We start from the raw sequence: 56736 nt of genomic DNA, 5'->3' as shown, positions 1-56736 counted from the left end.
CGTGGTGACGCGTGCGACGAAGTCGGTCATCGCCTTCTTCGCCGCACCGTCGTTCCAGGATGGCAAGGGATCGGCCGGCTGCGCCATCGCAACGGAGATGGCCGCAAGACACGCAATCAGCATGGCGCCGAACCGGCTCATCATGACCCCTGTCCTTCCCTGCTCGTTGCTTCCTCTCCGAACTATTGCGGCGTCATCCGCTCGAGCTCGTTGAGCCGTTTCAAGGCGGCTTGTTGCCGGAGCAGGCCGTAGTTGATGCCGGAGGCATTGAGCGAACTGCCTTCCTGGTAAGGGTACTGATCGAAGTCGGAGAAGAACTCCTTGATCTTGCCCTGCACGGGCACGATCAGCCACATGTTGCGGGCGAGGAATTCGACGGCTCCACCGCCTTCCTCCAGACCGCGCTCATACGGATCCATGCGCAGGTTTGCGATCAGCGACCATGCCGGCACTTCGCGGGTCGCCGTTGCGATATTGCCCTTGGACGCCGTCGCGAAACTCAGCTTCCAGTCGTTCCACCTGATGGCGTTGAGATTGCCGCCCTGGTCGAAGTAGTAGATCGCATCGCGTGGCGGCGTGGTGGCTTCTCCCTTGAAGAAGGGCATGAAGTTGTAGCCGTCGAGATGGACCTTGAAGTTCTTGCCGCCCGCGCCGGCAAACCCCGTCTTCATCTTCTCCTTGACGTCGGGCACGCCGGCTGCCGCGCAGAGCGTCGGAAACCAGTCGATCAGCGAGATGATCTCGTTGTACTGCGTGCCCGGCTTCACGACGCCCGGCCACCGCACCATCATCGGGATGCGCATGCCGCCTTCCCAGGTGGTGCCCTTCTCGCCGTGGAACGGCGTCTGCGCGCCATCGGGCCACAGGGCGAGTTCGGCGCCGTTGTCCGTGGTGTAGAGGACGATCGTGTTGTCGGCGATGCCGAGATCGTCGAGTTGCTTCAGCAACTCGCCGACCATGCCGTCGTGTTCGACCATGCCGTCGGCATGGATGCCTTTGCCGGTCTTGCCGAGCGAATCCTTCTTCAGATGCGTGAAGACGTGCATCCGCGTCGAGTTGAACCAGACGAAGAAGGGACGGTTCGCCTTGGCTTGCCGGTCGATGAAATCCTTGGCGCCGCCGAGGAACTCCTCATCGACGGTGGGCATGCGGGCGGTGTTCAGCGGCCCCGTATCCTCGATCTTTCCGTCCGCGGTCGACTTGATGACGCCCCGCGGTCCGTACTGTTTCCGGAAGTTCGGGTCCTTCGGATAGAAATAGCCCTCGGGCTCTTCCTCCGCGTTGAGATGATAGAGATTGCCGAAGAACTCGTCGAAGCCATGCTTGGTCGGCAGATGCTCGTCACGATCGCCGAGATGGTTCTTGCCGAACTGGCCGGTGGCGTAGCCCTGGGTCTTCAGGACATCAGCGATCGTCGGCATCCAATCCTGGATGCCATGGGGATCACCGGGCATGCCGATGGTGAGAAGACCGGTCCGGAACGGCTCCTGGCCCAGGATGAAGGAGGCGCGGCCGGCGGTGCAGCTCTGCTGACCGTAGGAATCGGTGAAGATCGCGCCTTCCCGCGCGATGCGGTCGATGTTGGGCGTGCGATATCCCATCATCCCCATCGTGTAGGCGCTGATCTGGGGAATGCCGATGTCGTCACCGAAGATGACGAGAATATTGGGCTTGCGGCCATCGGCCGGCGCTGTGGCAGGCGCGGCCTTCTGGGCTTGCGCGATCGCCTGCGAGGTCAGAGTGGCCGTCGCGACGAGCGCTGACGTCCCGAGCAGCACGGCTCGCCGACCGATAGCCGAATTGTCACCGCATGTGGAATCGGCGACGATGTCATCTCGCTTCTTCATCTCACTGCTCATTTGACACTCCTTGCTGAGGTTGGCCGCTCGCGACTACGACTGCTAATCCTGCGTTCTGCCTGATTGGTCTCCGCCCTGGTTCACTCATCTGGCGGGTGTTCTTCCCGCGTATTCCCGAGTCCTCGAAACGCCGTTCGGATTGAGGTCCCGGCGCGCCGCGTCGCCTCGCCCGCTGCGCCTTCGCAAGTCGCGCCGCGCGGCAGCCGCGTGATGCAACAGCAGACGCGGCGACCAGCGGCTGTGCGGGTCACGCTGCCTTGCGAACAGCTCTGCCTCGATCACGTCGATCTCGCGATCCAGCGCGGGATCGCGGGCGGCGCCCTTGAATGCGCTGAGGGTGTCCAGAGGTTCGGCTGCGTCGAGATGCGGCAGCCAATCGAGCAGCGCGAAATAGGTGCTCCTGGCATCGCGGCGGCGCGCCGCCCGGCGCAGCCGGCTGAATGCGAATGCCTCGGATCGACGATAGGCTTCGCGCCGCCGGCGTCGTGCATCCGTGATGCGTCGCGCGATGCCGGGCGTGAGCCAACCGAGCCCCGCAATGCCGACGGCACCGAGCAGTATCAGCCGCCAATGGTCGGCGGCGAGATCGGTGAGAACGGCCCAATTCCAGCGCTGGTCCGCTCGGTCGGCGGGCGCGGTGCTTCCGGCCGCCGGATTCGCCGCGGCATCGAAAGGCACGGCATCGAGATGAGCCTGCTCAATCCGTCCGCTGCCGATGTTCCACCAGCCGATGTCGATGGCAGGCAGGGCGTATCCGCCGGCACTCTCGATCATGTAGACCGCGCTGTCGACGCGCGCCGATGACAGCATACCGGTGCGCCCCTCGTCCTTGTCCTGCAACGAGGGTTGCGACGGATAGAGCTTGAGCCCATGGATCGCCGGGAATGTCAGCGGCGGCAGCAGCATCGCCGGGGTGCCCTCGGCCCTCACGGTCACTGTCCGCGTGACGGCGTCTCCGACCTTCAACTGGTCCGACGAGCGAACGACGGTCTGCTCGATCGTCAGCTTGTGCGCGGCCAGGAATGGTTGCAGGGCGGATGCCGCATCGGGAATGAAGGCCTGGAATGCGATCGGCGGCAACGCAAGCGTGGCACGGCGCGTCGCCGGCGGTTCGGCGGCGTATTTGACCGTGACCGCTTGAGTCGCGATCGCGTAACTGCCGGGCTCCTGGGGATGGATCGCATATTCGAACCGTACGCCGGCATAGGTCACGCCGTCGTGCTCCTCGGTCTCATTGACGCTCTGAAGCTGCCGAGTCACGGCATTGCGAACCTGGAAGTCCGGCAGTTCCGGCGGCGCCGTCATGTAGTTCGGCGCCAGCACCTCGATCCGCAACGTCGCGGCCTGCCCGACTACGACACGCGATGGATCGATCGTCATCCGCAGGATCGGCTCCGCGCCATTCTGCTGGGCCACCGCCGCCGAAGGCAGAAGCAGGCCGAACATCAAGGCCGCGATGGCGAGCGCATGCTTCATGGCTTCGCCCCTGCCGGTTGCGTTGCGGCCTGGATCGCGAATTTCATCTTGAGGAAGGCCGCCGGTGTGGTCTGGATCTGGCGCATCCAGGCTTCGGCGGCGCCCGCCGTGGTCAGGTCTTCGGGCGTCACCTTGATGGTCTTGCCGCCCTTCTGGGTTGGATCGACGCGCATCTCGTCGGCCTTCTCGTCCGGCGGCGCGCTGTCGTCCTGCTCCTGCTTCTTGCGCTTTTCCTCCTTCGCCCGCAGCGCTGCCATCACGATGGCCCGGTTCGTCGTCGCGGCGGCGTTGCCGGGAGAGATCTTGAGCACCTCGTCATAGGCGGCGATCGCCTTCTCATAGGCATGGTTCTGGGCCTGGGCGTTGCCCAGCGCGAAGCGCCCCTCGGGCGTATCGACGTGCGCGAACGCCTCGGCCGCCGCCAGGAAGTCGAAGGCACGATAGGCGGCGATGCCGCGCCACATCGGATCGGAGAAGCGCTTGGCAGCTGTCGCATAATCGCCGCGCTCGAAGGCGATGCGCCCCTGCTGGTCCGGCGTCAGCCACAGATCGGCAAAGCGGCGTGTCTCCTCCGCCTTTGCGGACGAGATTTGCGCAAGACAGATGAAGGCAACGACCCAGGTCACCGTGGTGCCGCGCCGGAACCAGAGCAGGCTGAGCAGCGCAATCGGCAACAGCAGCCAAAAGCCTTCATCGCGCCATTGCGTGCCGAAGGCATCACCCTGCGCGGCCCGATAGCGTGTCTCGATCCGGCGCTCGAGCGCCCCGATATCGGTGTCGTCGACGCTGACCGGAACGACGTCGGAACGGAGTGCGAGCCCCCCGCCAGCATGCTGCGGCGTGACGCTGAGCTTCACCAGACCATTCCGCCCGGCAGCCTGGCGGACCGCTCCGTCCTCGCCGGCAACGTCGTCGGCAACGACGAGGATCGTCCCCGGCACCGTCTCGGGCGCAAGCGCCTCCGCGGCGAGCGCGACCGCCGCCGTCGTGTTCCTTCCCGCCGCCGGCATCAGTCCGGGTGCGAGCGCCGCGAGGAAAGGTTCGATCACGGCGCGATCCTCGGTCAGCGGCATGACCAGATGTGCAGTGCCCGCGTAAGCGATCAGCCCGGTTCGCGCGCCGCTGCGCGCGGCGAGCAAGTCCCTGATCTTCTGCTTGGCGCGTTCGAGGCGTGTCGGCGCGACATCGCTCTCGCCCATCGATGCGGCGAGCGCCAGCGCGATCATCAACGGCGCCTTGTCCTCGACGAAGGGAGGCAGTTCGCGCCGCCAGGTCGGGCCTGACAACGCGACGATACCGAGCGCGAGCCCCGCGGCGACGAGATAGAGCGGGCTGACGCCCCGCGCGGTGCCCGGCTGCACCACGAGATGGCTGAGCAGATGCGGCGCGATCACCCCGCCCCATTGCGCCTGTGGGCTCTGCCGCCAGCGGATCCATACAAAGACGACGGCCACCGGGATCAGGGCGAGCAGCCAGAGCGGCCGCAACAGATGGAACTGGAGGGCGTCAGGCATGGCCAACTGCCCTCCTCCGGCCAAGCCCGCTTTCCAGCGACAGGCCGAGCCACAGCAGCAGCGCCAGCAACACCGCCGCGCCGAGCGGCCACTGGAACAGCGGCAGCTTCGGCCGCCACGACAAGGTATCGAGCTTCGTTGGCGCGAGACGATCGATATCCGAGTACACCTCCTGCAACTGCCCGCCATCCTCGGCCCGGAAAAAGCGGCCGCCCGTCGTCTCGGCGACGGATCGCAGGACGCCGAGATCGACGCGGTTCTCGCCGCTCGCGGTGGGATCGCCGACCCCGATCGTGTCGACGACCACGCCGTTCTGGCGCGCGATATCGGCAGCGTGCTCTGGCGGCACACGGCTCGCCGTGTCGTTGCCGTCGGTGAGCAGGACCAGGAGCTTCTGCCGCGCCTTGCTTGCCTCGAAGGTCTTGATCGCCAGTCCGATCGTGTCGCCGATCGCAGTCTGCTGGCCGGCCATGCCGACGTCGGTCTGCGCGAGCAACGCGGTCGCGGTCTGCAGATCCTGCGTGAACGGCACCTGCACGTAGGGTCTGGTGCCGAACAGAACCAGCGCGACCCGATCGCCATGCCGCCGCGCGATGAAATCCGTCACCACGCGCTTGACGCCGTCGAGCCGGGTCAGCATCGCGCCGTCCGCGCCGCGGAAATCGCGCTGGTCCATCGATCCGGAGATGTCGATCGCGAGCATCAGGTCTCGTGCGGAGACTTCGCGCGTCACGGGATCGCCGACCCATTGCGGCCGCGCCAGCGCGGCGACGACCAGCATCCAGATCAGGGCCGCCGTCACCATCTGGACTCGCCGCCGCTGCAGGACGACGGCGCCGCGCTGCGGCGTCTGGCCGGTCGCAGCGGCAAGACGGTCGAAGAACGGAACCATCACCGAGGCTTGCCGCGCGCGATAAGGCGGCAACAGCCACCACACGAGCAGCGGCAGCGGCAGGATCACCAGCATCCATGGCCAGGCGAGCTCAAGCATGGTGCCCCCTGATCCAGCGCCGTACGAGATGCTGCAGCGATTGCAGGTCGCCTGCATGCACAACGGTCCGCCCATAGGGCGCGCTTGCCAGCAGGCGTCCCGGACCGTCCGAAAATTCGTGTCCCCCATAGCTACGGTCGAGGAATGCAAGCCAGGACGCGCCCATGAGCGGCGCGACGGTTTCCCGGGGAAAGGCATCCAGTGCCGTCCGCCGCACCAGCAGTGCAAGACTTGCCGCAACGCGATCCGGAACGGCGGAGGGTGTCCGCATCAGCCGATCGAGCTCGGTGAGCGCCGCACGCCGATAGCGATTGGCACGAAAGCGGGCGAGCAGCGACCAAGCCGCGACAGCAAGACCGATGACGGCGAACGCGATCACGATCCGCAAGCTCCATGTCGCGGGCAACAGGCTCACAGGGTGCGGCAGCGGGATATCGACCAGGCCCGCGACGGGATCGGTGATCACTGGTTGAGCCTCAGCCAAGGGCGGCCTCCGGCTTTGCATGAGCACCACCACGACCGTGCCGGGCCGGCAGGCCGCCGAGCATGCGCCGGAGCTGCGGCACGGTCTCCTCCGCCGCGCTCAGGGGCAGCACCGGAATGCCGAGTTCGTGCGTCCACGCGAACACGCCCTGCAGGCGGTCGTGCGAGGCCTGCGCAATGCTTTTGCGGACGTTCTCGCGGCCGACCTCGAGCTGGATCTGCAGCTCGCCATCGGTGATGGTCATCCGGCTCGAGACCGGCAGGTCGCTTTGCAGGGGATCGTGAACCAGGACCGCGATGACATCGTTGTGCCGGGCCATCGCCCCGATCATCTTGCGTGTCGCGTCGTCGGCGCCGTCGAAATCGCTGATGATGACCACCACGGCGTCATGCATCGCGCGCCGCGTGGCGTGGTCGAGCGCATTGTTGAGCATGCCGGAGGCCGTGGTGATGCCGCGCCCGACGCCGAGCGCCTGGTTCTGTGCGACGATGGTCGACAGGATCTGCAGCACGGTCGCGCGGCTGCGCCGGGCTGCCAGTTCGACGACATCGCTGTCGTTGAACACGATCGCACCGACGCGGTCGCCGACACCAAGGATCCGCCATGCGCCGATCGCGGCGGCTTCCGCGGCAGTGACCGATTTCAAGGCGCGCCGGCTGCCGAAGAACATCGACAGGCGCTGGTCCACCACCAGCAAGGCCTGACGATCTCGCTCCTCGTTGAAAACCCTGACATGCGGCTTCTGCAGCCGCGCCGTGACCTTCCAGTCGATCTCCCGGACATCGTCGCCGGGGCGATAGTCCCTGATCTCCTCGAAGTTCAGCCCGCGACCGCGCATGCGCGAGGCAAACCGTCCGGACAGAAGACTATGCGCCGGCTGGCGCGGCAGGAACGACACCCTGCGATCCCTGTATTCGAGCGCTATCAGATCGTCGAGATCGACATAGACACCCGGCGTTTTCGCTGATGTCCCGGTCATCCCGATCCTCACGCTGCGGCAACGAGTTCGGCGATCTTGTCGATCACCTGGTCGGGGCTGACGCCCTGCGAAACGGCCTCGTAGCTCAGGATCAGCCGATGCCGCAGGCAGTCGTGCATCACGGCGCGGACATGGTCGGGCGTCACGAAGTCCTGCCCGTCGAGCCATGCCCGCGTTCGCGCGCAACGGTCGATGGCGAGGCTGCCGCGCGGGCTGGCCCCGATCTGAATCCATTTGCTCAAGGGCTCGCCGTAGCGGCCCGGAAATCGCGTCGCATAAATCACGTCGACGATGTACTTCTCGGCGAGATCGGAGACGAAGATGCCGTCGATCTCGCCGCGCGCGTCGAGAATCGCCTGTTGCGGCACCGGCGGCGGGGTGGCGGCACCCGCTTCCGCCTTCTGCGCATTCTCGGCACGATTGAGCTTGATGATCTCGCCTTCGGTGGCCTCGTCGGGATAGGTGATCACGACGTGCATCAGGAACCGGTCGAGTTGCGCCTCCGGGAGCGGATAGGTGCCTTCCTGCTCGATCGGGTTCTCGGTCGCGAGCACCATGAAGAGATCGGGCATCCGGTAGGTCTTGCCGGCGACGGTAACCTGACGTTCCTCCATCGCCTCCAGCAGCGCGGACTGCACCTTGGCCGGGGCTCGATTGATCTCGTCGGCGAGGACGAGGTTGGCGAAGATCGGCCCCTTCTGAAACTGGAATTGGCCGCCCTTCTCGGTCTGCAGGTAGATCTCGGCGCCGGTCACATCGGACGGCAACAGGTCTGGGGTGAACTGTACGCGCGACAGATCCGCAGCAAGATTCTTCGCCAGCGTCTTCACCGCGCGCGTCTTCGCCAATCCCGGCAGGCTCTCGATCAGGAGATTGCCGTTGGCGAGCAGGCCCATCAGCATGCCGTCGACGAGGTGATCCTGTCCGAGCACGGACTTGCCGATGCGCGCCTTGAGCTCGAGGATGGCCCCGCGCGCAGGCGACGGCACGCCCGCCGTCGGCGACTTTTCGGTGGTCATCGCGCTCGCCTCGGCCATGCCCTCATCGCCTCGGTTCATTGCCGCCGATTCCGCCACGCCGGTTCGGTCCGGCGTGGCGCGGCGGAACGCTACTTCGCGCCCGGTTTGGCGAAATTCGCCTTGATCTTCGCTTCGACGTCGCGCGCGACCTGGTCGATCGAGAAGCTCGCGGGCTCCTGGCTCGGCGGATATTCGACGAAGGATTGCAGGAACACCGCCGCATGGGTGGTGACCTGCGCGATGATGAAATCGTTGCGCGCCAGCCAGTCGAAATACTGATCGGATACGATATCGGCCCGCTCGAACGGATCCATGCGGAGATGGAACAGTTTCGGGACGCGCAACGAGGTGAATGGCTCCATCCAGACCTGAAATCCGCCCGGGTGCTTCATCTCGACGAAGACGGCCTTCCAGTCGCCCAGACGATAACTCACCAGAACGCCATCGTCGTTGAAGTAGGCGAATTCGTTGCGCGCACTCTTCGGCTGCTGTCCCGTGAAGAAGGGGAGCTGATTGTAACCGTCCAGATGCACCTTGAAGGTCTTGCCGCCAATGTCGGTCCCCTTCAGCAACCGATCCTTGATGTCAGCGTCGCCGGCAGCCGCGAGAAGCGTCGGGAACCAGTCGAGGCCGGAGACCATCTCCGTAGAGACTTCGCCGGGCTTGATGCGTCCCGGCCAGCGGATGATCGCCGGCACGCGGAAAGCGCCTTCGAAGTTCGAGTCCTTTTCGTTGCGGAAGGGAGAGGTCGCCGCGTCCGGCCACGTCCACCGGTTCGGGCCGTTGTCGGTCGTATAGATGACGATCGTGTTCTCGGTGATCCCGAGGTCGTCCAGCGTCTTCAGCAGCCTGCCGACGTCGCCGTCATGCTCGATCATGCCGTCCGCGTAATAATTGCCGGGCATGCCGCTCTGACCGATCATCGAGGGGCGCACATGCGTGAAAAGATGCATGCGCGTGAAGTTCATCCAGCAGAAGAACGGGCGGCTGGCCTTGACCTGCCGCTGGATGAAGTCGATGCAGGCGTCGGACGTCTCGTCATCGATCGTCTCCATCCGCTTCTTCGTCAGCGGACCCGTATCCTCGATCTTGCCGTCGGCGCTGCATTTCAAGACGCCCCGCGGGATCTGTTTGAACAACGGGTCGTTCTTGGGGAATGTCGGATTCTCCGGCTCTTCCTCCGCGTTGAGGTGATAGAGATTTCCGAAGAACTCGTCGAAGCCATGCTTGGTCGGCAGATATTCGTCACGGTCGCCGAGATGGTTCTTGCCGAACTGCCCGGTGGCATAGCCGAGCGGCTTGAGCGCCTGCGCGATGGTCACGTCGCGGTCCTGCAGTCCGACCGTCGCTCCGGGAACGCCGACCTTGGAGAGGCCGGTGCGCTTGCAGGACTGGCCGGTGATGAAGGTCGACCGCCCCGCCGTGCAACTGTTCTCCCCGTAATAGTCGGTGAACATCATGCCTTCCTTGGCGATGCGGTCGATGTTGGGCGTCTTGAATCCCATTACGCCGAACGAATAGCAGCTCAAATTCGTCTGCCCGATGTCGTCGCCGAAGATGACGAGGATGTTCGGCTTCCGCTCGGATGATGTCCCTGAAGGGGCAGCCGCCGGCGCCGCCTTCTGCGCCTGCGCCAGGGCTTCCGATGTCAGCGCTGCTGCGGCGACGATGGACGTCGTTCCGAGCAGAACCTTCCGGCGGTCGATGGTCTGGTCCGTGTCGACGTCGGTCTTCTCGCTACTCATGCGGCGCTCCCTGTTCTTCTTCAGACGCTTTTCATGGTGGTCGGGGACGAGGCGGGCCGCGCTGGCCGGATGACGCAGCGGAAGCCGACATGGCTGGTCGAGGTGTCGACCGGTTCGGCGTGGCGCGCGGCGGGGCGATAGCGGCGGCAATAATTCGGGGCGCACAGATGCGAGCCGCCCTTCAGGACCTTGCGCGGGATCCTGATCGCGGGCTGGCACGGATCGTAGCTCGCCTCCTCGCCGCCGCCGCGCGGGTTCTGCGGAATGCAGCAGGGCTTTGCGGCATCGGCTTCATGCCGGGCGGACCACCAGTCCGCGGTCCACTCCCAGACGTTTCCGATCATGTCGTGAACGCCATAGCCGTTCGGCGGGAATGCGGTGACCGGCGACGTGCGATCGAAGCCGTCTGCGCAGATGTTCTGCGTCGGGAAATCGCCTTGCCAAATGTTGGCCATGTGCTTGCCGCCCGGCATCAGCGCATCGCCCCACGCAAACTCCTGATCCTCGAGGCCGCCGCGCGCGGCGAACTCCCACTCCGCTTCCGTCGGCAGGTCCTTACCGGCCCAATTCGCATAGGCCAAGGCGTCGGCGTAGGCGACGTGCACGACCGGATGGCTGCCGAGGACGTTGATGTTGCTTCGCGGTCCGTAGGGATGACGCCAGTTCGCTCCCTTCAGGAAGGTCCACCACTGACTCCAGTCGCGAAGCGAATGGACTCGCCGAGGCGGCTGGAACACCAGCGAGCCGGCATAGAGCATATGCGGCAGCGCGCCGGGATAGTCCGCGGGATTGGGCGGCCTTTCCGCGACGGTGATATGACCTGTCTCCCGCACGAAGGCCCGAAATTGCGCATTGGTGATCGGCGTGCGATCGATCCAGAAGCCGTCCACCGTCGCGCGGTGGGACGGCGCCTCCTCCGGATAGTGATGGTCGGAGCCCATGCGAAACGTGCCACCGGGAATCCAGACCATATCCGCGGTCGGAATGTCCGGAGAAGCGTCATTGGCCGCGATGTTGGCGTGAGACATGGCGAGGCACCCGTCCGTGCACTACCGAGGACAATCGCTCCGGAAATCCTGCGTCCTTGATGGATCGGTGTCGCCGCACGGTCCGACCGCGACCTCGCCGCGTCGCACAACAGCGCGCTCGTCGATGACGTCACTTTCTCGTGCGTCGCGCTTCACTGGCGACCTTGGCGCCAGGGAGTCGAAGTGCAGCACGGACGCAGGACTCATCGCCCGTGCGCCTGGTCCAATGGGTGTCGTTCGAAAAAATCGGTCGAAGGTTAATGTCTGATGTTCTTGGCGATCGAACGTTGTTGTCTTCAACTGCATTGCTACGCCTCCCATTTCCTCCGCCAGCAGCCCCTGACGGGTCTCGATACGTCAGCCCTTCTTCCCTTCCTTCGATTCCTTCATGCGCACGCCAGCGTGCACAGCCGCCATTGAGGGCAACTCCACCTGACGTTGTTACAGGCAAAATTCCCTTTGAGCTTCAAACGATACCTCAACTCGCCTTGCATGTGATGTGCAGTTTGTGCCAATCATTCGAGCACCACTGCCAAGCTTAACGGAGAATGTTCCGAATTCATCAACCTGCCGATGCGCGCGCCGATTTCTCTGAAAAATAAAGACAAATGCGCGCGCTCGCCATTTCAGGACATGATGCTGCCATTTGAATCAGCGCTGTCATGACAGGTTGTTAAATAAAGTGGTTCATTGCTGATTGCGATCTCTTGGCTTCGACATCTTAGTCGCGTTGCAGTTGCAGGTGAGGAGATGGGCGAACATCTCTCGGTGAGCACGGGCGTTCTCGACAGTTTTGAAGGGCTTCATCAGGCCGTGAAAGGCTCGCATGTCGACGTCATGCAGCTTGAGCGCGGCAGGCTTCACGGCACCCTGTCCCATGTCGGGATCGGCGGCTTCTCGCTCAGCATCGGTACCTTCAATGTCGGTGTGCGCACGCAGCGCATCGCCACCGACGAGAAGCTCATCATCGGCATGCTGCTCAGTGCGAGGGGCCGCGTCACGCACTGGTCTTTCGACATGCAGCCTGCGGATGTTCTCGTCATTCCTCCCGCGACGGAGCATGACGGGATTTTCCAGAGCGCCTCCTCTTATGCGGCGATCCGCTTCGACCCCGCAGAGCTCCCCGACGTGTTCGCCGGCGAGCCGCGGCTCTGCGATGCCGCCGCCTGGCGCGAGAAGAACCATTATCGCGCGCGTGACACGATCGGCATGGTCGCGGCGGACAGGCTGTCGCAGATCGTCGCGCATCTCACGCGATATGGGGACGCGCTGTCGGACTCGTCGGCTGAATTCTGGAAACGGGCGATCATCGAATGCGTGACCGCGACCGTGGTCACAGCGCTTCCGCCTGACGATTTCGGCCACCTGCCGTCGGCGATGAAGCTGGTTCGAGATACCGAGGATTATCTGCAGGAAGCGGGAACGCGGCCGGTTCACATCTCGGAAATCTGCTCGGTCCTTCGCCTGTCCCGGCGCAGCCTGCATCGCGCCTTCCATGAGGTGTTCGGCATCGGTCCGGTGACGTTTCTGCGTCACAAGCGGCTCTGCACGATTCACTCCGTCCTGCGCGAAAGCAGCCCCCGGGATACCACGGTCACGGAGGTCGCCCTCCAGCAGGGCTTCGTCGAGCTCGGCCGCTTCTCGCAATATTACCGCGCCATGTTCGGCGAGTATCCGTCGCAGACGCTCGGCGCGTCCGGGCTGACGGTGTGCTGACATCCGACCTTGCGGGAGGTCGGGCGCCACGACGGTCCGCCGGCGCGCGGATGACCTTGCGCATCGGCCGCACCTCTGCCACATCGGCCTGTCTCACGGGCGGATGATCGCCCCGCGACCGGGACTCGCGGCGGCTGGCAGGCGGAAAGCACGATCGATGGATTGGGAGAAGGTTCGTGTCTTCCTGGAGGTGGCGCGGGCGGGCAAGATATCCAAGGCCGCGACGAATTTGCGGCTCAATCATACGACGGTCGCACGGCAGCTGACGGCGCTGGAATCGAGCCTGAACACGAGGCTGGTCGAGCGGCACACCACCGGGTGCACGCTCACCGCGGCGGGCGAGGCGCTGGTGGCGGCGGCCGAACGCGCGGAAAGTGAATTTCTTCGCGTGGGATCAAGTCTCGGCAATGTCGCCGAGGAGCTCGTTGGCACAGTTCGCGTCGGCGCGCCGGACGGGCTCGGCAACTATTATCTGGCCAACCAACTCGGCCTGCTGGCGGAACGACATCCCGGGCTCGTCATCCAGCTCGTGCCGCTGCCTCGGACTTTTTCCCTGTCCCGGCGGGAGGCCGACATTGCAATCACACTGGATCGGCCGAAGCAGGGGCGGCTGATCGTGTCGAAGCTGACCGACTACACGCTCAGTGTCTACGCATCCAGGCGTTATCTCGAACGAGAAGGTCCGATCGACGACCAGACCGATCTGGCCAATCGCCTGTTCGTCACCCAGGTTGAAGACTTGATCTATAGTCGCGCCCTCGAGTACACGGCCGTCCTTGGACGCCTGATGTCCCGCCGCTACGAATGCGGCAGCGTCGTCGCGCAATTCGAGGCCGTCAGGAATGGGCACGGCATCGGAATCCTGCACGATTATGCCGCCCAGCGTTGTCCGGAACTCCAGCGTCTGCTGCCCAGCATTCGCTTTGTCCGAAGCTACTGGCTGGTCTCGCACCCCGATACGCATGAGACCGGGCGCGTGCAGGAAGTCTATCGCTTCATCACCTCATCGATCAGGGCCGCGCGCTTCTCGTTCGATGAAAGCTGACCGACCGGGGACGGAGGAATGACGGCGACGCAGACCGGCGCCCATGGCCACGACGTCATGCCCCGGACGGATTTTCCGGTGACGCCGAACAGGCTAACATCCAGCTCGGGCGCCACGGACGCAGGAATGTGCCATAGGTCACGCCCGCCCCTACAACATCATCGGTGACTTTATGATCAAGCGTGTCTTGCCGTACGAAGGATTGCTCCACGAGGTGGTCGAGCACAATGGCGTGCTCTACATCGGCGGCATCGTTCCGGAGGACAGGAGCCTCGACATGGCCGGTCAGGCAAACGACGTGCTCGGCCAATTGTCGCGTTTGCTGGAGCCTCTCGGATCCGACCTTTCCTGCGTCCTGCAAGTTACCATATTCGCAACGGACCTTGGCGAGAAGCCCGCCTTCAACACGGTGTGGAAAGCACACTTTTCCGAGGCTCATCTGCCGGCACGCGCCATGATCGGCGTCGCGGACCTCGGTCAGGGCGTCAAACTCGAGCTGACGGCGATCGCGGCGCGCCGAAGCCCGGGCTGAGAGCAAGCGGCACCGGTGAGACCGGCACACCTCGCAGTGTGTTGTAACGCGGTTGCCGCCTTTGACGTTGGAACGGGGGAGACGCTGTCCAACAGTCCGGTGGCGACCCGCTAGCTCATCCAGCGCGGTATCGGCAGGTTCTTCCCGCGCAGGAAATCCGGGTTGAACAGCTTCGATTGATACCGCTGCCCACCGTCCGCAAGAACGGTCACGATGGTTTTTCCCGGACCCAGGTCGCGCGCCAGTCGCATGGCTCCGACGATGTTGATGGCGCTCGAGCCACCGAGCACCAGTCCTTCATGCTCGATGAGGTCGAAAAGGACGGGCAAGGCTTCCTCGTCCCTGATCTGGTACGCCGTATCGATCGGCGTGCCCTCCAGATTCCTGGTGATGCGGACCTGCCCGATGCCTTCGGTGATCGAATCTCCTTCCGCCGTCAGCTCGCCTTTGGTGAACCAGTTGAAGAGCGCGGCCCCCATGGGATCGCTCAGCGCGATCTTGATGTCGGGATTTCGCTCCTTGAGAGCTCGCGCGACGCCGCCCAAGGTGCCGCCGCTTCCGACGGCGCAAGTGAAGCCGTCGATGCGTCCGCCCGTTTGCTGCCAGATCTCCGGACCGGTCGTCCGATAGTGGCCCTCCCGATTGGCCACGTTGTCGAATTGATTGGCCCAGAAAGCGCCGATCTCTTCGGCGAGTTGACCGGAATAGCGCGCATAATGACCGGGGTTGGAATACGGCACGGCGGGCACGAGGCGCAGGTCCGCGCCACACAACCGCAGCATGTCCTTCTTCTCCTGACTTTGCGTGTCAGGCATCACGATCACGCTCCGATAGCCGCGTGCATTCGCCACAAGCGCGATGCCGATCCCGACATTGCCGGCGGTCCCCTCGACGATCACACCGCCGGGCTTGAGCTTGCCCGTTCGCTCGGCATCATCGATCATGGCGAGTGCCGCGCGATCCTTGATCGAACCGCCGGGATTGAGAAACTCGGCCTTGCCGTAGATCTCGCACCCTGTAGCCTCCGACGGCATTCTCAGCCTGATCAGCGGCGTGTTGCCGATGGAGTCCAGAAAACCCGTTCGGATACCGTTCATCGCCTGCCCACCTTCGCGCACCCCGAACTTTAGGCTGCCAAGCGAGCAATTCGGTTCTCTAGTTCAGGCGAAGCGCGCGAGGTTTTGCACGCCAAACCGATAGAATCAGAAATTCCGTTTCCCAGGGGCCTTTCATCTCCGCCTTTGACATGCCCTGGAATGCGCTGACCCTCAGCCGGCCGGGCGAGGCAGGCCGAGCGAATCCCGCAGGGTCGAACCATCGTACTCGGTGCGGAACAGGCCGCGGCGCTGCAGCTCCGGCACGAGGCCGTGGACCAGCTCCTCCAAGCCGCCCGGAAGATAGGGGACCTGCAACATGAAGCCATCGCAGGCGCCGGCCTCGAACCACTCCTGCATGCGATCGGCCACCGTGCCCGGCGTGCCGCTGAATCCGCTGGTGGTTCTCCCCGCACCATAGCGTCGTCCCAGGTCGGCGAGGCTCAAGCCGGAGCGCCGCGTCAGCTCGGAGACCTCGCGATAGTGGCCTTCGACTCCGGGGACATCGAGATTCTCCGGCAGGACCTGATCCTGCGGGAAGCGCGAGAGGTCGACGCCGAGATGATAGGACAGGGTCGAGAGACCGGATTCGGGATGCGAGAGTTCGTGGAGCTCGTCGTGCAGCGCTTTCGCCTGCTTGTCGGTGTCGGCGATGACCGGAACGATGCCGGGCAGGACCTTGAGCGTGTCCGGATCGCGGCCGAACCGCACGGCGCGGGCGCGCAGATCGTTGCGGAATTCGACCGCAACGTCGATCAGGCCCGGCGTCACGAAGATGACTTCCGCCCATCGCGCCGCGAAATCGCGGCCACGATCGGAGGCGCCGGCCTGGATGAAGACAGGGCGGCCTTGCGGGGGCCGGCTGACATTGAGCGGGCCGCGCACGTTGAACCATTTGCCGGAGTGATCGATCCGGTGCACCTTTGCGGGGTCGGCGAACAGCGGCGCCTGGCGATCCCGGACCAGCGCCCCGTCCTCCCACGAATTCCACAGCTTGGTCACGACTTCGAGGAACTCGTCGGCGCGCTCGTAACGCTGGTCGCGCGAGAGCTGCTCGGTGAGGCCGAAATTGCGCGCCTCCCCCTCCTGGAACGAGGTGACGATGTTCCAGGCAGCACGGCCGCCGCTGAGATGATCGAGTGTCGCGAGTGCGCGCGCCAGCGTATAGGGCTGGGCATAGGTCGTCGAGATGGTCGCGCCGAGGCCGAGATGCTTCGTCGCTCCCGCGATGATCGAGAGCACGACCAGCGGATCGAGCCGCAGCGCGCCCAGCGCACCGTAGCGGAGCTGGCTGTCGAGGCTGCCGCCCAGCGTATCCGGGATCGCCAGGATGTCCGCAATGAAGAGCAGATCGAAACGTCCCTGCTCCAGTAGCCGGCCGATATTCTGGTAGTAGGCGGCGGACAGGAGATCGCCGTCCGCTTTCGGATGCCGCCATCCGGCGTGGCTGCCGGAGACCGGCCCCGCGGAGACGAAGGCGGCGAGATGAAGCTTCTTGTCAGGCATGGGTCAGCTCACTGTCCACGATATCTCGACGGGGCCGCCACGCTTCAGCGTGTTGTAGATCGGGCAATTGGCGGTGAAGCCGGCGACGAGTGTCTCGGCTTCCTGCGCCGTCACGCCGGACAGGCGCAACGTGATGCGTATCCACTCGTACTGCGTCGGATCGGTGGCGTGGCGGCGGAACGAGACCTCGGATCCGGCCTCGCGCAGACCGATCTCCTGCTCCTTCGCCGTCTTCTGGATCAGACCGAGCGAGCAACTGCCGAGAGACGACAACAGCAATTCGCCGGCGGTGATCGCCTCCCCGGGGCCGCCAACAGCCACGCGTTGATCGGAGATGAAATGGTTCTTTCCTGCACTGAGCAGGTAGCGGCCGAACTGGCCGATGGTGGCAGACGTAATCGAAACCGTCTCGCCGGCTTGCGCGTTCATGATGCTTCTCTGTTTTGTTGGCGGGTCGGCGCTGCTTATGCGCCGAGCTCCAGCGCGACCGCCTTCTTGGCAGCGTCGAATTGCGCACCGAGCAGGAACGATCGAACGTCGACCTTGCTCGGCAGCACGCCGAGGGCCTGGAAATTGTCGGCGAGATCCTGGGTCGACGCCGCGGCGGCTTCGTCGATCGGCTTCAGAGACACGGCGGTCGATTCGGACAACCTGGCATCGCGGACGAGCTTCTCGTAGACGGCCTGTTCGGTCCCGTTCGGCGGGAAGCCGCCCTGCGACGCCCACAGCGCGACGGATTCGGCCGGATGCGCGAAGATGTAGGCCTGCGTCTCCCGGATGATCTTCACGAACTTGGCGAAGACCTGCGGATACTTCGTCGCGACGTCGCTGCGCGCCACGTAGAAGGCGTAGTCGTAGGTCTTCACGTCCGGCAGCAGGCGCGCCTTGCCGCCGAGCTTCGTCAGCGCGAGCGCCGTCGCCGGCTGCCAGTGGATCCAGCCATCGATGCTGCCTTGCGCGAAGGCTGTGAACGCGTCCGCCCCGCTCAGGCTGACGGCCGTGACATCGGACAATCTCAGCCCCGCAGTCTCCAGATATTTGATCAGGCTGTAGGTGCCGGTCGTTCCGTTCTGATGCGCGATCTTCTTGCCTTTGAGATCGGCCGCGGTCTTGATCGGGGAATTGGCCTGCACCAGGAAATCGACTTCGTGGACCGGCAACGGATAGGCCGCGAGCGGCACGATCGGAACACGCGCCGGAACCGCGTTCACGACCGCGGTCGCGGTGGCGAATGTGAAATCGACGGACCCTGCCTTGATCGCCTCCATCACCGGAAGCGACGCCGTGAAGCCGGGCTGCCAGACGATCTTGGTGCCGAGCTCCTGCTCGATATTGCGGCCGCCCACGCCGGCGCGCAGCGAAGCCCAGACGCCGGTGCGGCCGTCTCCGATCACCGCGACGGTCAGCTGCGGCGGCGCCGGCTCGGCCGCCTTCGCGCGCGGCATTCCACCCAGACCTGCCGATGCTGCGGCAAGTCCCGCGCCGACCGACAACACCGTTCGCCGCGAGACGCGACCGTTCGTCGAGCCACTGGAAGTCATATCGTCATCCTTTCGTTTCTTATGCAACGGCAGCCAGGTCGCGCTCGGCCGTCAGCAAGCCGTCGAGCAGCTCTTCCTTCAGGGTCGCCAGCGCCGGATCGCCGCGATGCCGGGGACGCGGCTGATCAAAAACAAGGTCGCGCGCGATGCCGCCGTCCTTCACCAGGAGCACGCGATTGGAAAGCAGCAACGCTTCCTCGACGTCGTGCGTCACAAGTACGACCGTACGAGGCCGCGCGATCAGCAACTGCCCCAGCAGCAACTGCATCGCGGCGCGGGTGATGGCGTCGAGCGCACCGAACGGCTCGTCGAGCAGCAACAGGTCCGGCTCGTGGATCAGCGCCCGCGCCAGCGCCACACGCTGGCGCTGGCCGCCGGACAGTCCGATTGGAAACTCGTTCTCGCGTCCCTGCAGCCCGACCGCCGCCAGAATGCGCATCGCCTCGTCCCGCCGCCCCTTGAGGCCCAACAGGACATTGCCGAGAACCGTCCGCCACGGCAGCAGGCGATCCTCCTGGAACATCAGGCGGACGTCCGCCTTGTGCCCCGTCGTGCGCAATTCGATGCGGCCGCGCGAGGGCAGGTCCAGCCCCGCGACGAGGCGCAGCAGCGTCGACTTGCCGGCTCCGCTTGGCCCGATGATCGAGACGAACTGACCGGCGGCGATATCGAGATCGACCCCGTCCAGAACCGTGCGACCGGCGAACGATTTGCCGATCGAGCGCAGGGTGACGCTAGCTCCGCTCATGCCTTCACCCGATCCGCATAGTTCGGATGCCAGCGCAGCAACCGACGCTCGATCAGGCGCGTGATGAAGTCCGACAGCCAGCCCGCAATGGCGTAGAGAACGATGGCCAGCACGATGATGTCGATGCGCAGCAGTTCGCGGGCGTTCTGCACGAGGTAGCCGACGCCGTCGCGCGAGGCGATCGTTTCACCCACGACGAGCGTGAGCCAGGCCACGCCGAGCGCATAGCGCATGCCGACCAGGATCGGCTGCAGCGCCGCCGGCAGAATGATGGACCAGACCAGCTCGGCGCGGCCGAGACCGTAGGATTTTCCAAGCTCAACCAGCTTGGGATCGACATTGCGGATACCGCCGACCGTGTTGATGTAGACCGGAAAAAGCGAACCCATCGCGACGAGAATGAGCCGGGGCTCCTCCCCGATCCCGAACCAGAGGATCATCAGCGGCACCAATGCCAGGTGCGGAATGGTCCGGATCATCTGCAGCGACCGGTCGAAGAGATCGTGCACGGGCTCGAACAGCCCCACGGCAAGACCAAACAGCAATCCGCCGATCGCGCCGATGCTGAAGCCGATCGCAACCCGGCGCAAGCTGACGAGGATGTCGTGCTGCAATTCACCGCGCTCGGCAAGCTGCCGGGCGGCTTCCCAGATGTCGGATGGAGCCGGCACGATCGCCGTCGACACGATCCCGGTCGCCGACAGGAATTGCCAGATCAGCAGCAGGCCGAGCGGCAGGAGCCAGGGCAGAAGGAATGAACGCCATGCGAAGCCGCGGCCGCGCGACGACGATTTCTCGGACAGATGGGCAATGTCGGCAACCACCGTCACCACGACTTCGCCGGCGCGCGGAATCGAGCCCGTGCGAGGGTCCGCGAGCGCCGCTGTCGCATCGGCGGACCTGGAAATTAGCGACGCATCCGTCATGAAATCGAACTTGCTCCGTCTCACTTGAGACGGCGCCACCATCGCAAACTACGGCGCGCAATTCGATGGTAGCAAAATTCATTTTTCGCGCGCCCGCACGAATGCCGTTCTACGTTTCTCCGCCCTTCGCAGAATGTCTTTTCAATTTGACGAAGTGCGACGCGAATTAACCGAACCGGCAAGGCACGTTTCGAATCCGGGTCCGAGCCCACGCGCGGCCGCAACGGCAACTGATGGGTATTCAACGAAAATCTTGCAGCGCCTGGGCGAGTTGGTGCCGGTCGGCCGATGAGATTTGGGCGTGCTCGGGGCGCTGCGGCCGAACAACGCATGGCGCCGTGCGGCCGGCGGATGTTGACATCCGCAGGGACGGTCGATTGGATTGCAGAAAACATAAAACCGCGAGCATACACGCCGATGTCCGACGCCAATGCCGATGGGAAGCCCCGCCGATTGATGCACCGGCGTTCGGTCGAGTGCCTCGGTTACCTCAGGGACGACGGTCTCTGGGAGGTCGAGGCGCGACTGGTCGACACCAAGCCCTATCCGCGGCAGGACCGCTATCGTGGCGAACAACAGCCGGGCGACCCCGTGCACGACATCCGATTGCGACTGGCGGTCGACGAGACGTTCCTGATCCACGAGGCCGGCACGACGATGCAGTCGACGCCCTACCCCTCCTGCCTCGACGTCGAAGGGATCCTTCAGCGCCTGGTCGGCGAACGTATCGGCAAGGGCTGGCGCGACACGGTGCGACACAAGATCGGCCGGCTCGAGACCTGCACCCATCTGCAGGAACTTCTGGGCCCCGCGGTGACGACGCTGTTCCAGACCGTGTCGTCCAGCAAGGATCCGGAAAGCCGCGGTGCGCTGGAGCGCTCGCACGAGGCGACCAAGCCGCCATTCTTCGTCGGCGGCTGCTATTCATGGCGGCTGGACGGGCCTGTCGTCGCCGAGATGTTTCCGCAATTCGCGACCGGCCCGAAACCCCAGAGCTGAAGCCGGCATGCGCGCCCGGCCTGTCGATTTCAATCCGCGAGTTCGGCAAAGACCGGCTGGTGGTCGGAGGCATCGGTCCTGCCGTTGACCTCGACCCGCTGGACGCGGCTCATCAGGTCCGCCGTGGCGAAAATGAAATCGCGGCAATCGGGACCGTCCTTCCACTGCGCGTGATCATATAGTCCACAGGTTGGTGCCCGCTCGCGGCCGGGTTGGCCGGCCGGCCAGGCGTCGCGATAGTTGAGGCCCGGCCGGTTCGATCGGTCTATCAGCGCGTGCTGCGGATCTGTCACGTCGAAATTGAAGTCGCCGCACATCAGGCTCGAGCCCACGACCGTCTGGCTTTCATAGGGCTCGTCCGACCGTCTCGTCGGTGCCTTGGGACTGGTGGAAGCATCCTGCTGCAAGTCCAGCAGGCGCGCGATCTGCGCCTCGCGTTGCTCGACCGAGTGATATTCGAGATGCGTGTTGACGATACGCATGGCCCCGAAGGCGGCATGAACCGTCACCTCCAGAGCGTGGCGACGCATGCTGCGTCCCGTCCCCGCACCCGGCCATGGCAGGATGTGATTGTTCACCTGGACGACCGGCAGGCGCGAGAGGGTCATGTTGCCGAAGCGACGCACCTCCCCGGCTTCATCGACGGTTTCGATCGCCGGCCGGAATATCGGCATATAGCCGGGCAGCAGCGCAGCGAGCTCCGCGCTCTGATCGCTACCTCCGTCATGCCTGGTGAAATTGGAGCTCACCTCCTGGAAACAGAAGACGTCCGCGTCGCACGTCTCCCTGGCGACGCGCACGATCCTGGCAAGGTCGGTCACGCCGTCGCAGCCCTTGCCGCATTGAATGTTCCAGGTCAGGAGCCGCATCAGCGAATACCCGCGCGCATGAAGGATTGGACGAACTGCCGCTGGAAGAGGAGGAATGCGATCAGCAGGGGCGCCATGGTCATGACGGTCGCGGCCGTGATGATCGACCAATCCACACCGGTCTCTGGCGCGCCGAAGACTGCAAGGCCGACTGTCAGCGGCCGCGCATCCACCGAATTGGTGACGATCAGCGGCCACAGAAAATTGTTCCAGTGGTAGCTGACGGAGACGAGGCCGAATGCCACATAGGTCGGACGCGCGAGCGGGACATAGACCCGCCAGAGGATTCCCAACGGGCCCGCGCCCTCGACGCGGGCGGCTTCGACCAGCTCCTGCGGAACGCTCTTGAAGGTCTGCCGCAGCAGGAAGATCCCGAAGGCGCTGGCGAGATAGGGCAACGCGATCGCGGGGATGGTGTCCAGCAGGCCGAGCTTTGCGATCGCGCGGTAGTTCTCCACGATCAGCACGTCGGGCATGATCATCAGCTGGAGCAGAACGAGCGCAAAGGCGATGCCGCTCCCCCTGAATTTGAAGCGCGCGAAGGCATAGGCGGCCAGTGTCGACAGGACAAGCTGCCCGACCAGGATCAGCGTCACCAGGACGATCGTATTGAAGTAATAGCGGGCGAACGGCGCCTGCTTCCAGGCACGGGCGAAATTCTCCAGCGTCCACGGCGCGGACAGGCTGAACGACGTCGCATAGGCGGCCGGATGCAGCGCGCTCCAGAACGCATAAGCCAGCGGAGCAAGCCAGATCAGCGCAAGGAGCCACGCGGCGACAGCCTCGACGGGATGTGTCCGGCCCCTCATTGGTAATGAATCCTGCGATCGAGATAGCCGAATTTGACCAGCGCAACCGCACTCAGCAGCACCAGAAGTACGACCGTGAGCGTTGCCGCGTAGGACGAGTCCTGGAAGGTGAAGGCGACTTCATAGATGTAATACAGCAGCAGCGTGCTGGCGTTGTTCGGACCGCCCTTGGTCATGATGACGAGGTGATCCACCAGCTTGAACGAGTTGATCACCGCGTTGATCGCCACGAACAGCGTGGTCGGCATCAACAGCGGGAAGGTGATCCGGCGGAACGTGTACCAGCGGCTCGCCCCTTCGATGGACGCGGCTTCCTCGAGATCCGGCGAAAGCTGCTGAAGGGCCGCGAGGTAGAAGATCATGAAGAAGCCGGCCTCCTTCCAGATCACCATCACGATCAGGCAGCCCATCACCGTCGAGGGATCGCCCAGCCAGTTCCAGCCGCCGAGACCGAACAGCCCGCGCAACTGGTCGAGCAGGCCGTAGTCCGGCGTGTAGAAGAACAGCCAGATGTTGGCGACCGCGATCATCGGCAGCACGGTCGGCGTGAAATAGGCGAGACGCAGAAAGCCCCGGCCCCGCATGTTGCGATTGACCCAGATCGCCATCACCAGGGCCAGCGCGATCGATGCGGGAATGGTGCCGAGCGCGAACCAGAAATTGTTGACCAGCGCCTTCCAGAAGATCGGATCGGCCGCCATGGCCTGATAGCTTTCGAGCCCGACGAAGACTTCGGTGCCGTTCCTCTTGGTGATGAACAGTGAATGCCGGATCGTAGCCAGGATCGGATAATGCGTGAAGGTGATGAGCAACACCGCCGCCGGCAGCAACAGCAGCCACGCGTTCACGGCATTCCACCACGCCTGCGATCCGGCGCGGTGTTCGGCAATCGGCGATGAGGCTGCGGTGTCGGACATCCCTTGAACAGCGGGATGGCGGCAAACCGCCACCCCACCGTTTCCCTTTGCTTGCCTTACTTCGAGGCGCGCAGCACGCGGTCGGATTGCGCCTGCGCGGCGGCCAGCGCTTCCTGCGGCTTCTGCGACCCGGTCACCGCGGCCTGCACCGCATCGTTCACGAACTTGTAGATGCGGCCGTTCTCGTGAACGGAGAGCTCAGGCACCGCATGTTCGAGCTGGTCCCGCGCGACGATCGCCTGCGGGAAACCCTTGGCATATTCTTCCATTGCCGGCGTCTTGTAGGCGGCCGGCGACACGGCGACATAGCCGGTCTTCATGCTCCATTCCGCCGCGCGCTCGGGCGTCGTCATCCACTGGATGAACTTGACGGCCGCCTTCTGCTGCTCGGGGGAAGCGCTCTTGAAGACGTAGAAGCTGCCACCGCCGGTCGGCGATCCCCGCTGTTCCTTGGCGGGAAGCATGGCGACGCCGAACGGGAATTTCGCGGCGTCCTTGACGGCGGTCAGATTGCCCGTGGTGTGCCACATCATCGCCGTCTTGCCTTCGAGGAAGTCGGTGCGCAGCGTGGCCCAGTCGATGCTGCCGGACGGCATCACATTGTGCTTACGGGAGAGGTCGACCCAGTAGTCGAGCGCCGCGACCGTCTTCGGCGCGGTCAGATGGACCTCGGTGCCGGCCTCGTTCATCATCCTCTGGCCGTTCTCGATCGCCAGCGCCTGCAGCATCCAGTAGCCGTAGCCGGTCGTGGGAATCTCGACGCCCCAGCGCGTGGTGTTGCCGGAGCCGTCCTTCTTGACCAGCTTCTTCGACATCTCGACCATTTCGTCCCAGGACGCCGGCGCCTTCTCCGGATCGAGGCCGGCTTCCTTGAAGGCCTCCTTGTTCCAGTACAGCACGATGGTCGAGCGCTGGAACGGAATGCTCCAGGTCTTGCCGTCGATCTGTCCGTTCGCCATGAATGCGGGATAGAATTCCTTGAACCACGCCTTGTCGCCGACGAGACCGTCGAGCGGGACGATCGCGTTCTCGTCCATCAGCGTGAAGACGTCGGTCGACAGCAGCACCGACAGTTGCGGCGGCTGGCCGCCCTTCATCGCCGTCATCGCCTTGGTCATCGTGTCGGTGTAGTTGCCGGCATAGACCGCCGTCACCTTGATGTCCGGATTGTCCTTCTCGAAGCGCGAGACCATGTCGTCGATGATCTTCGTGACGGGGCCGCCCACCGCGACCGGATAGTACATCGTCAGGTCCACCGCGGCCGCCGGACGGGCGGCACCCATGGACAGCGCAGCGAACGCGGCTGCCATCAACATTGTTCGTCGAGCAAACATCTTGGTCTCCTTCGTTGTCTCGTGATCGTTGCGCGGTCGCCGCCCCTATCGGTCGGAAGCAGCCAGCCGCCCTTGTTGGACAATGGTTTCGAGCCGCGTTTCCGATTGCGGATCGAACCGATGTTCGTGGTCCGCATCCCAGGCGATCCGGACATCCTCGCCCGGCTGGACCTTGCTGAAACCGTCGAGCCGCACCGAAATCGGCTGTCCGTCGATCTCACACAGCACAATGCTGTCGGCGCCCAGATGCTCGACGGCCTTGACGCGAACCGCATGATCGCCACCGGAGACGATGCGAATATGCTCCGGCCGCACGCCGATGAGCCGATCACCCTGGCGCACGAGGTTCATCGGCGGCGTGCCGATGAACCTCGCCGTGAACGCGGTCGCGGGGCGGTTGTAGAGCTCTTCCGGAGAACCGTTCTGCTCGATACGGCCGTCGCGCATCAGCACGACGCGGTCGGCCATGGTCATGGCTTCCGTCTGGTCGTGTGTCACGTAGACCATGGTCATACCGAGGCGCTGTTGCAGCGCCCGGATCTCCGTTCGCATCTCGTGCCGCAGCTTGGCATCCAGATTGGAAAGCGGCTCGTCCATCAGACAGACCCGCGCTTCCGCGATGATGGCACGTCCCAGGGCGACGCGCTGGCGCTGGCCGCCGGACAATTGCGAGGGCTTGCGCTCGAGCAGATGGCCGAGGCCGACGATGTCTGCGACACGCTTGAGCCGCTCGTCCCGCTCGGCGCGCGACACGCGCCGCACGCGCAGGCCGAACACGATGTTCTCGGCCACGCTCAGATGCGGGAACAACGCATAGGACTGGAAGACCATCGAGATCTTCCGTTGTGCCGGGGTGAGATGCGTGACGTCCGCGCCGCCGATCGTGATCGTCCCGGCATCGGCCTCTTCGAGGCCGGCGATCAGGCGAAGCGTGGTCGACTTGCCGCATCCGGACGGCCCGAGCAGCACCAGCAGCGAGCCTTCATCCGCCGTCAGGCTGATGTCGTCGACGGCGCGCATCGATCCCCACGACTTGGAGACGTGGCTCAGCGCGATCGCTGACATGGCCGGCCCACTCCCCGTTGCGATGATCTGTGCAAGGCGGAGATGCCGTGGCGCGAACGCGCTGCGGCTGGCTCACGCGGAGCAGCACAAGGTCGGTCACGACGCGCAGACCGATGCATCCGTCCCTCTCCCCATGACCACGCCACACTCATCGGTGTAGCGACTATTATGTTCATATGAACATAGTGTGACAGCATATGAAACAGAAATTTGCGCGACGAATGTTCGAATGATACTTTGATGCGGATGGAGAGCCCATGCTCAGCACCCCCACCGAACGTCAGGCCCACATTCTCGAGATCGTGCGCGAGGAAGGCTTCGCCTCCATCGAGCATCTTGCAACACGCTTCGACGTCACGCAGCAGACCATTCGTCGCCTCGTGAACGCGCTCTGCGACCAGGGATTGCTCCGGCGAATCCATGGCGGCGTCAGCCTGCCGGTGCAGAACCAGAACCTCGCCTATGGAAGCCGGCAGGGCCTCAATGCCAACGCCAAGCAGCGTATCGCGCATGCGACCGCCAGGTTCATTCCCGATGGCGCCTCGATCATGATCGGGCTCGGCACGACGCCCGAATACGTCGCGCAGGCGCTGTCCCGCCGCCAGGATCTGCGCGTGATCACCAACAATCTGAACGTGGCGGCTGCGTTCGCGCAAAATCCCGATGTGGAGATATCGATCGCCGGCGGCACGCTTCGCCCGCTCGACCGCGACATCGTCGGCGAGGCGGCCGCACGCTTCTTCGCCGGCTTCCGGGCCGATTACGGCATCTTCGGCGTCGGCGGCGTCGACCAGGACGGCACGCTGCTCGATTTCCACGCCGGCGAGGTTCAGGCGCGCCAGTCCATCGTCGCCAATTCACGCACGGCCGTGCTCGTTGCCGACACGACCAAGTTCGGTCGCAATGCGACGGTGCGCGGCGGCCATCTCGACGATTGCCATCATCTCTTCACCGACGGCCCGCTGCCGGCGGCCTTTGCGCCGATCGCCGGCAAGTACGGCGATCGGATTCATGCGACGGGAGACACCCGCGCGGATCTCGAGCCGCGCGGACACGGCTAGCCGCGTCAGCCGATCTCCTGCCGAACCCTGGCCGCCGCGTCGCACATTGCCTTCAGCTTTCCGAACGCGGTCGCGCGCGGCATGTACTTCATGCCGCAATCGGGCGCCGGGACGAGACGATCCGGCGACACGTATTTCAGTCCGTTGCGAATCCGGTCCGCCACGGTATCAACGCTCTCGATCGCGGGATCGGCGAGGTCGAGCACGCCGAGCATGATCTTCTTCGACGAGAGGTCCTTCAGGACTCCGAGGTCGAGCTTCGGCTGCGCCGCCTCGATCGAGATCTGGTCGGCCGTGGTGTCGTCGAGCTCGGCGAGGAAGGAATAGCCGGCCGGCTTGTTCGAGCCCGGCACGACCGCGGCATAGCCGAAGCAGAGATGCACGACGGTCGGCACCGTGATGCCCTGCAGCGCCCGGTTGATCGCCTTGACGGCATAGCGCTTGGCAAGATCCGGATTGTTGCGCACCCAGGGCTCGTCGAGCTGGATGACGTCGGCGCCGGCCTTCTGCAGATCGAGCGCCTCGGCATTGACCGCCTCGGCCAAAGCCATCGCGAGTTCTTCCTCGTCCTTGTAGAACTCGTTCTTCGCCTGCTGGCTCATCGTGAACGGGCCCGGCAGGGTGATCTTGGCGGCGCGGTCGGTGTTCTTGCGCAGGAACTGCATGTCGTGCAACTCGACCGGCCCCTTGCGCCTGACCGGACCGACGACGCGCGGCACCGGGGTCTGGGTGTTACCGGTGCGCGCGACGATCATCGCGGGATTGTCCCCGTCGATGCCGTCGAGCGCCGTCGCGAAGCGGTTCGAGTAGCTCTCGCGGCGGATTTCGCCGTCGGTCACGATATCGATGCCGGCGCGCTCCATGTCGCGGATCGCAACGATGGTGGCGTCGTCCTGAGCCTCCTCCAGATGCTCCGCGGGCAACCGCCACATGTCGTGCAAGCGGGTGCGCGGCACCACCTTGGACAGCATGGCGCGGTTCACGAGCCATTCCGGCTGCGGATAGCTCCCGACCACGGTGGTCGGGAGGATGTGTTTCGGCACGGGCATGGATGTTCTCCTTGTTCTTATTGATCGCCGCCGTCAGGCCGCGCGCGTCGCAGTGAGCGGCTGCTCGTCCTTCACGGGATTGCGCAGGATGCCGATGCCGGAAATCTCGATCTCGACCACGTCGCCGCCCTTCATCCACAGCGGAGGATTGCGATAGGCGCCGACGCCACCGGTCGTGCCGGTGACGATGACATCGCCCGGCACGAGTTCAGTGAAGGTCGAGCAGTAAGCGATGAGGGCCGGTACGTCGAACACGAGATCGGAGATCGGCGCCTTCTGTACCTCGACGCCGTTGAGCCGCGTGATCAAGGTCTGCTTGCTGACATCGGCCAATTCGTCGGTCGTGACCATCCAGGGTCCGAAGCCGCCGGTGCCCGCGAAGTTCTTGCCGGGGGCGAACTGCGAGGTATGGCGCTGCCAGTCGCGGATGCTGCCGTCATTGTAGCAGGCATAGCCGGCGACGTGGCTGAGGGCGGCTTCACGCGAGATGCGGCGGCCGGCCTTGCCGATGATGACGGCCATCTCGCCCTCATAATCGAAACGCTCCGACTCCAGGGGCCGGATCATCGGCTGGCCATGGCCGACCTGGCTGTTGGCGAAGCGGGTGAAGATCATCGGATGCGCCGGCGTCGGATGGCCGCTCTCGGCCAGATGCGTGGCGTAGTTGACGCCGATGCAGAATATCTTGTCGGGATCCGGCACCGTGGGCAGCAACGCGACATCCGTCAGCGCATGGTCGGACTGCTCGCCGGCGAGTTTCTTCAGTTCGGCGAGCGATCCCTTGGCGAGCAGCGACTTCAGCGACGGGAGCCCCTTCAGGCGCCTGCCGGCATCGATGACGCCATTGTCGGTGACGATGCCGTAGCTCGCCGTGCCGGCGACCGTGAAACTGGCGATTTTCATGACTGAACACTCTCTTCGATGGAGGACACGTAATCGTTGATCGGAAGTGCGACCTCTCCGCTGCGGATTGGAACGCATTGCGGCGGGAAATCCTGACGAAAGCGGGCGCCGGATGCCTCGGCGCCATCAAGGAATCGCTCCAGGTGATCCATCGCGCCGGTCGGAAGATCGTGCAGCACCATCAGCGTCCAGAGCTGACGGCTGCATTGGTCGAGCGCACGCTCGGTCCAACCGTCGGGATCGTCCCAATCGCGCGGGATTGCATTCCAAAGCACGCAGCTGTGCTTGTTCCGGGTGAGATAGTCGACAACGGACGGCTTCAACAGCCGCGCGTCCAGATTGCCACCGCCGCCGAACGGCCGGAACCAGCGCTCGTGATGCGCGAGACCGCCGATCGCGGCTTGCGTGCGACCGATTTCGTTCTCCGCCGCATTGCGATCCGGCTGCTCGCCGAGCGGGACGCTGTGCGTAAAAGTGTGATTGCCGATCCAGTGCCCCTCTCCGTGCGCACGCACCGCAAGGCTGCGCCGCGCGGGGTCAGCGAGCTTCTCGCCGATGACGAAGAAGGTGGTCTTGATCCCGCGTTCGCCGAGGATGTCGAGCACGCGCGGCGTCACGGCAGGATCGGGGCCATTGTCGAATGTCAGGGTCAGATCGTACACGCGGATACCTCAGGTCGCCGGCTGCATCGCGCCCGACGTGACGTCGTCGTTGGCCTGGCCGGCGCGCGTGCCGGTCTGCCAGATCGCCGCCTTGCGCTCGATCCACCGGATCGCTGCATTGAAGGCGATCGCCAGGAACAGCACGAGCAGCACACCCGCGAACACGTGCGGGCTGTCGAGGATCGTGCGGTAACGCGAGATCAGATAGCCGATGCCGGCCGAGGAAATCAGCATCTCCGAGACGACGACACCGACGATGACCAGGGCGCCGCCGACGCGCAGACCCGACAGCACCGTCGGGATCGCCGCCGGGATGATGACGCGCACCAGCCGCTGGCTCAGCGTCGCGCCCATGCTGCGCGCCGCGAGCAGGAGTTGCGGATCGATGGTCTGGATGCCGGCGGCGGTCGCGAGCATCGTCGGCAGGAAGCCGTAGATCGAGGCGAACGCGATCTTGGACTCCGAGCCGATGCCGAGCCAAACCGTGAAAACGGGATAGAGGATCACGAGCGGCACCGCATAGAGGCTCGACACCATCGGCATGATGAGGACGCGCGGGCGCGGCAGGCTGCCGACGATGGCGCCGAGCAGGATGCCGCCGCCGCAGGCGAACGCCATGGAGACCACGACCTCGTAGAGGGTCACCGCGAGCGCATGACCGTATTCGGGCGCCTCCGTCCATCCGGCCATCAGCGTCGCCGACAGCGAAGGGAGGAACAGTTCGGGAATGAGGCCGGTGCGCGGCAGCAGCTCCCACAGCGCAATCAGGCTGATCACGATCAGATAGCGCAGCGTCTTCGCGCTTATTCTGGCGCTCATGTCCGCCTCACGCCGATTTACGGATGTGACGCCAGATGCGGTCGCGCAGCGCCCCGAAGGCGTCGCCGCTCAGCATCTCGTAGGTGCGGGGCCGCGGCAACTGGACCTGAAGATGATCGACGATACGGCCGGGCCGTGCCGACATCACGATCACCTCGTCGGCGAGATAGACGGCCTCGGTCAGGCTGTGCGTGACGAAGACGACGGTCTTGCCGGTCGCGGCCCAGATCCGCAGGAGCTCGTCGCCCATGGTCATGCGCGTCTGCTCGTCCAGCGCCGCGAACGGTTCGTCCATCAGCAGCACCGGCGGGTCCTGCACCAGTCCGCGCGCGATCGAAACGCGCTGCTTCATGCCGCCCGACAGCTCATGCGGATGACGCCGGCCGAAACCATCGAGACCGACCAGCTTGAGGGCGTCCTGCGCTTTGGCCCGGCGCTCCGCCTTGGGTACGCCGCGCAGCGCCAGCGGAAATTCGACATTGTCCTCGGCCGTCAGCCAGGGAAACAGGCTGGCCTCCTGGAACACCACGCCGACCCTGTTCGGATCGGGCTGCGGGATCGGCGCGCCGCTGATGGTGATCGTACCTGTCGTCTGCTGACGCAGGCCGGCCATCATCATCAGGAGAGTCGATTTGCCGCATCCGCTCGGACCAACCAGCACGACGAAGCGGCCCGGCTTGATCTCCAGCGAGACGTCGTCGAGCGCGACGACGTCCTGCGACTTGGACTTGAACACCTGGCCGACATTCTTCACCTCGATCGCGCCGGCGCGCGCCGATGGTTTCAAAGGGGTCACGTTCGCCAATGGCTGCATCGCGTTTCCACCCATCTGACAAGTTCGTTGAAAGTCATTGCGATCGCGGCCACCATCACCACGCCGGCGAGGAGCTGCTTCATCTGGAAATTCTCGCCCCAGGTCGCGATCTGATGGCCGATGCCGTCACGTGAGGCGTACATCTCGGCCAGGATCACGCCGGTGAGGTTGAAGATCATGGAGATCCGCAGAGCTTCCAGCAGCACCGGCAGCATGCTCGGCAGATAGACCCGGAACGCGGTCTGCATCGGCGTGGCACCGTAGGAGCGCGCCACAGTCAGATGCTCGACCTTGACCGACTCCACCGCGGTCGTGGTCGACATGATCACGATGAAGATGGTGGAAAAGAAACCGAAACCCACCTTCTCGGCAAAGCCGACGCCGAACACCAGGATGAACATCGGCAGGAAGATCGACTTCGGGATGCTGAAGGCGAAGAACAGCAGGGGCTTGGCCACGTCGGCGAAGTAGCGGTTCTCCGCGACCAGGAAGCCGATCACGGCACCGAAGGGTACGGCAAGCGCAAACGCGGCCAGCACTTCCGTCGCGGTCACCATCAGGTCCTTCTGCACGGCCGTGCGCTGGAGCAGATCTCCCAACGTCGCGAACGTATCGGACGCCGACGGCAACAGGCGCGGATTGACGATGCCGGTGCGCGACAGCACCTCCCACAACGCCAGGACCGCGATGACGATCGCGATCCGCGTGAGGTTGATGACGAGCGTGCTCTGCATCGTTACGGCTTGGTCGGAACCGGCTTGAACTTGGTCGAGATCACGTCCTCGACCGGCACGATGTCCTTGAGACCGCCGAGCTTGGCGAGATCGAGCGACAATTGCACCGCCGCATTCACGTTCGGCGCACCCATGTCTCCGCTGGTTTCAAGCTTCATGATCGTGTTGTCGTATTCCATGCCGGCGATCTCGGCCGGCATTTCGTAGAGCTCGGCGATCAGCTTGACCGTGACGTCGCGATTGGCGCGCATGAACGCGACCGCGCCGTAAAGCGCGTTGACGGCCTTCTGCACCAGTTGAGGCTTCGTCTCCGCGAGCTTGTCGAGCACGATCCAGCCTGCGGTGAGGTTCGGCGGAACCGCGGTGGAATAATCGAGGATGGTCTTGGCCTCGCCCGACTTCGAGATCTGGAAGCTCAGCGGCGAATAGACCACGGCCGCCTCGACATTGCCGGCCAGGAGATTCGGCACCAGGCCGCCGCCACCGACGGGGACGCGTGTGAAGTCGATCTTCTTGTCCTGAAGGGTCCACAACGCCAGCAGGTCGGAGCCCGATCCGGCCGCGGTGATCGCCACCTTCTTGCCGTTGAGATCCTTGACGTCCAGCGTCGACTTGGTCGGCACCATCAATTGCCAGCCGAAATTACCCATCGCGGCATTGGCCACGATGCGCGACATCACGCCCTTCTTGCGCCCGGCGGAGACCAGCGACGGCGGATCCAGAATGATGTCGGCCGCGCCCGCGGCCATGCCCTCGAACGTCTCGGCGCCGCTGCGATAGATGGTCAGCTCGGCCTGGATGCCTTCCTTCTCGAACAGCTTCTGCCGCACGGCCGTTTCCGCGATCGTCGTCGGCCAATAGGTCTTGGTGGGCAGGCCAACGCGAATTGTTTCGGCTGCGCTTGCGGGCCCGGCAAGGATTGCGGCGGCAACGAGCGATACGAACGCGTGACGGCGATTGATTTTCATTATTGATTTCCTCCAACTCTCTGCTTTTTGTTTGCCGGATACCGGACCGTCAGATCGCTCCGCTCACCTCCGCAATGCGCGAGGCAGCGAGCTCGACGAACTCTTTGGTGATACCGAAGTGCTTTGACAATGCGCGAACTGCCGCATCCGCATCGCGCTTCACCACGGCAGCGACGATCGTCTTGTGTTCGGCCTCGACGTCGCGCGGCTTGCCACCGAGCTCGCGACGGATGGAGAGCCGGCGATATCTCTCGCTCTGCTCGTGCAGAACGTCGCGGAAACCGAGCAGCCAGGGCGAGCCGCATGCATTGACCAGCGCGCGATGGAAGATGCGATGACGGATCACCCATTCCTCGTAATGCACGGTCGGATCGTCGGGATAGTGATACGGAACGGCCTTCAGATCGGCCCAGGCCGATTTGACCGACGCAAGCCAGGCTTCGTCGCCCCGTTCGATCGAGCGCCGGAGCGCAAGCCCCTCGATATCGATCCGGGTCTGGGTGACATCGGCGAGATCGGCCAGCGACACCGGGCTCACCCGAAAGCCGCGCTGATCGGACGCCTGTACGAGCCCGTCGGCGACCAGCCGCGAGAGCGCCTCGCGCACGGCCGCGAGGCTCACGGAAAACTGCTTGGCGAGTCCCGCGATGTGCAGCTTCTGCCCCGGAAGCAACCGCGTCGCCAGAATGTCGGCGCGCAGACGCTCGTGCAGCGCCGAGGTCAGGCTGCGCGGACCATCCCCGGGGCTTCCGGACATCTGGAACTGAAGCGGACCCATCTCCGGATGATCGCAAGACGGCGGACAGGGGTCAATAGAAAATCGAAAATCGATTTTTCTACCTGAGAGCGCATTCTAGGCCCGCACGACGCCGTGACCGAGCGTCGTGGCCGGTCCGTTTATGCTGCCGCGGGACGATCAAGTCGAGCCGTCAGGGCCTTTGCCCGCTCATCCGCCGCGTTCATCCCAGCTTCCTTCTTCAGGCCGAAGCCGCGGATGAGGCCAGGCAGCGAGGCGAGCTCAACAGCGACCGGCAACGAGCTCGGACTGAGCTTCGACAGAATGAGCTCCAAGCGCGCTTCGTAATCCGTGATGAGCGTCCGTTCGCGGCGCCGTTCGGCAGTCCATCCGAATGGATCGAGAGAGGTGCCGCGCACCCCCTTCAACCGCGCAAGGACACCAAAGGCAGACAGGACCCACGGACCGAACTTGATCTTCTTTGGACGTCCCCGGGCCTTGTCCATGGGCGCAATCAGCGGCGGAGACAGCCACACCGATATACGCTTGTAGCCTTCGAACGTTTCGTCGAGCTGCGTCCGCCAATTGCCCTCCGCGTAGAGCCGGGCCACCTCGTATTCGTCCTTGTAGGACATCAGTTTGGCGAGATGAACGGCGACCGCCTTGGAGAGCTTTTCCGAACCCGGCGCGACGCGGGCTTCCGCTTCGCGCACGCGCTTGACCCATCCGGCGTAGCGATCGGCCCACTTCGCATTCTGATAGCGTGTCAGCAAGCCTGTGCGATGCGCGAGAATGGCATCGCAGGTGTCGGCGACAGCAACCGCACGGCGGCGCACCTGCACGGCGGCCGGTTCGACGACCGCGAGACGGCCAAGATCGAACGCGTCGAGGTTGAACTGCACGGCTGCGCCGTTCAGCTCGATCGCCTTGCGAAGAGCGGCCAGCGGCAGAGGCAGCCACCCCTGCTGATAGGCATAGCCGACCATGAACATGTTGGCGCCGATGCGATCTCCAAGCATCTGCTCGGCGATCGCGCCGGCATCGGTCAGCATGGTCGCATGCGAGGCCGTCCTGATGAGGTCAACGAGCGCGGCTTCGTCGATCCGATAGTCGCCATTGGCCTGAAACGCGGCTGTCGGGGTCGGATCGGCCGAAAGAAGCGCACGCGTCTTGGACGTCGCGCAGGTCTTGAGCCCGTCGGCGCTCGCCGCCGCGACGAGATCGCAACCGAGCAGCAGGTCGGCGCTGCCGGGTCCCACCATCGCGCTGGCGAGTTGATCCGGCGACGACGCCATGCGCAGATGGCTGAAGACGGCTCCCCCCTTCTGCGCAAGCCCGGTCATGTTGTAGGCGTTGGCAGCCTTGCCCGTCAGGTTTGCCGCCATCGCCAGCACGCTGCCGATGGTGACGACACCGGTGCCGCCGACGCCGGTGACCAGCACGCTGTACTGGTCGAACTCGGCGTAACGCGCCTCTGGCAGTTTGGCGAACCGGCTACGATCGATCTGCCCGGCTCCCTTGCGCAGCTTGCCGCCCTCGACGGACACGAAGGAAGGACAGAAGCCCTCGACGCAGGAGAAGTCCTTGTTGCAGGAGGACTGATCGATGCGCCGCTTGCGGCCGAGATCGGTGTCGACCGGCACGATGCTCACGCAGTTCGACTGGACCGAACAATCGCCGCAGCCTTCGCAGACATCCTCGTTGATGAAAACCCGCCTCGGCGGATCCGGCATCAGCTTGCGCTTGCGGCGGCGCCGCTTCTCGGCGGCACAGACCTGCTCATAGACGAGAACCGTGGTGCCCGGGGTCTGGCTCAACTCGGTCTGGATGCGCTGAAGCTGGTCGCGCGCGACCACATCGACGCCGGCGATACGGACCGATGTGCGCTCGAGGTCATCGGTGGCGACGATCACGCGCTTGACGTCTTCGGCCAGAACCTGCCGCACGATCGCCTCGGTGGTCAGGGCTCCTTCCACCGGCTGGCCGCCGGTCATTGCGACGGCGTCGTTGGCGAGGATCTTGTAGGTGATGTTGACGCCGGCCAGCACCGCCGCGCGAATGGCGAGCAATCCGGAATGGGAATACGTGCCGTCTCCCAAATTCTGGAAGACATGCCTGGTGCTGGTGAAATGCGAAAGGCCGATCCAGTTCGCGCCTTCTCCGCCCATCTGCACCGGCTTGACGGTGTCGCGGTTCATCCACATCGCCATCGAATGACAGCCGATGCCGGACATCGCCACCGAGCCCTCGGGCACCTTGGTCGAGGTGTTGTGCGGGCATCCCGAACAGAAGTAGGGCACGCGCACCGCCTGCCCCGGGGCCGGCGTCGGCGCCGTTCCGGAATCCGATTTCTCGAGAGCGTTCTTCAGGGCCTGGTCGGCCATGCCGAGCGCGGCGAGACGTGCGACCAGCGCACGGGCAATGACCACCGGATTGAGCTGCACGTCCGAGGGCAACAGCGCGTTGCCGTCGAGATCGTCCTTGCCCGTCAGGCGCGGACGCACCGGCCGGTTGAACAGGATCTTCGCCGCCTGGTCCTCGAGGAATGCGCGCTTCTCCTCGACGAAGAGCAGTTCCTCGCACCCCTCGGCGAACTCGGCGAGGCCGGTCGGCTCCAGCGGCCAGATCAGGCCGACCTTATAGACCGAGAGCCCCAGCGCTTCGGCGCGGGACTGGTCGATCCCCAGCAGGTTCAGCGCATCGACGAGATCGGCATAGGCTTTACCCGCGGTCACGATGCCGAGCCGGGCGCCAGCCTTGCCGAAGCGCCTCGCATCCAGCCGGTTCACGCGGGCGTAGTCGTGGATGCGGGGCAGCCGGTGCCGGATCACGGCGGTCTCGTCGCGCTGCGGTCCGTAGTCCGGTTGCGGACGTATCGCAGGGTTCGACTCGTCCGCATTCAGCGGGCTGATGAGAGGTTCGCCATCTGCGAGCGCAACGGTCGACGTGGTTTCGACGGTTTCGTTGACGGTCTTCAGCCCGACCCAGAGCCCGGTGTGCCGCGACATCGCCCAGCCATGAAGGCCGTACTCGATGATCTCTTGCACGTTCGAGGGATACAGCGAGGGAATGAGATTGGCGGCGAGCGCCTGCTCGCTCTGGTGCGCAACCGTCGACGATTTGCCCGGATGATCATCGCCATAGACGACGAGCACGCCACCATGGCACGTCGTGCCGGCGTAATTGCCGTGCTTGAACGGGTCGCCGGAGCGATCCACGCCAGGCCCCTTGCCGTACCACATGGCGAACACGCCATCGACGGTCTTGCCCGGCAGGCTGTCGATCTGCTGCGTGCCCCATACGGACGTCGCGGCCAGATCCTCGTTCACGCCCGGCTGGAAGATGACCCCCGATTCCTTCAGGAATTTCTGGGAGCGCCACAGCTCCATATCGAAGCCGCCGAGCGGCGAGCCGCGATATCCCGACACGAACCCCGCCGTGTTCAGCCCTGCCTTGCGGTCCCGCTCGCGCTGCGCGAGCAGGAGCCTCACCAGCGCCTGCGTTCCGTTGAGAAAGAGCACACCCGATGACTGGGTGTAACGGTCCAGCAGGGAGACGTCCCGCAGCGGGATATTCATGGGGAATTATGCCTTTGGGATTTATGCCTTGGCTGGCGATGCCGCCGGGCCGGTGCCGACGACGCCCTCGCGCACGAGCGCATCGATATCGCCGCTGCTCCAGCCTGCGTCCGCAAGAACGTCGCGCGTATCGGCGCCGAGACCTCGCGGCATGCGCCGGAATTCCGGGACCTTGCCGTCGTAGCGCACCGGATGGGCCACGACGGTCCCCTTCTGGTCGCCGATCGCGAATTCCTGGAACGATTCGTTGTGGATGACCTGCGGGTCGCGACGCACGGCATCGTAGTCCTGCACGCGTTCGTACCAGAGCCCATGTGGTGCGAGCGCCTTGTCGAGCCGCTCATAGGTCCAGCTCTTCAATTCGTCGCCGAGCACGCGCATGAAGGCGTCGCGGTTCTCCATCCGGTCGCTCGCGAGCTCGATCAGCCTGGGGACGCCGATCGCGCCTGCAAACTTTTCGATATCGCCGCCGAGGCTGATCACCGCGTGGCAGTCGGCCAGTTGAAACACCCCATAGGGCGCCGGCAGGAACCAGGACGCCAGCCGGTGATCGCGCGCGATGCGATCGGGGCCGCGTCCGCCGGAATAATAGGCCGCCATCGACTCGCACTGCAGATCGAGCCCCGCGCTGAGCAGGTTCGACTCGATCCTCGTCCCCTCTCCCGTCGCGAGCTTCTTCGCATAGGCGGCGCTCACGGCCATCGCGAGCAGCGCGGCGCCGTGCTGGTCGACCACGGGAACGCCCGTCACGGTCGGAGCTGCGTCGAGATTGCCGGTGACGGCGATCAGCCCGCAACGCGCCTGGACCAGCAGGTCCTGTCCAGGTGCCGAAGCCATGGCACCGGACGACCCCCATCCCGTGGCGGAAGCGTAGATGATATCGGGCTTCACCGCCTTCACCGCGTCGTAGCCGAAGCCAAGACGATCGAGCACGCCGCCGCGATAGTTCTCGATGATGACGTCCGCCGTCTTGATCAGCGAGAAGATCACCTCGCGGCCGCGCGGGCTCTTCAGGTCGACCGAGATCGAGCGCTTGTTGCGGTTCACTGAAAAGAACGTCGCGCTGAAGCCATCCACGAAGACGGAATCGGCGGCGTAGCCCCGCTCGAACGCGCCGGTGAGCGGTTCGACCTTGATCACGTCGGCGCCGAGATCGGCGAGGTATTGCGACGCGGCCGGACCCTGCACGAAATGGGTGAAGCCCAGCACCCGCATGCCTTTAAGCATCGTATTGCCCTCGTCTCTCTGGGATCAAAGGGCCTGACGGCCGTTCTTCAGGAGGCTGCGCGCGATCACGACGCGATGGATGTCGGAGGCGCCGTCGAAGATCCGATAGACGCGCGCGTCACGATAGAGCTGCTCGAGCGGCATCTCGCGGCAATAACCCATGCCGCCGAAGATCTGCACAGCCTTGTCGGCGACACGGCCCAGCATTTCGGAGGCGTAGTACTTCACCATCGACACCTTCTCGCGCGGGTCGAAGCCCTGGTCGGTCTCCCAGGCGGCGTTGAGGACCATCATCCGCGCGGCGAAGATCTCGGTCGCCATGTCGGCGAGCATCGCCTGAACCATCTGGAACTGACCGATCGCCTGCCCGAACTGCTTGCGCTCGTTGGCATAGTCGATGGACATCTGCAGCAGCTTGCGCGCCATGCCGACGGACCGACCGCCGACCATGCCGAGACGGACACGGTTGATGGTCGACAGCGCCTGGAACAATCCCGAGCCTTCGGGACCGAGCATCTGGCTCTTGGGCAGCCGGACGTTCTCGAACACGAGCTCGGAATGGTTCGTCGCGCGCAGCCCCATCATGTACTGGATGCGGCCGACGGTGAAGCCGGGCGTCCCCTTGTCGATCAGGAACGCGCTGATGCCCTTCGCACCCTTCGACGGATCGGTCACGGCGGTGATGATGAAGGCATCGGCAACGTCGGAGTCGCTGATGAAATGCTTGGACCCGTTGATGATGAAATCATCGCCGTCGCGCCGGGCCGCGGTCTTGATGCCCGCCGCGTCCGAGCCGGCATTCGGCTCCGTCATACCGAGGGCGACGTTGATGTCGCCGCGCACGGCCGGCAGCAGGTATTTCTCGCGCTGCTCGCCGACGCAATTCTCCAGCGAGCCCGGAATGGCGCCGAAGGCACGGCGAACAAGCGCATCCTTGGTGAAGCCGAACTCCTCCTCGCAGAGGCACATGTCGACCGCACTGAGGCCGCCGCCACCGACATCGGCGGGCATGCCCATCGCGAACAGGCCCAGGCTCTTGGCCTTGGCGCGCAGCTCCTTCGCGAGTTCGGGACGGACATACTGCACTTCCTCGACCTCGGCCTCATGGGGCGCAAGCTCTTCCTTGATGAAGCGCCGGACGGACTCGAGCAGCATCTGGGTTTCGGAGGGAATGGAGAAATCGATCACGGCACGTTTCCTTCACGCACGACGGCGCTGCTAGTGGCTTCTGTTCGGGATTTTCGGATGGGCGGCGACTGCGTCAGTCGGCGGGCGGAAAGGACGTCACGTCCAGCGCGTCCGCGAACCTGGCCGGCCGCTTGGCGATGAAGGCATTGACGCCTTCCGAGAAGTCGTGCGTCCGCGACAGCGCCTCGCTCAGATCGAGCGTTCGCCGGACCGCCTCGCCTTCAGGCAGATCGACCGCGTATCGAAGCGCCGTCTTGCAGGCATAGGTGGCCTGCGATGGGCCCACCGCGAGCCGTGCCGCGAGCGCACGGGCGGTGGCAAGCGCCTGCCCCTTCGGCGCGATGCGATTGACGAGGCCCCACGCCAGCGCGGTCGGCGCATCCAGCATGTCGCCGAGCAGCATCATCTCGTTGGCCCGGCCGAGTCCGATGCGGCGCGTCACCCGCACCGTTCCGCCGCTGCCGGGAAAACCGCCGAGCTTCACTTCGGGAAGACCGAGTTGCGCATCCTCCGAGGCGACGATGAGATCGCAGCCGGCGGCAAGCTCGAGTCCTCCGCCGAGTGCGAGCCGCTCGATCGCGGCCACCGTCGGCTTGGGGAAGTTCCCGACGAGGCCGTAGGCCTCGTTCTCGAAGCCGAGCTTCTGCGAAACGATACCCCGCTCGGCGACCAGCCGCGGAAACTCCTTGATATCGGAGCCGGCGCAAAACGCCCGGTCGCCCTCGCCCGTCAGCACCAGCGCACCGATCGCGGGATCGGCCGCGAGCTTGTCGAGCGCCTCGTGCATCTGCCGGGTGAGCGACAACGTCACGACGTTCATCGGGGGGTTGCTGAGAAAGAGGGTCGCGACACGACCATCGATCTCAACGCGAATTTTCCTGTCATCCATTAGCGTTCCTCCGGACCAAACTTGACTTATACTGACTTGCACGTCAATAAGTTTTTGGAGGCCGCGGGACCACCGAGACGCGGCTCGAACCGCCATACGGGAGGAAAAACCAGTGCCAGCCATTGTCGTCGCGAAGGTGCGTGTCACCGATCCGGTCAAGTACGAGACCTACAAGCCGCTGGCCAAGAAGGCGATCGAAGCCTTCGGCGGCCGCTATCTCGTGCGCGGCGCCGAGCCGCACGCCGTCGAAGGCGATGCACCGGCGGCGCGCTACGTCATCGTCGAGTTCGACTCCGTCGAGACGGTTCACCGCTTCTACGACTCGCCCGAATACCGGGCCGCACGCGAAGCCCGCGCCGGTGCATCGATCGCCGAGATCATCGCGCTCGAAGGCGTTTGATCAGCAACTCCAGACAAGAAGAGAGGACCGAACCGATGGCCAAGAAGAACTATGACTGCTCGGGCGTCATTCCAGCCTGCCTTTTGCCGCTCAACAACGATCTCTCGATCGATCAGAACAGCTACCGCAAGCATCTGCGCGACCTCGCCGCCGTTCGCGGCCTTGGCGCAGTGACCGTGAACGGCCACGCTTCGGAAGTCTCCTCCTGCACTTTCGAAGAGCAGGAGATGCTTCTCGACGTCGCCGTCGCCGAGATCGGCGACAAGCTCCCGATCGTCAACGGCGTCTACGCCGAGAGCGCGCTCGACGCGGTCAAGATCGCCCGCATGGCCGACCGCAAGCAGGCATCCGCGCTTCTGGTGTTCCCCCCGAACGTGATGATGCTCGGCTGGCGTCCGGACATGGTGGTGGATCACTACAAGCGGATCGCCGACGTCACCGACCTTCCCCTCATCATCTTCCAGTTCCCCGTCAGCCTTCCGCTGAGCTACTCGCACGATCTGCTGGCGCGGCTGATCAGCGAGGTGCCGACGATCCGCGCCATGAAGGACGGTTGCGGCGATCCGGTCCGGCACGAAATCACGGTGCGCAGCTTCCAGTCGAAGAAGTTTCAGGTGCTCAGCACGCACAGCGCCTGGCTTCTCAGCTCGCTGGTCACCGGCTGCAACGGCCTCCTCTCCGGCGCCGGCAGCACGATCGCGGACTTGCAGGTCGCGCTGTTCGAAGCCGTCAAGGCCAACGATCTCGCCAAGGCCAAGGCGGTCTCCGATCGCATCTATCCGACCACCCTCGCCTTCTACGGGCCGCCTTCGGTGGATATGCACAACCGGATGAAGGAAGCACAGGTAATCCTGGGGCGCCTTCCCTCGGCCGCAGTGCGGCCGCCGCTGCAGAAGCTGGATGCCGCGGAGATCGAGCGTATCCGCAAGGCCATGGAGAGCGCCGGCATCAGCCGCGAAGGCGCACTACCGGCGGTGGCATAGCGCTTCCAACGTTGCGCAGCTCCCGCAAAGCTGGGATAATGAAACCATCAGATCAAAGCGGCATTGATTTCCGCTGAACAGGATTTCGCGGTTTCAGAATGCGTGAGCGCATTAAAGTCGTCGCCGAGGAGCTTCTCGTCAAATTTGGCTATCGTGGCTTCAGCTTCGGCCAGATTTCGGAGATCCTCGGCACGACACGGGCCAATTTGCACTACCACTTCGGCAGCAAGGACGGCCTGGTCGAAGAGGTGCTGGAGGACTACGCCAACAAGACGCTCGATGCCTATCGCGAGATCTGGACCGATACGGCCACCACGCTGCGGCAGAAGGTGGAAGGAACGGTCCAGATGGCGCACCGGCGCTATCTTCGCTACAATCCGACTGGCGACAATGGCGAGCCGTGGAGCCTGATGATTCGCCTCCGCAACGACACCGATGCGCTCACGCCGAAGATGCGTACGAAGCTGCAGCAGGTGACGCGGGAATTCGAGATGCTGGTGCGCGCCGGCGTGCGCACGGCGATTCAATCCGGCGAGCTGGCCGCCGACAGTCCACAGGAAAAGCTCGTCATCCAGCTGGTGAATATCATTCACTATGCGGGCTCCGTGACGCGCGACCACGGCCATTTCGGCCGCCTCGCCGACCTCTGGGAGGCGACGCTGTCGACGATCGAACGCGCCTACACCAGCAAGAAGATCCCGGCCAAAGCCAAGGCCTAGTCTTTGGCCGCGCCGTTTGCGATCAGGCTCCGCAGCGCGACATTGTTGTCCTTGCGATCCCAGGTCGAGGTCGTCACGCCGGATGCGCGCAGACCGGCTTTCTGAACCTTCTGCGTCGGCGTACGCGGCAATTCGCCGAGGCATTCGATATAGCGCGGTACCATATGGTGCGGCAGCTCCCGGGCGAGATAGGACAGCAGCTCCGCCGGTGCGATCGTCGCGCCGGGGCGCGCAACCACGCAGAGCTTGACGTCATCGTCCGATGAAAAGCCCGAGGGCACGCCGACCGCCGCGCTCTCCAGAACCGACGGATGCGCGTTGGCCGCGACCTCGATGTCGTAGGACGAGATATTCTCCGCCCGGCGCCGGATCCGATCGCCGAGGCGATCGACGAAATAGACCCAGCCATCGGCATCGACGTAGCCGCTATCGCCGGTGTGAAACCAGAAATTCCGCTGCGCCTTCGCGGTTGCTTCCGCGTTGCGGAAGTAGCCCGGCGTCACGATCCAGGGCAGCTTGGGGCGGATCACGAATTCGCCGACCTCACCCGGCGGCAGGGGCAGATCGCTCTCGCTGTCGATCACCTGGAAGTCGTACCACTCCTGCCTGATCTTGCCCGCCGATCCCACCCGCAGGGGTTCATCGATCGGGTGCCAGCAGGGAATGTTGATCTCCGTCATTCCCCAGGTCTCTATCCCCTTCAGGCCGAACCGCCGCTCAAAATCCCTGGCGATATGCCGTGGAAACGGAGACGTGCCGAGACGCGTGAGCTTCGTTTGCGCATCATCCGGCCGCTCCGGCTGCTGATGGATCATCTCGATCAGCGGGCCATGACCGATGGTGACCGTCGCGCCGCTCTCGCGGATACGGTCGATCCATCTCTCGGCCACGAACTTCCGGTCGAAACAGATCGCAGCTCCCGTCAGCAGCGCAGCGTAGACCACGCAGAAGCGCGGCGACATGTGGAACAGGGGATGGGCGCAGTAATAGACGTCGTCGGAACCGACCCACAATCCTTCGACCGTCTGGCGAGCGGTGAGGAACGCCTGCGCGTGAGTCACCACCACGCCCTTCGAAGGGCCGGTCGTCCCCGACGTGAACAGGATCGACGCCGTGTCGGATGGCCCCAGCGACGGCAGGCTGTCGGCGGCAAGCGGCGCGGCTGAACCATCGAGATGCACGAGGGTGACGCCGTCCAGGGCCGGCAGGCCCTGCTTGGCCGATCCGAACCAGAACACATGGTTCAGACGCCCGAGGTCGAGACCGTCGCGTGCCAGCACCGGAAGCAGTTCGGCATCGGCCACCAGCAGCTTCGGCTCGACCAGATTGATCGCATGCGCGAGCGTACGCCCACGCAGCGCCGGATTGATCGGAGCGTCGCTGGCGCCGAGAAGATTGATGGCGAACCAAAGGGCAATGTGTTCGGCGGAATTTCCGGCAAACATCGCAACGCGGTCGTTCCGGACGACGCCGGCCTCACGGAGCGTGGCGGCAAATCGCAACGCCATCGCATGCACGTCCGCGAAGGATCGCGCGGCCTCGCCCTCGAACCGGACAAAGGGCCGGTCCGGCGTCAGTGCGACGCGGCCGGCGAGGACCTTGTCGAGCGCCCATTCGGCGAAAGGATAGTCGAGAAACGAACCGGTCATGACTTCGTCTTGAAACGAGAGAGAGGCGCAACATGTGCGCCTCTCTTCCGTGTTGTCTACTTCACCGTCTTGAACTTGCCGTCGTGGACCTCCACGGTGATCAGCGTGTCCTGGAACACGCCTTCGTGCTGGTCCTTGGAGTAGCAGAGACTGCCGTCGAGATAGGTGTCCTTGTATTCGCAGATCGTCTCCAGCGCGTCCCGAATGGCCGGTCCCGTGACCTCGCCCTTGACGCGACGGATCGCTTCGAACACCGCGATCGCACCCGTGGAGCCGATCAGTTCCGCGTAACCCTTGGGCGTCTTGCCGGCCGCAACGATCACTTCACCGAGCTTCTTCTGCTTCTCGGACGGATCGTCCCAATTGCCGATCGAGACGATCTGGATGCCTTCGGCTGCCGGACCCGCGGCATCGAGGAACGGCCGCTGGTTGAGGCTGCCGGTCCCGATCACGGGCGCGGTAATGCCGACCTGCTTGGCGGCCCGAACGAACGCCGCGCCGAGCGCCGGCGCCGAGGTCTTCACCAGCACGACATCCGGATTCGCATTGCGGATGTTGGTGGCCGCAGCGGTGAGATCGATCGCGGTCAAGGGGGCGCCGACCGCGGCGACGATCTCGAAATTCCGCTCCTTCGAGAGCTGCGTCGCAAGCTTCATGCCGGCCTCGCCGTAGGCGTCCTCCTGATAGAGGATGCCGATGCGCTTGCGCTTGGGCTGAAACACGGCGCGCTCGAACAGCGCGTTGATGATGAGCGTATCGGACGGCGCGGTGCGGAAGACCCAGGGCCAGAACGCATTGTCCTTCGACGTCACCGGAATGGTGCCGACGGGCGAAAGCAGCGGCACCTTGTTGGCGAGCGCGATCGGCGCCAGCGCCAGCGCGCCGGTTCCGAGCGTGGGGCCGAGGATCGCAACGACGCGATCCTGGCGGGTCAGCTTCGTCGCGCAGCGCGCCGCTTCCGTCGGGTTGGTCTGCTCGTCGCAGATGATGAGCTCGATCTTCTTGCCGTTGATGCCGCCCTGTGCATTCAGGTTCTTGGTCAGCGCCTCGACGATGTCGCGCTCCGGAACGCCGAACGGCGCGGCGGGGCCGTTCAAGCTGTAGATCGCACCGATCTTGATCGTGTCTTCCGCCTGCGCCGCGGTGGCCATCGCGACAGCAACGGCGCCGCCGGCAAGCGTCCTCAACCAACCCAACTTCATTCCTTCACTCCCTCAATAAAAGATTGCAATCGCGTTCTTCAGGCGCGACCGGTTCCAAGAAAGGCTTGTGCGATCCGCTCGGGATCATCGAGATCCGCCCGCTCGCCGCCGCTAACGATGTGACCGTGGGACAGCACCACGTAACGATCGACGATCCGCGCCGCGAACGGCACGTTCTGCTCGGCGAGCAGGAGCGCGAGACCGCTCTTCTTCAAACGCTCGAAGGCCGATGCGAGAATGTCGAACACGGCCGGCGCCAGTCCTTGGCTCGGCTCGTCGAGCGCCAGCACCGCCGGCTTGCGGCCGAGGGCGAGACCGATCGCGAGCATCTGCTGCTCGCCACCCGACAGCATCCCGGCCAAAGCGGTCTCACGCGTCTTGAGGATCGGAAACAGATCGACGATGAACGCGCGCTGCGCTTCGCGCTCCGCCGCCGGCAGCAAAGCCAGGCCGATATCGATGTTCTCCCGCACCGTCATGGTCGGGAAGATGTTGCCGCGCTGCTCGGGCACCAGCGACAAGCCGTGGAGGGCGCGCCTGTGAGCACTCATGCCCCCGAGGTTGCGGCCATTCACGACGATGTCGCCGCCACCGCTGACGATGCCGGCGATGGCCCGCAACATGCTGCTCTTGCCGGCACCGTTGGAGCCGAGAACGGCGAGCATTTCGCCGGCACGCAGCGACAAGTCGACACCCGACACCACCGTGACGCGATGGTAGCGCGCACTGAGCCCCTTGCATGACAAGACCGATCCGCCCGCGGCGGTACCGAGTTCGAGGCTCATCGGCCGGCACTCCCGAGATAAACGTCGATGAAGGCGCGATCCTTCGCGATCGTCTCCGGTTCGCCCTCGAGAAGTTTCGCGCCGTCCTTCAGGACGACGACGTGCTCGGCCAGTTCGCGAATGAGACCGAAATTGTGCTCGACGAGGAGCACTCCGACCCCGCGATCGGCGAGCTTGCGGATCTCCTTCGACAGCATCCGCTGCTCCTCCCGCTCGAGACCTGCGGCCGGTTCGTCGAGCAGGATGTATTTCGGCCGGTTCGCGACGGCGCGCGCGACCTCGACGAGGCGAACGCGGCCCATCGGAAGCTCGTTCATCGTGAAGGAACGGAAATCCGACAGACGAAGGTCATCGAGGATCGCGGTGCAGCGCGATCGAAACTCCGCTTCCTCCGACACCGCCCCAGGCAGCCGAAGCATGGCGCCGAAGATTCCGGTCTTGTGGACCGGATAGAACCCGCACATGACGGCTTCGCTGACGGTTACCTTGGGGTCGAAGCGAGGCGTCTGGAAGGTTCGCGCCAGACCCAGCGCGATGCGATCATGGGGCGGCAGCGTATCGATCCGCGCGTCATCCACAGCGATGCTGCCGGAGGCAGGCTTCACCATGCCGGTGATCGCGTTGAACAGCGTGCTCTTGCCCGACCCGTTTGGTCCGATGACGGCAACGATCTGGCCCGGCTTCAATTCGAGGGATACGTCCTTGACCGCCGTAACGCCGCCGAAGCGCACGGTGACCTCGTTCACATGAATGGTCATGCCGTGCCCTCTCTGGTCGCGACCGGCCGGACCGCGACCGACTTTTGCGCCGTCCGCTTGACCAGCAGCTTCTTCCAGTCGGTGCCGAGCACGCCGTTCGGCGCCACCAGCAGAACAAAAATGAGCACGCCGCCGAAGATCATGCCCTGCGTTTCGGCCGCAGGGAGATAAAGCGTGAGCAGCGTGAGGAACGCGGCGCCCAGGATCGGACCGAGCAGCGTCGACGCGCCACCGATGACCGCCATCAGCACGACCTTGATGGACACGTGCATCGTGAGCGAGTCCGGTCCCATGTAGGTGAGGTGGTGGGCATAGAGCCAGCCGGCGAGGCCCGCGACCGACGCCGAGATCGCGAAATAGGACGCGAGCAAGGCCGGCACGTTCACGCCATCCGCGGTGGCCCGCAGCGGATCGTGCCGCGCGGTCTTTACGGCCCGTCCGATCGCGGAATCCGTGAGGTTGGCGTAGAGCACGAGAACGACGACGACGAGAGCCCATGATAGCACATGCATGGCGAAGATGCTGTCGGCGAACCAGAGCGGCGGAATGCCCGAGATGCCGATATAGCCGCCGGTGAAGCTGCCGCCCTCACGGATCGCAAGCTCGAGCACAAGGCTGAGCAACAGGGTGGCGATGGACAACGGCAGCGGCGACAGGCGCGTGATCGCCCGCGCCATCGGATAGGCCAGCACGGCCGGCAGCAGCAGGGCCAGCGCCAGGCCGATCAACGGCGAGACACCGTAGCGGGTGGTCACGATGCTGGTTGCGAACGCGCCGATCGCCCCGAATGCCGCCGGGGCCATCGAGAGAATGCCGGCCTGCCCGTAAGCCATGCCCACCGAGAGCGCGAGCAGGGAGAAGATCGCGACGAGAACCGAATTGTCGAGCCAGAATGCGCTTCCCGCGATCACCGGCGTGATGGCGAGAACAATCAGGGCAAGGACGGCGATGGGAGCCAGCCGGGAGCGGATCGAACCGAGCATCACACGCGACCTCCGGTGGCCGCAATCTGGTTCATGCGTCCCATGGACAGAATGACGAAGATGAAGACGAGCGGGATCGCCGTCGCCCACGCGCCGGGCAGGTAGCCGGCGCAGACGGCCTGAACCATGCCGATGATGAGTCCGCCCGCGAAGCCGCGCAGCGGGCTGTGCATGCCGAAGATGATCGCCGAGCCGAAGCCCCAGATCGTGAGCGTGAAGGCGGAGCTGTAGTCGGCGCCCGTGGTGTAGAGGATCAGCACGCCGGCAACACCGGCGAGCAGGCCGCCGAGCAGATATGTCGCGAACCAGATCTGCCGGACAGGAATTCCATTCAGCGACGCGCCGACCGGATTGGCCGCGCTCGCCCGCATCGAACGACCGAACGGCGTCTTGCGCAGCACCACGAAGAGCGCCGTGAGAATGACGAAGCAGACCGCGACATTGATGCCGGTCTGGGGGCTGATGCGGATCCCGCCGAGATTCCAGAACGTGTCGAAGGGCTGGCGTATCATCGGATTGGTGCCGAAGACGCTCAGGATGAACGACTCCAGGAACATGGCGAGGCCGAACGTTCCGAGCACCGCGGTGATGTGATCGATCGAGCCCGGTCGATTGAGACGCATGGAGATGACGCCCACCAGAAAGGAGGCGAACACGGCAGCGAGGATCGCCGCCAGAATCCCAAGCGGACCACCGATCGTGTAGGCGACCGCGACGGCAAGTACCGCATAAGCGCCCAAGGCGACGTCGACGGACCCGGTGGTGGAAAACAGAAGGCTGACCGGAAATGCGAGCAGCCCATAGGTGACGCCGAGCAACGCCCCGCGCAACAGATACTCGACGAGTTCGTACAACCTTTTCCTCCCTGCACCGGGCGCGCTGCGCCTCGGCCGTCTTTACTTACTCGCTAGTAAGTAAGATTGCGTGGAATATGTCAACCCCGGCGCCGCGACCAAAATGCCTCAGTTCATCCAAAGGCCGCCGGTGACGTTGATCGACTGCCCCGTCATGTAGCTTGCCTCGTCGGAAATGAGAAACGCGACGGCGCGCGCGATGTCTTCCGGCTGCCCCAGGCGCTTCAGCGGAATCAGATGCTGCCGCTCGGCGGCCGGCGGGAGACCGAGCACCGCAGCCTCGGCGTCCGCCTGCTTCCGCATGTCAGTGTTGTCGATGGTTCCCGGACAGACCGCGTTGACCCGGATCCCGTGCACGGCGAGATCGATCGCCATCGACTGGGTCATGCCGATGATCGCGAACTTGGAGGCGCAATAGGCCAACGAATTCGGCCGCCCCGACTTGCCGAACCAGGAGGCCATGTTGATGATCTGTCCGCCGCCGCGCTCGCGCATGGCGGGCACGACCACGTGGCAACAGTTGAAGGTGCCGCCGACATTCACGTCCAGCGTGCGATCGAACTCCGCCGGAGCGACATCCAGGATCGAGGCGAGACGGCCGATGCCGGCGTTGTTCACCAGAATGTCAGGCGTCGCCCCCCAGGCCGCGGTCGTCGCCGCGAAAGCGGCCTTCACCGCATCGAGGTCCGAGACGTCAACGACCTGCGCGTTATGGCCGCGACCCTCGCCGAGTTCCTTCAGGGTCGATTGCAGCCGCGCCTGATCGAGATCCCAGAGCGCCACGGCACAGCCCTCGTCGGAGAGGCGCACGGCAATGGCCTTGCCGATTCCATGCGCCGCACCAGTGACGATCGCCCGCTTGCCCGCGTAGTTGTACATTGCGTGTGTTCCTGTTCTGCGGCGCGACCGCGCCGAGCTCGTCGTAACGCCGGGATCAAGTCCGACGGATGTGCATGCCGCCGTCGACGTGGTACGCCCCGCCCGTGACGTAGGGCATCAGCCCGGCAGCAAGGACGCCGACAGTGCGCCCGATATCTTCCGCCTCGCCCCAACGCGCCTGCGGGAAACCGCGCGACTGCACCCAGCCATCGTACTTGTCGAAGACATCGGCGGTCATATCGGTCCTGATGATGCCGGGCCGAATCTCGTGCACGGCGATGCCGTGTTCCGCGAGACGCAACGCATAGAGGCTGCTCATCATCGCGATGCCCGCCTTCGAGATGCAATAATCCGCCTGACCCGGGGTCGCGATCACAGCATTGCCCGACGAGATGAAGATGATCGAACGATCCGGGCGCGTCATGTCGCCGGACCGGTCCGCGATCATGCGGCGCGCCGCCTGCTGCGTGAGGAAGAACGTGCCACGGACATTCACGCCCAGCAGGCGATCGAGACTTTCCGGCGGAATGTTCAGCATGTCGCCGCGGAAAGCGGTCTGCACGCCGGCATTGTTGACGAGGCAGGAGACCGGGCCGAGGGCATCCCACACCTTTGCAAGCAGGCTCTCATGCTTGTCGAGGTCGGCGATATCGCCCTCGACGAACGCGCCGCGCACACCGCGGCCTGCGATCCCCTCGAGGGTTTCCTCGGCGCTGTCGTCGCGAACGACGTCGTTGACGACCACATCGAAGCCATGGCCTGCCAGCGCATAGGCGATTGCGCGGCCGATGCCGCGGCGTCCGCCGGTGACGAATGCAACTTTTTTGGTGTCGCTCATCGCGCCACCTTCTTCAGCGATTCAGCCGGCACCCAGCGCATGATATGCACGGCGGACGCCACGGCTTCGCCGCGCTGATTGGTCGCAACGACGTCGGAAAGCGCCCGGCGGCGATCGCCCTCCAGCACGTTGACCGTGTATGTCACGGTGATCGTATCGCCGAAATAGATCGGCGCCATGAAGCGGACGCGGTCGTAGCCCTGCGACACCGCGGTCAGCCCGACATATTTGTCGACATGCGGTCCGAACATGACCGTCGACGCGGTCGACATCAGGCCAAGCGCAAGAACACCATGGGCGATGCGGCTGCCGAACGCCGACTTGCTCATGTACTCCTCGTTGCAATGAACGGGAGCCAGATCGCCCGTGACGCCGGCAAACAAATAGACGTCACTTTCCGTAAGGGTTTTGGCGAAGGTGATCTTGTCGCCCACCGCGACGTGGAAATCCGCTTCTTGCATGCTTGTCCTCCCGAGTGTTTTGCCTCAATAATACTGACTTACACGTAGGTCAATATCGACGGGACACCCTTTCCATGACTTTGCGGCCCCTCCAGGCGGCGGATATCGCCAAGGCCATCGACGCCCTGCGCCCGATCCTCGGCGATCGGATCACGACCGCCGCCGCGATCCGCGAGCAGCACGCCAGCCAGCTCACATGGCTTCCTTCCCAGCTTCCCGACGCGGTCGCGTTTGCGGAGAGCACCGAAGAAGTCGCGGAGATCGTCAAGATCTGCGCCGCGCATTCGACGCCGATGATCGCGTTCGGCACCGGAACCGCCTTCGAGGGACACGTCAACGCGCCGGCGGGCGGCATTTCGATCGATCTCAGCCGGATGAACCGCATCATCGCGGTCAACGCCGAAGACATGGATTGCGTGGTCCAGCCGGGCGTGACGCGGCAGACGCTCAACAGTTATCTGCGCGACACCGGCCTGCTCTTTCCCGTCGATCCCGGCGCGGACGCCTCGCTCGGCGGCATGGCCGCAACGCGCGCGTCCGGGACCAATGCGGTTCGTTACGGCACCATGAAAGACAACGTCGTCGCGCTCACCGCCGTGCTGCCGAACGGCGACATCGTCCGCACGGCGCGGCGGGCACGCAAGAGTTCGGCCGGCTACGACCTGACGCGCCTGCTGGTCGGCTCGGAAGGCACGCTCGGCATCATCACCGAGCTGGTGCTGAGATTGTCGCCGCTTCCCGAGGCGATCGCCGGCGGGATCTGCCCCTTCCCGACCGTCCGCTCGGCATGCGACGCGGTCATCTCGACGATCCAGAGCGCGATCCCCGTGGCCCGTATCGAACTGCTCGACGAGGTCACGGCCGCTGCCGTCAAGGCACATTCCGGCCTCGACCTCGCGGCAACCCCGCTGCTGCTGCTCGAATTCCACGGCTCGCCACAGAGCGTTGCCGAGCAATCTGAGCGCTTCGGCGAGATCGCCGAGGCCTTCGGCGGCGGACCGTTCGCATGGTCCGACAAGACCGAGGAGCGCGCGAAGCTCTGGCAGGCACGCCACGATGCCTACTGGGCCTGCCTTGCGCTGCGCCCCGGCGCGCGCCCGATCCCGACCGATGTGTGCGTGCCGATCGCGCGGCTGGCGGACTGCGTGGAGGAAACCAAACAGGAAATCCTCGAGCTGGGCCTGATCGCACCGGTGGTCGGTCATGTCGGCGACGGCAATTTCCACGTCCAGCCGATGGTCGACATGACCAACCCGGCCGAGATCGAAGTGGTCAAGCGGTTCATCGAGCGCATGGTGGAACGCGCCATCCGCATGGACGGCACCTGCACGGGCGAGCACGGCGTCGGACAGGAGAAACGAAGATACCTCGACCTCGAGCACGGTCCGCAGACGCTGGCGATGATGCGCAGCATCAAGCGCGCGATCGATCCGCTCAATCTCATGAACCCCGGCAAGCTCGTGGACAACTCGCTATGAACGTGAAGCCCGTCATCACGCCGGCAACGACGGTGGATTTCGTCAACGGCCGGACCCGCGTCTACGCGATCATCGGCCACCCCATCGAACAGGTGCGCTCGCCCGAGGCGATCACCTACGAATTGCGGCGGCGCGGCCTCAACGCGATCCTGCTCCCGTTCGACGTCTCGCCCCAAGCCTTCGACGAGCTGTTTTCCCAGCTTCTGGCGGTCGAGAATCTCGACGGACTGATCATCACCGTTCCTCACAAGGTCCGCGCGCGCGAACTCTGCACGCGGGTCGGGCCGCTCGCGGAGATCAGCGGCAGCGCGTCCGTCATTGCCCGGACCGCCGACAGCAAGTGGGTCGGCGAACTCTTCGACGGCATGGGCTGCATCGCGGCGATCCGCAATCGCGGCGTCACGTTCGACCGCAAGCGCGTCCTGCTGCTCGGCGTCGGCGGCGCCGGAGCGGGCATCGCCGTCGAGATCGCTCGCCAGGCGCCGGCCGAGATCCACATCCACGATCCGGACGGCGAAAAGGCGGCGCGGGTGATGGCGCGGCTGTCGCCGCGCTTCCCCGCGCAGCGCTTCAGCGTCGGCATGCCTTCGCTCGACGGGGTCGACATCCTGATCAACGCTTCGCCGGTCGGAATGCTCGACCCGACCCGCACGCCGATCGAAGCTTCGCACTTCCCGCCGCATCTCGTCGTGATGGACGTGATCACGGACCCGGCGCCGACCCGGCTGTTGCGTACCGCCGAGGAGAGCGGCTGCATCGCCGTCTACGGGCGGGAGATGTTCGACTCACAGATCGCCGGAGCCTGCGATTTCCTGCTGAACACCCGCAAGATCGCGGCAGCGGACGTGCGCTTCGATCACGCGCTGCCGCCGGTCAGTCGATGCGGATGATCAGCTTGCCCTTGTTCAGCCCCTTCAACAGCCCGAGGAATGCGGAGGGAGCATTGGCAAGCCCCTCCACGACGTCCTCCAGGGAGACGATGGCGCCCGACTTGACCTTGGGCGCAACCAGCGCGAGGAACTCGTCGCGATAGGCGTTGTAGTCCGTGACGATGAAGCCGCGGACCAGCAACCGCTTGACCAGCGTATCCTGCATCAGCTGCGCGAGCGGCGTGGCATCGCTGCGCTGTTCGAGGCCGTTGTATTGCGAGATCAATCCGCAGACGGGCACGCGCGCGAACGGATTGAGCAGCGGAATGACGGCGTCCAGCACACGCCCGCCGATGTTCTCGAAATAGACATCGATGCCACGCGGACAGGCGATGGCGAGCTTGGCCGCGAGATCAGGGTCGCGATGATCGACCGCGGCATCGGCTCCGAACTTCTCGACCGCAAGCCTGCATTTCTCGGCCCCGCCGGCGATCGCCACCGCACGGCAACCGGCCGCCTTGGCCAGCTGGACGACGAGTGAGCCGACCGGTCCCGTCGCGGCGCCGACCACGACGGTTTCGCCGGGCCTCGGCTCGCCGATCTTCATGAGCCCGGCATAGGCGGTGAATCCGGGACCACCGAGCACGCCAAGATAGGCCGTCTCGCTCGCAGCGGCGGCATCGATCTTGCGCAAGGCCTCCGACCGGACGACCGCGTAGTCCTGCCATCCGCCGCCGGCCAGCACGAGGTCGCCCGGCACGAACGACGGGTCATTCGAGCGAACGATCTCGCCGACGGTCGCTCCGACCATGACTTCGCCGATCCCGACCGGCCTCGCGTAGGACTTCGCATCGTTCATGCGCCAGCGCATATAGGGATCGAGCGAAAGGAGCCGATTGCGGACCAACACCTCGCCGGCCTCGCGCGGTTCGGGAATGTCGAGGGAAACGAGACGGAAGTCATCGACGGTGGGTTCTGCCTCGGGCCGTCTGGCCAACTGCCACTGTCGATTCATTTCTGCTCCGTGCTGCCTCTCGAGAACCAAGTCTCTATTCAACACTCTGCCGGTTCGAGTCAATCACTCCCCGTGGCGACACGCCGTCGATCGGGATGACAACCGGTTCGCCCGCGACATTGCTTCCAGCGCAACGATCGAAATGCCGCGCGATCGAATGCCGCGCACAGCTCGCCCGTACGGCTGGCGCGACGATCAGCCCTGTTGTGCCTTCTCGGCGGAGAGAAACAGGCGATAGGCGGGATTGTCGCTCTCGTTCCAATAGGGGTAGCCGAGCGCATCCAGCGCTTGAACGAACTTGGCGCGTTCCTGCGGCTTGACTTCGATTCCGGCGAGGATGCGACCGTAGTCGGCTCCGTGATTGCGGTAGTGGAAGAGCGAAATGTTCCATTCGGGCGCAAGGCTCTCGAGAAAGGTCAGCAACGCGCCCGGCCGCTCCGGAAACTCGAACCGATAGATGAGTTCGTCCTTCAGGAGCGGGGCGCGTCCCCCGACCATGTAGCGCACATGATCCTTTGCCATCTCGTTGTCGGTCAGATCCAATATGGGATAGCCCTCGCGCTGAAGCAGCTCCATGACTTCGCGCTTCTCGGCTTCGCCGCGGGTCAGCGCGATGCCGACGAACAATTGCGCGGGAGCGGCCGTATCGGCGAAGCGATAGTTGAATTCGGTGATGGCCCGCGAACCGAGGATGCGGATGAAGTGCCGATAGCTGCCCGGCTTTTCCGGAACCGTCACGGCCAGCAGCGCTTCCCGATGCTCACCGACTTCGGCACGATCGGCGATGGTACGCAGGCGATCGAAATTCAGGTTCGCCCCGCTGTTGACGGCGATCAGACTTCCCTCGTTCCGCGCGCCGCGCTCGGCATAGGCCTTCAGTCCGGCAAGCGCCAGCGCGCCGGACGGTTCGGCAACCGATCGCATGTCATCGAAGATATCCTTGATGGCCGCGCACATGGCGTCGGTATCGACGGTGATGACCTCGTCGAGCAGGTCGCGGCAAAGGCGGAACGTCTCGGTCCCGACCTTGCGGACCGCGACGCCATCGGCGAACAGTCCCACCTGATCGAGAGCCACTGTCTCACCTTCCGCGAGAGCTGCCGCCATGGAAGCGGCGTCCGTCGGTTCCACGCCGACGACCCTGATCGAGGGGTTGAGGAATTTCACGAAAGCGGCAACACCTGCCGCCAGTCCTCCCCCACCGATCGGCACGAAGATCGCCTCGATCGTATCGGGATGCTGCCGCAGGATTTCCATCCCGACCGTCCCCTGGCCGGCGATCACATCGGGGTCGTCGAACGGGTGCACGAAGGTCAGGCCGCGCTCGGCCTCGATCTCCCGCGCCTTCGTCTGCGCGTCGTCGAAGGCATCGCCGTGGAGGACAACCTGGCCGCCCAGGCGCCGAACGGCTTCGACCTTGATCGCGGGAGTCGTCCGCGGCATGACGATCGTCGCGGGAATGCCGAGCTTGCGCGCGGCCAGCGCCACGCCTTGCGCGTGATTGCCCGCCGATGCGCAGATGACTCCCAGCTTCCGCTGGTCGGGCGGCAACTTGACGATCTTGTTGTAGGCGCCGCGCAGCTTGAAGGAGAAAATCGGCTGAAGGTCTTCCCGCTTCAGCAGGACGGTTCGTGACAGCCGTTCCGAGAGCCGCGGCATCGGGTCGAGCGGGGTTTCGATCGCCACGTCGTAGACGCGGGCGGTCAAAATGCCCTGGGCGTAATCTCGAAGTGCGTTGGCCACGGCAGTCATTGGCAGTGTTTCTCTCGATGGGGCGGCATCCAGATCAGCCGCACCTGCCCATCGTCGGTGCCGATCCCAGCGCGCGAGCGGAGCTGGCGCACGTATCCAACCCCAACATCGCATGGCCCGAACTTAATTCAAGCGCGTCCGGCGCCGGTGCCGCATGATCGAAATGATTCCAAACTGGATGCGGGCCGCAAAGGCTGAACGATATGCAGTGGCGATTCAGGAGCCGACACGGCTTCGCGATCTCGCGGCGTGTTCGCCCGAGCTTTGTTCGTCTCGCCACCCTCTCG

At 64.6% G+C, this 56736-nt stretch carries 54 protein-coding genes (1 of these 54 only partly in view); 10 read left to right on the top strand and 44 right to left on the bottom strand.

The features are described from left to right. The 10 genes from QM712_RS23525 to QM712_RS23480 all read right to left on the bottom strand — a co-directional run. Window positions 1-144, bottom strand: the beginning of a protein-coding gene (locus QM712_RS23525; protein ID WP_415025535.1) for an HAD family hydrolase. Its footprint begins 879 nt before the window's first position; 144 of the gene's 1023 nt are visible here — the first part of the coding sequence; it begins with the start codon at window positions 142-144; its stop codon lies off the left edge, out of view. Between the two features lie 38 nt (window positions 145-182). Further along, on the bottom strand, window positions 183-1847 hold the full coding sequence (locus tag QM712_RS23520; RefSeq protein WP_415025534.1) for an arylsulfatase: 1665 nt from the start codon (window positions 1845-1847) through the stop codon (window positions 183-185). A 96-nt stretch (window positions 1848-1943) separates the two neighbouring features. After that, window positions 1944-3335 (bottom strand): BatD family protein, encoded by a 1392-nt coding sequence (locus QM712_RS23515; RefSeq protein WP_415025533.1) that lies wholly within the window; start codon window positions 3333-3335, stop codon window positions 1944-1946. Further along, complete coding sequence (locus QM712_RS23510; RefSeq protein ID WP_415025532.1) at window positions 3332-4849, bottom strand: VWA domain-containing protein; 1518 nt, start codon at window positions 4847-4849, stop codon at window positions 3332-3334. The genes QM712_RS23515 and QM712_RS23510 overlap by 4 nt, the downstream gene beginning before the upstream one ends. Further along, on the bottom strand, window positions 4842-5840 hold the full coding sequence (locus tag QM712_RS23505; RefSeq protein WP_415025531.1) for a VWA domain-containing protein: 999 nt from the start codon (window positions 5838-5840) through the stop codon (window positions 4842-4844). The genes QM712_RS23510 and QM712_RS23505 overlap by 8 nt, the downstream gene beginning before the upstream one ends. Next, window positions 5833-6324, bottom strand: coding sequence for a DUF4381 domain-containing protein (locus QM712_RS23500; protein WP_415025530.1), 492 nt, complete (start codon window positions 6322-6324; stop codon window positions 5833-5835). Before QM712_RS23500 ends, QM712_RS23505 begins: the two co-directional genes overlap by 8 nt. Continuing rightward, window positions 6317-7303: a DUF58 domain-containing protein gene (locus QM712_RS23495; protein ID WP_415025529.1), complete on the bottom strand. Its 987-nt coding sequence runs from the start codon at window positions 7301-7303 to the stop codon at window positions 6317-6319. Before QM712_RS23495 ends, QM712_RS23500 begins: the two co-directional genes overlap by 8 nt. 8 nt (window positions 7304-7311) lie before the next feature. After that, entirely contained in the window at window positions 7312-8322 is a 1011-nt protein-coding gene (locus QM712_RS23490) for an AAA family ATPase (RefSeq protein ID WP_415025544.1), read from the bottom strand. An 89-nt stretch (window positions 8323-8411) separates the two neighbouring features. After that, the gene (locus QM712_RS23485; protein WP_415025528.1) at window positions 8412-10067 is read right to left on the bottom strand and encodes an arylsulfatase; all 1656 of its coding nucleotides are present in this window, start codon (window positions 10065-10067) and stop codon (window positions 8412-8414) included. A gap of 20 nt (window positions 10068-10087) precedes the next feature. Further along, complete coding sequence (locus QM712_RS23480; RefSeq protein ID WP_415025527.1) at window positions 10088-11095, bottom strand: formylglycine-generating enzyme family protein; 1008 nt, start codon at window positions 11093-11095, stop codon at window positions 10088-10090. A 750-nt stretch (window positions 11096-11845) separates the two neighbouring features. Here QM712_RS23480 and QM712_RS23475 point away from each other — a divergent pair. The 3 genes from QM712_RS23475 (at window position 11846) to QM712_RS23465 (ending at window position 14388) form a co-directional block, all read left to right on the top strand. Then, complete coding sequence (locus QM712_RS23475) at window positions 11846-12811, top strand: helix-turn-helix domain-containing protein (RefSeq protein ID WP_415025526.1); 966 nt, start codon at window positions 11846-11848, stop codon at window positions 12809-12811. Window positions 12812-12968: 157 nt separating this feature from the next. Further along, the gene (locus QM712_RS23470) at window positions 12969-13856 is read left to right on the top strand and encodes a LysR family transcriptional regulator (RefSeq protein ID WP_415025525.1); all 888 of its coding nucleotides are present in this window, start codon (window positions 12969-12971) and stop codon (window positions 13854-13856) included. Between the two features lie 172 nt (window positions 13857-14028). Beyond that, window positions 14029-14388: a RidA family protein gene (locus tag QM712_RS23465; RefSeq protein WP_415025524.1), complete on the top strand. Its 360-nt coding sequence runs from the start codon at window positions 14029-14031 to the stop codon at window positions 14386-14388. 110 nt (window positions 14389-14498) lie between these two features. Here QM712_RS23465 and QM712_RS23460 read toward each other — a convergent pair whose 3' ends face one another. The 6 genes from QM712_RS23460 to QM712_RS23435 all read right to left on the bottom strand — a co-directional run bounded on the left by QM712_RS23460 (window position 14499) and on the right by QM712_RS23435 (window position 20203). After that, complete coding sequence (locus tag QM712_RS23460) at window positions 14499-15485, bottom strand: cysteine synthase A (protein WP_415025523.1); 987 nt, start codon at window positions 15483-15485, stop codon at window positions 14499-14501. Window positions 15486-15656: 171 nt separating this feature from the next. Then, window positions 15657-16988: an LLM class flavin-dependent oxidoreductase gene (locus QM712_RS23455; RefSeq protein ID WP_415025522.1), complete on the bottom strand. Its 1332-nt coding sequence runs from the start codon at window positions 16986-16988 to the stop codon at window positions 15657-15659. A 3-nt stretch (window positions 16989-16991) separates the two neighbouring features. Further along, a complete protein-coding gene (locus QM712_RS23450; RefSeq protein ID WP_415025521.1) occupies window positions 16992-17417 on the bottom strand; it encodes an OsmC family protein in 426 nt (141 codons plus the stop codon). Window positions 17418-17452: 35 nt separating this feature from the next. Continuing rightward, entirely contained in the window at window positions 17453-18529 is a 1077-nt protein-coding gene (locus tag QM712_RS23445; protein WP_415025520.1) for an ABC transporter substrate-binding protein, read from the bottom strand. Window positions 18530-18548: 19 nt separating this feature from the next. Then, window positions 18549-19277 carry an ABC transporter ATP-binding protein gene (locus QM712_RS23440; RefSeq protein WP_415025519.1) on the bottom strand — a complete coding sequence of 243 codons (729 nt, stop codon included), beginning with the start codon at window positions 19275-19277 and terminating at the stop codon, window positions 18549-18551. Next, the gene (locus QM712_RS23435; protein ID WP_415025518.1) at window positions 19274-20203 is read right to left on the bottom strand and encodes an ABC transporter permease; all 930 of its coding nucleotides are present in this window, start codon (window positions 20201-20203) and stop codon (window positions 19274-19276) included. The genes QM712_RS23440 and QM712_RS23435 overlap by 4 nt, the downstream gene beginning before the upstream one ends. A 456-nt stretch (window positions 20204-20659) precedes the next feature. Here QM712_RS23435 and QM712_RS23430 point away from each other — a divergent pair, with 456 nt between their 5' ends. Then, on the top strand, window positions 20660-21202 hold the full coding sequence (locus QM712_RS23430; RefSeq protein ID WP_415025517.1) for a DUF2889 domain-containing protein: 543 nt from the start codon (window positions 20660-20662) through the stop codon (window positions 21200-21202). A 29-nt stretch (window positions 21203-21231) separates the two neighbouring features. Here the strand turns inward: QM712_RS23430 and QM712_RS23425 are convergent, their stop codons facing one another. From QM712_RS23425 to QM712_RS23405, 5 genes are all read right to left on the bottom strand, one after another. Then, window positions 21232-22071 (bottom strand): endonuclease/exonuclease/phosphatase family protein, encoded by an 840-nt coding sequence (locus QM712_RS23425; RefSeq protein WP_415025516.1) that lies wholly within the window; start codon window positions 22069-22071, stop codon window positions 21232-21234. Next, window positions 22071-22880 carry a carbohydrate ABC transporter permease gene (locus QM712_RS23420; protein WP_415025515.1) on the bottom strand — a complete coding sequence of 270 codons (810 nt, stop codon included), beginning with the start codon at window positions 22878-22880 and terminating at the stop codon, window positions 22071-22073. Before QM712_RS23420 ends, QM712_RS23425 begins: the two co-directional genes overlap by 1 nt. Continuing rightward, window positions 22877-23797 (bottom strand): carbohydrate ABC transporter permease, encoded by a 921-nt coding sequence (locus tag QM712_RS23415; protein WP_415025514.1) that lies wholly within the window; start codon window positions 23795-23797, stop codon window positions 22877-22879. The genes QM712_RS23420 and QM712_RS23415 overlap by 4 nt, the downstream gene beginning before the upstream one ends. 56 nt (window positions 23798-23853) lie before the next feature. Beyond that, window positions 23854-25113: an ABC transporter substrate-binding protein gene (locus QM712_RS23410; RefSeq protein ID WP_415025543.1), complete on the bottom strand. Its 1260-nt coding sequence runs from the start codon at window positions 25111-25113 to the stop codon at window positions 23854-23856. Window positions 25114-25176: 63 nt separating this feature from the next. Continuing rightward, window positions 25177-26196: an ABC transporter ATP-binding protein gene (locus tag QM712_RS23405; RefSeq protein ID WP_415025513.1), complete on the bottom strand. Its 1020-nt coding sequence runs from the start codon at window positions 26194-26196 to the stop codon at window positions 25177-25179. A 257-nt stretch (window positions 26197-26453) separates the two neighbouring features. Between QM712_RS23405 and QM712_RS23400 the strand changes: the two genes are divergently transcribed. Next, window positions 26454-27257, top strand: a complete 804-nt coding sequence (locus QM712_RS23400; RefSeq protein WP_415025512.1) for a DeoR/GlpR family DNA-binding transcription regulator — start codon at window positions 26454-26456, stop codon at window positions 27255-27257. A 5-nt stretch (window positions 27258-27262) separates the two neighbouring features. On the opposite strand, the gene QM712_RS23395 is transcribed toward QM712_RS23400, so the two are convergent. The 12 genes from QM712_RS23395 to QM712_RS23340 all read right to left on the bottom strand — a co-directional run bounded on the left by QM712_RS23395 (window position 27263) and on the right by QM712_RS23340 (window position 40824). Beyond that, a complete protein-coding gene (locus QM712_RS23395) occupies window positions 27263-28306 on the bottom strand; it encodes a uroporphyrinogen decarboxylase family protein (RefSeq protein WP_415025511.1) in 1044 nt (347 codons plus the stop codon). Between the two features lie 33 nt (window positions 28307-28339). Next, window positions 28340-29209 (bottom strand): fumarylacetoacetate hydrolase family protein, encoded by an 870-nt coding sequence (locus tag QM712_RS23390; RefSeq protein WP_415025510.1) that lies wholly within the window; start codon window positions 29207-29209, stop codon window positions 28340-28342. Then, complete coding sequence (locus QM712_RS23385) at window positions 29206-29871, bottom strand: polysaccharide deacetylase family protein (protein WP_415025509.1); 666 nt, start codon at window positions 29869-29871, stop codon at window positions 29206-29208. The genes QM712_RS23390 and QM712_RS23385 overlap by 4 nt, the downstream gene beginning before the upstream one ends. A 9-nt stretch (window positions 29872-29880) precedes the next feature. Further along, on the bottom strand, window positions 29881-30690 hold the full coding sequence (locus QM712_RS23380) for an ABC transporter permease (protein WP_415025508.1): 810 nt from the start codon (window positions 30688-30690) through the stop codon (window positions 29881-29883). Between the two features lie 7 nt (window positions 30691-30697). Further along, window positions 30698-31504: an ABC transporter ATP-binding protein gene (locus QM712_RS23375; RefSeq protein ID WP_415025507.1), complete on the bottom strand. Its 807-nt coding sequence runs from the start codon at window positions 31502-31504 to the stop codon at window positions 30698-30700. Next, window positions 31483-32238 carry an ABC transporter permease gene (locus QM712_RS23370; RefSeq protein ID WP_415025506.1) on the bottom strand — a complete coding sequence of 252 codons (756 nt, stop codon included), beginning with the start codon at window positions 32236-32238 and terminating at the stop codon, window positions 31483-31485. The genes QM712_RS23375 and QM712_RS23370 overlap by 22 nt, the downstream gene beginning before the upstream one ends. Window positions 32239-32240: 2 nt before the next feature. Next, complete coding sequence (locus QM712_RS23365; protein ID WP_415025505.1) at window positions 32241-33206, bottom strand: ABC transporter substrate-binding protein; 966 nt, start codon at window positions 33204-33206, stop codon at window positions 32241-32243. Between the two features lie 49 nt (window positions 33207-33255). Next, window positions 33256-33984, bottom strand: a complete 729-nt coding sequence (locus tag QM712_RS23360; protein ID WP_415025504.1) for a GntR family transcriptional regulator — start codon at window positions 33982-33984, stop codon at window positions 33256-33258. Window positions 33985-34103: 119 nt separating this feature from the next. Next, complete coding sequence (locus QM712_RS23355; protein WP_415025503.1) at window positions 34104-37520, bottom strand: indolepyruvate ferredoxin oxidoreductase family protein; 3417 nt, start codon at window positions 37518-37520, stop codon at window positions 34104-34106. A 21-nt stretch (window positions 37521-37541) separates the two neighbouring features. Continuing rightward, the gene (locus QM712_RS23350) at window positions 37542-38747 is read right to left on the bottom strand and encodes a CaiB/BaiF CoA transferase family protein (RefSeq protein WP_415025502.1); all 1206 of its coding nucleotides are present in this window, start codon (window positions 38745-38747) and stop codon (window positions 37542-37544) included. A gap of 24 nt (window positions 38748-38771) precedes the next feature. Continuing rightward, the gene (locus QM712_RS23345) at window positions 38772-39935 is read right to left on the bottom strand and encodes an acyl-CoA dehydrogenase family protein (RefSeq protein ID WP_415025501.1); all 1164 of its coding nucleotides are present in this window, start codon (window positions 39933-39935) and stop codon (window positions 38772-38774) included. 73 nt (window positions 39936-40008) lie between these two features. Beyond that, complete coding sequence (locus QM712_RS23340; protein ID WP_415025500.1) at window positions 40009-40824, bottom strand: enoyl-CoA hydratase/isomerase family protein; 816 nt, start codon at window positions 40822-40824, stop codon at window positions 40009-40011. A gap of 112 nt (window positions 40825-40936) precedes the next feature. Between QM712_RS23340 and QM712_RS23335 the strand changes: the two genes are divergently transcribed. From QM712_RS23335 to QM712_RS23325, 3 genes are all read left to right on the top strand, one after another. Then, the gene (locus QM712_RS23335; RefSeq protein WP_415025499.1) at window positions 40937-41224 is read left to right on the top strand and encodes a DUF1330 domain-containing protein; all 288 of its coding nucleotides are present in this window, start codon (window positions 40937-40939) and stop codon (window positions 41222-41224) included. A 35-nt stretch (window positions 41225-41259) separates the two neighbouring features. Continuing rightward, window positions 41260-42207, top strand: coding sequence for a dihydrodipicolinate synthase family protein (locus QM712_RS23330; protein WP_415025498.1), 948 nt, complete (start codon window positions 41260-41262; stop codon window positions 42205-42207). Between the two features lie 98 nt (window positions 42208-42305). Then, window positions 42306-42926, top strand: a complete 621-nt coding sequence (locus QM712_RS23325) for a TetR/AcrR family transcriptional regulator (protein WP_415025497.1) — start codon at window positions 42306-42308, stop codon at window positions 42924-42926. Here QM712_RS23325 and QM712_RS23320 read toward each other — a convergent pair. From QM712_RS23320 to QM712_RS23280, 9 genes are all read right to left on the bottom strand, one after another. After that, the gene (locus QM712_RS23320; protein WP_415025496.1) at window positions 42923-44575 is read right to left on the bottom strand and encodes an AMP-binding protein; all 1653 of its coding nucleotides are present in this window, start codon (window positions 44573-44575) and stop codon (window positions 42923-42925) included. The genes QM712_RS23325 and QM712_RS23320 overlap by 4 nt on opposite strands. Before the next feature lie 56 nt (window positions 44576-44631). After that, a complete protein-coding gene (locus QM712_RS23315) occupies window positions 44632-45777 on the bottom strand; it encodes an ABC transporter substrate-binding protein (RefSeq protein WP_415025495.1) in 1146 nt (381 codons plus the stop codon). A gap of 38 nt (window positions 45778-45815) precedes the next feature. Beyond that, window positions 45816-46562, bottom strand: a complete 747-nt coding sequence (locus QM712_RS23310) for an ABC transporter ATP-binding protein (RefSeq protein WP_415025494.1) — start codon at window positions 46560-46562, stop codon at window positions 45816-45818. After that, the gene (locus QM712_RS23305; protein WP_415025493.1) at window positions 46559-47320 is read right to left on the bottom strand and encodes an ABC transporter ATP-binding protein; all 762 of its coding nucleotides are present in this window, start codon (window positions 47318-47320) and stop codon (window positions 46559-46561) included. The genes QM712_RS23310 and QM712_RS23305 overlap by 4 nt, the downstream gene beginning before the upstream one ends. Further along, window positions 47317-48303: a branched-chain amino acid ABC transporter permease gene (locus QM712_RS23300; RefSeq protein ID WP_415025492.1), complete on the bottom strand. Its 987-nt coding sequence runs from the start codon at window positions 48301-48303 to the stop codon at window positions 47317-47319. Before QM712_RS23300 ends, QM712_RS23305 begins: the two co-directional genes overlap by 4 nt. Continuing rightward, window positions 48303-49157: a branched-chain amino acid ABC transporter permease gene (locus tag QM712_RS23295; RefSeq protein ID WP_415025491.1), complete on the bottom strand. Its 855-nt coding sequence runs from the start codon at window positions 49155-49157 to the stop codon at window positions 48303-48305. Before QM712_RS23295 ends, QM712_RS23300 begins: the two co-directional genes overlap by 1 nt. 108 nt (window positions 49158-49265) lie before the next feature. Continuing rightward, the gene (locus QM712_RS23290) at window positions 49266-50036 is read right to left on the bottom strand and encodes an SDR family NAD(P)-dependent oxidoreductase (protein WP_415025490.1); all 771 of its coding nucleotides are present in this window, start codon (window positions 50034-50036) and stop codon (window positions 49266-49268) included. A gap of 55 nt (window positions 50037-50091) precedes the next feature. After that, entirely contained in the window at window positions 50092-50874 is a 783-nt protein-coding gene (locus tag QM712_RS23285) for a 3-ketoacyl-ACP reductase (RefSeq protein WP_415025489.1), read from the bottom strand. Further along, the gene (locus tag QM712_RS23280; protein ID WP_415025488.1) at window positions 50871-51335 is read right to left on the bottom strand and encodes a MaoC family dehydratase; all 465 of its coding nucleotides are present in this window, start codon (window positions 51333-51335) and stop codon (window positions 50871-50873) included. Before QM712_RS23280 ends, QM712_RS23285 begins: the two co-directional genes overlap by 4 nt. 74 nt (window positions 51336-51409) lie before the next feature. Between QM712_RS23280 and QM712_RS23275 the strand changes: the two genes are divergently transcribed. Together QM712_RS23275 and QM712_RS23270 are read left to right on the top strand one after the other, a co-directional pair. After that, window positions 51410-52813, top strand: a complete 1404-nt coding sequence (locus tag QM712_RS23275) for an FAD-binding oxidoreductase (RefSeq protein ID WP_415025487.1) — start codon at window positions 51410-51412, stop codon at window positions 52811-52813. Continuing rightward, complete coding sequence (locus QM712_RS23270; protein WP_415025486.1) at window positions 52810-53703, top strand: shikimate dehydrogenase family protein; 894 nt, start codon at window positions 52810-52812, stop codon at window positions 53701-53703. The genes QM712_RS23275 and QM712_RS23270 overlap by 4 nt, the downstream gene beginning before the upstream one ends. Here QM712_RS23270 and QM712_RS23265 read toward each other — a convergent pair. Both QM712_RS23265 and ilvA read right to left on the bottom strand, forming a co-directional pair. Continuing rightward, entirely contained in the window at window positions 53687-54697 is a 1011-nt protein-coding gene (locus QM712_RS23265; protein ID WP_415025485.1) for an NADP-dependent oxidoreductase, read from the bottom strand. The two genes, QM712_RS23270 and QM712_RS23265, sit on opposite strands and share 17 nt — an antisense overlap. A 195-nt stretch (window positions 54698-54892) precedes the next feature. Beyond that, entirely contained in the window at window positions 54893-56449 is a 1557-nt protein-coding gene (gene ilvA, locus QM712_RS23260; protein WP_415025484.1) for a threonine ammonia-lyase, biosynthetic, read from the bottom strand. Between the last annotated feature and the right edge of the window lie 287 nt (window positions 56450-56736).

This window comes from Bradyrhizobium sp. (assembly GCF_047605465.1).
Lineage (GTDB): Bacteria > Pseudomonadota > Alphaproteobacteria > Rhizobiales > Xanthobacteraceae > Bradyrhizobium.
Note: the sequence above shows the minus strand (reverse complement) of the source record. Positions and strands in the feature narration are given on the sequence as shown.

Excerpts from the sequence above, each read along its gene's own strand:
- QM712_RS23460 (WP_415025523.1), bottom strand. The coding sequence starts at position 15,485 with ATGAACGGTATCCGAACGGGTTTTCTGGACTCCATCGGCAACACGCCG.
- QM712_RS23305 (WP_415025493.1), bottom strand. The coding sequence starts at position 47,320 with ATGACCATTCATGTGAACGAGGTCACCGTGCGCTTCGGCGGCGTTACG.
- QM712_RS23420 (WP_415025515.1), bottom strand. The coding sequence starts at position 22,880 with ATGAGGGGCCGGACACATCCCGTCGAGGCTGTCGCCGCGTGGCTCCTT.
- QM712_RS23325 (WP_415025497.1), top strand. The coding sequence starts at position 42,306 with ATGCGTGAGCGCATTAAAGTCGTCGCCGAGGAGCTTCTCGTCAAATTT.
- QM712_RS23300 (WP_415025492.1), bottom strand. The coding sequence starts at position 48,303 with ATGCTCGGTTCGATCCGCTCCCGGCTGGCTCCCATCGCCGTCCTTGCC.
- QM712_RS23400 (WP_415025512.1), top strand. The coding sequence starts at position 26,454 with ATGCTCAGCACCCCCACCGAACGTCAGGCCCACATTCTCGAGATCGTG.
- QM712_RS23395 (WP_415025511.1), bottom strand. The coding sequence starts at position 28,306 with ATGCCCGTGCCGAAACACATCCTCCCGACCACCGTGGTCGGGAGCTAT.
- QM712_RS23265 (WP_415025485.1), bottom strand. The coding sequence starts at position 54,697 with ATGAATCGACAGTGGCAGTTGGCCAGACGGCCCGAGGCAGAACCCACC.
- QM712_RS23340 (WP_415025500.1), bottom strand. The coding sequence starts at position 40,824 with ATGGATGACAGGAAAATTCGCGTTGAGATCGATGGTCGTGTCGCGACC.
- QM712_RS23485 (WP_415025528.1), bottom strand. The coding sequence starts at position 10,067 with ATGAGTAGCGAGAAGACCGACGTCGACACGGACCAGACCATCGACCGC.
- QM712_RS23510 (WP_415025532.1), bottom strand. The coding sequence starts at position 4,849 with ATGCCTGACGCCCTCCAGTTCCATCTGTTGCGGCCGCTCTGGCTGCTC.
- QM712_RS23415 (WP_415025514.1), bottom strand. The coding sequence starts at position 23,797 with ATGTCCGACACCGCAGCCTCATCGCCGATTGCCGAACACCGCGCCGGA.
- QM712_RS23505 (WP_415025531.1), bottom strand. The coding sequence starts at position 5,840 with ATGCTTGAGCTCGCCTGGCCATGGATGCTGGTGATCCTGCCGCTGCCG.
- QM712_RS23430 (WP_415025517.1), top strand. The coding sequence starts at position 20,660 with ATGCACCGGCGTTCGGTCGAGTGCCTCGGTTACCTCAGGGACGACGGT.
- QM712_RS23360 (WP_415025504.1), bottom strand. The coding sequence starts at position 33,984 with ATGGGTCCGCTTCAGTTCCAGATGTCCGGAAGCCCCGGGGATGGTCCG.
- QM712_RS23355 (WP_415025503.1), bottom strand. The coding sequence starts at position 37,520 with ATGAATATCCCGCTGCGGGACGTCTCCCTGCTGGACCGTTACACCCAG.
- QM712_RS23435 (WP_415025518.1), bottom strand. The coding sequence starts at position 20,203 with ATGACGGATGCGTCGCTAATTTCCAGGTCCGCCGATGCGACAGCGGCG.
- QM712_RS23320 (WP_415025496.1), bottom strand. The coding sequence starts at position 44,575 with ATGACCGGTTCGTTTCTCGACTATCCTTTCGCCGAATGGGCGCTCGAC.
- QM712_RS23390 (WP_415025510.1), bottom strand. The coding sequence starts at position 29,209 with ATGAAAATCGCCAGTTTCACGGTCGCCGGCACGGCGAGCTACGGCATC.
- QM712_RS23520 (WP_415025534.1), bottom strand. The coding sequence starts at position 1,847 with ATGAAGAAGCGAGATGACATCGTCGCCGATTCCACATGCGGTGACAAT.
- QM712_RS23480 (WP_415025527.1), bottom strand. The coding sequence starts at position 11,095 with ATGTCTCACGCCAACATCGCGGCCAATGACGCTTCTCCGGACATTCCG.
- QM712_RS23365 (WP_415025505.1), bottom strand. The coding sequence starts at position 33,206 with ATGAAAATCAATCGCCGTCACGCGTTCGTATCGCTCGTTGCCGCCGCA.
- QM712_RS23465 (WP_415025524.1), top strand. The coding sequence starts at position 14,029 with ATGATCAAGCGTGTCTTGCCGTACGAAGGATTGCTCCACGAGGTGGTC.
- QM712_RS23285 (WP_415025489.1), bottom strand. The coding sequence starts at position 50,874 with ATGAGCGACACCAAAAAAGTTGCATTCGTCACCGGCGGACGCCGCGGC.
- QM712_RS23455 (WP_415025522.1), bottom strand. The coding sequence starts at position 16,988 with ATGCCTGACAAGAAGCTTCATCTCGCCGCCTTCGTCTCCGCGGGGCCG.
- QM712_RS23450 (WP_415025521.1), bottom strand. The coding sequence starts at position 17,417 with ATGAACGCGCAAGCCGGCGAGACGGTTTCGATTACGTCTGCCACCATC.
- QM712_RS23475 (WP_415025526.1), top strand. The coding sequence starts at position 11,846 with ATGGGCGAACATCTCTCGGTGAGCACGGGCGTTCTCGACAGTTTTGAA.
- QM712_RS23280 (WP_415025488.1), bottom strand. The coding sequence starts at position 51,335 with ATGCAAGAAGCGGATTTCCACGTCGCGGTGGGCGACAAGATCACCTTC.
- QM712_RS23380 (WP_415025508.1), bottom strand. The coding sequence starts at position 30,690 with ATGAGCGCCAGAATAAGCGCGAAGACGCTGCGCTATCTGATCGTGATC.
- QM712_RS23330 (WP_415025498.1), top strand. The coding sequence starts at position 41,260 with ATGGCCAAGAAGAACTATGACTGCTCGGGCGTCATTCCAGCCTGCCTT.
- QM712_RS23375 (WP_415025507.1), bottom strand. The coding sequence starts at position 31,504 with ATGCAGCCATTGGCGAACGTGACCCCTTTGAAACCATCGGCGCGCGCC.
- QM712_RS23405 (WP_415025513.1), bottom strand. The coding sequence starts at position 26,196 with ATGTCAGCGATCGCGCTGAGCCACGTCTCCAAGTCGTGGGGATCGATG.
- QM712_RS23495 (WP_415025529.1), bottom strand. The coding sequence starts at position 7,303 with ATGACCGGGACATCAGCGAAAACGCCGGGTGTCTATGTCGATCTCGAC.
- QM712_RS23445 (WP_415025520.1), bottom strand. The coding sequence starts at position 18,529 with ATGACTTCCAGTGGCTCGACGAACGGTCGCGTCTCGCGGCGAACGGTG.
- QM712_RS23370 (WP_415025506.1), bottom strand. The coding sequence starts at position 32,238 with ATGCAGAGCACGCTCGTCATCAACCTCACGCGGATCGCGATCGTCATC.
- QM712_RS23310 (WP_415025494.1), bottom strand. The coding sequence starts at position 46,562 with ATGAGCCTCGAACTCGGTACCGCCGCGGGCGGATCGGTCTTGTCATGC.
- QM712_RS23470 (WP_415025525.1), top strand. The coding sequence starts at position 12,969 with ATGGATTGGGAGAAGGTTCGTGTCTTCCTGGAGGTGGCGCGGGCGGGC.
- QM712_RS23440 (WP_415025519.1), bottom strand. The coding sequence starts at position 19,277 with ATGAGCGGAGCTAGCGTCACCCTGCGCTCGATCGGCAAATCGTTCGCC.
- QM712_RS23350 (WP_415025502.1), bottom strand. The coding sequence starts at position 38,747 with ATGCTTAAAGGCATGCGGGTGCTGGGCTTCACCCATTTCGTGCAGGGT.
- ilvA (WP_415025484.1), bottom strand. The coding sequence starts at position 56,449 with ATGACTGCCGTGGCCAACGCACTTCGAGATTACGCCCAGGGCATTTTG.
- QM712_RS23290 (WP_415025490.1), bottom strand. The coding sequence starts at position 50,036 with ATGTACAACTACGCGGGCAAGCGGGCGATCGTCACTGGTGCGGCGCAT.
- QM712_RS23490 (WP_415025544.1), bottom strand. The coding sequence starts at position 8,322 with ATGACCACCGAAAAGTCGCCGACGGCGGGCGTGCCGTCGCCTGCGCGC.
- QM712_RS23515 (WP_415025533.1), bottom strand. The coding sequence starts at position 3,335 with ATGAAGCATGCGCTCGCCATCGCGGCCTTGATGTTCGGCCTGCTTCTG.
- QM712_RS23410 (WP_415025543.1), bottom strand. The coding sequence starts at position 25,113 with ATGTTGATGGCAGCCGCGTTCGCTGCGCTGTCCATGGGTGCCGCCCGT.
- QM712_RS23275 (WP_415025487.1), top strand. The coding sequence starts at position 51,410 with ATGACTTTGCGGCCCCTCCAGGCGGCGGATATCGCCAAGGCCATCGAC.
- QM712_RS23270 (WP_415025486.1), top strand. The coding sequence starts at position 52,810 with ATGAACGTGAAGCCCGTCATCACGCCGGCAACGACGGTGGATTTCGTC.
- QM712_RS23425 (WP_415025516.1), bottom strand. The coding sequence starts at position 22,071 with ATGCGGCTCCTGACCTGGAACATTCAATGCGGCAAGGGCTGCGACGGC.
- QM712_RS23315 (WP_415025495.1), bottom strand. The coding sequence starts at position 45,777 with ATGAAGTTGGGTTGGTTGAGGACGCTTGCCGGCGGCGCCGTTGCTGTC.